This window comes from Novosphingobium sp. BL-52-GroH (assembly GCF_044813085.1).
Taxonomy (GTDB): Bacteria; Pseudomonadota; Alphaproteobacteria; order Sphingomonadales; family Sphingomonadaceae; genus Novosphingobium.
In genome coordinates this window covers 281,711-338,158 of the sequence record NZ_CP171152.1, presented here as the reverse complement: position 1 = coordinate 338,158, position 56,448 = coordinate 281,711, and the positions used below count along the sequence as shown (strand labels likewise).

The 56,448-nt window shown below is 67.2% G+C and carries 50 protein-coding genes and 1 tRNA gene (2 of these 51 only partly in view); 22 read left to right on the top strand and 29 right to left on the bottom strand.

The window, feature by feature from the left end:
• On the top strand, positions 1–465 hold the 3' portion of the coding sequence (locus tag ACFFDA_RS14190; protein WP_404481096.1) for a TetR family transcriptional regulator C-terminal domain-containing protein. It extends 129 nt beyond the left edge of the window; 465 of the gene's 594 nt are visible here — the last part of the coding sequence; its start codon lies beyond the left edge, outside the window; it ends in the stop codon at positions 463–465.
• An 84-nt stretch (positions 466–549) separates the two neighbouring features.
• Here the strand turns inward: ACFFDA_RS14190 and ACFFDA_RS14185 are convergent, their stop codons facing one another.
• From ACFFDA_RS14185 to ACFFDA_RS14175, 3 genes are all read right to left on the bottom strand, one after another.
• Complete coding sequence (locus ACFFDA_RS14185) at positions 550–1,833, bottom strand: APC family permease (RefSeq protein ID WP_404482756.1); 1,284 nt, start codon at positions 1,831–1,833, stop codon at positions 550–552.
• 28 nt (positions 1,834–1,861) lie between these two features.
• Positions 1,862–4,213 carry a TonB-dependent receptor gene (locus ACFFDA_RS14180; RefSeq protein WP_404481095.1) on the bottom strand — a complete coding sequence of 784 codons (2,352 nt, stop codon included), beginning with the start codon at positions 4,211–4,213 and terminating at the stop codon, positions 1,862–1,864.
• A gap of 214 nt (positions 4,214–4,427) precedes the next feature.
• A complete protein-coding gene (locus tag ACFFDA_RS14175; protein WP_404481094.1) occupies positions 4,428–6,218 on the bottom strand; it encodes a tetratricopeptide repeat-containing sulfotransferase family protein in 1,791 nt (596 codons plus the stop codon).
• A gap of 112 nt (positions 6,219–6,330) precedes the next feature.
• Between ACFFDA_RS14175 and ACFFDA_RS14170 the strand changes: the two genes are divergently transcribed.
• Positions 6,331–6,618 carry a hypothetical protein gene (locus ACFFDA_RS14170; RefSeq protein ID WP_404481093.1) on the top strand — a complete coding sequence of 96 codons (288 nt, stop codon included), beginning with the start codon at positions 6,331–6,333 and terminating at the stop codon, positions 6,616–6,618.
• 170 nt (positions 6,619–6,788) lie between these two features.
• Positions 6,789–8,585, top strand: coding sequence for a DEAD/DEAH box helicase (locus ACFFDA_RS14165; RefSeq protein WP_404481092.1), 1,797 nt, complete (start codon positions 6,789–6,791; stop codon positions 8,583–8,585).
• Positions 8,586–8,890: 305 nt separating this feature from the next.
• Here ACFFDA_RS14165 and ACFFDA_RS14160 read toward each other — a convergent pair whose 3' ends face one another.
• Positions 8,891–9,352 carry a GreA/GreB family elongation factor gene (locus ACFFDA_RS14160; RefSeq protein ID WP_404481091.1) on the bottom strand — a complete coding sequence of 154 codons (462 nt, stop codon included), beginning with the start codon at positions 9,350–9,352 and terminating at the stop codon, positions 8,891–8,893.
• Positions 9,349–11,220, bottom strand: coding sequence for an ABC-F family ATP-binding cassette domain-containing protein (locus tag ACFFDA_RS14155; protein WP_404481090.1), 1,872 nt, complete (start codon positions 11,218–11,220; stop codon positions 9,349–9,351). The genes ACFFDA_RS14160 and ACFFDA_RS14155 overlap by 4 nt, the downstream gene beginning before the upstream one ends.
• Before the next feature lie 326 nt (positions 11,221–11,546).
• On the opposite strand from ACFFDA_RS14155, the gene ACFFDA_RS14150 reads away from it, so the two are divergent.
• From ACFFDA_RS14150 to ACFFDA_RS14130, 5 genes are all read left to right on the top strand, one after another.
• Entirely contained in the window at positions 11,547–11,858 is a 312-nt protein-coding gene (locus ACFFDA_RS14150; protein WP_404481089.1) for a septum formation initiator family protein, read from the top strand.
• A gap of 173 nt (positions 11,859–12,031) precedes the next feature.
• Positions 12,032–13,105 (top strand): pyruvate dehydrogenase (acetyl-transferring) E1 component subunit alpha, encoded by a 1,074-nt coding sequence (pdhA, locus tag ACFFDA_RS14145; RefSeq protein WP_404481088.1) that lies wholly within the window; start codon positions 12,032–12,034, stop codon positions 13,103–13,105.
• Between the two features lies 1 nt (position 13,106).
• Positions 13,107–14,495, top strand: coding sequence for a pyruvate dehydrogenase complex E1 component subunit beta (locus ACFFDA_RS14140; protein ID WP_404481087.1), 1,389 nt, complete (start codon positions 13,107–13,109; stop codon positions 14,493–14,495).
• A gap of 150 nt (positions 14,496–14,645) precedes the next feature.
• A complete protein-coding gene (locus tag ACFFDA_RS14135; protein WP_404481086.1) occupies positions 14,646–15,335 on the top strand; it encodes a hypothetical protein in 690 nt (229 codons plus the stop codon).
• 73 nt (positions 15,336–15,408) lie between these two features.
• Positions 15,409–15,858 (top strand): hypothetical protein, encoded by a 450-nt coding sequence (locus ACFFDA_RS14130; protein WP_404481085.1) that lies wholly within the window; start codon positions 15,409–15,411, stop codon positions 15,856–15,858.
• 4 nt (positions 15,859–15,862) lie between these two features.
• Here the strand turns inward: ACFFDA_RS14130 and trmFO are convergent, their stop codons facing one another.
• Complete coding sequence (gene trmFO, locus ACFFDA_RS14125) at positions 15,863–17,209, bottom strand: methylenetetrahydrofolate--tRNA-(uracil(54)-C(5))-methyltransferase (FADH(2)-oxidizing) TrmFO (protein WP_404481084.1); 1,347 nt, start codon at positions 17,207–17,209, stop codon at positions 15,863–15,865.
• 89 nt (positions 17,210–17,298) lie between these two features.
• On the opposite strand from trmFO, the gene ACFFDA_RS14120 reads away from it, so the two are divergent.
• The gene (locus ACFFDA_RS14120) at positions 17,299–17,964 is read left to right on the top strand and encodes a hypothetical protein (RefSeq protein ID WP_404481083.1); all 666 of its coding nucleotides are present in this window, start codon (positions 17,299–17,301) and stop codon (positions 17,962–17,964) included.
• 195 nt (positions 17,965–18,159) lie between these two features.
• Here the strand turns inward: ACFFDA_RS14120 and ACFFDA_RS14115 are convergent, their stop codons facing one another.
• Together ACFFDA_RS14115 and gyrA are read right to left on the bottom strand one after the other, a co-directional pair.
• Positions 18,160–18,510, bottom strand: coding sequence for a DUF952 domain-containing protein (locus ACFFDA_RS14115; protein ID WP_404481082.1), 351 nt, complete (start codon positions 18,508–18,510; stop codon positions 18,160–18,162).
• The gene (gene gyrA / locus ACFFDA_RS14110; protein WP_404481081.1) at positions 18,507–21,290 is read right to left on the bottom strand and encodes a DNA gyrase subunit A; all 2,784 of its coding nucleotides are present in this window, start codon (positions 21,288–21,290) and stop codon (positions 18,507–18,509) included. The genes ACFFDA_RS14115 and gyrA overlap by 4 nt, the downstream gene beginning before the upstream one ends.
• A 314-nt stretch (positions 21,291–21,604) precedes the next feature.
• Between gyrA and ACFFDA_RS14105 the strand changes: the two genes are divergently transcribed.
• Entirely contained in the window at positions 21,605–22,945 is a 1,341-nt protein-coding gene (locus tag ACFFDA_RS14105; protein ID WP_404481080.1) for a hypothetical protein, read from the top strand.
• 181 nt (positions 22,946–23,126) lie between these two features.
• Here the strand turns inward: ACFFDA_RS14105 and ACFFDA_RS14100 are convergent, their stop codons facing one another.
• On the bottom strand, positions 23,127–23,768 hold the full coding sequence (locus ACFFDA_RS14100; RefSeq protein ID WP_404481079.1) for a carbonic anhydrase: 642 nt from the start codon (positions 23,766–23,768) through the stop codon (positions 23,127–23,129).
• Between the two features lie 95 nt (positions 23,769–23,863).
• Between ACFFDA_RS14100 and lipA the strand changes: the two genes are divergently transcribed.
• Together lipA and ACFFDA_RS14090 are read left to right on the top strand one after the other, a co-directional pair.
• The gene (gene lipA, locus ACFFDA_RS14095; RefSeq protein WP_404481078.1) at positions 23,864–24,817 is read left to right on the top strand and encodes a lipoyl synthase; all 954 of its coding nucleotides are present in this window, start codon (positions 23,864–23,866) and stop codon (positions 24,815–24,817) included.
• A gap of 4 nt (positions 24,818–24,821) precedes the next feature.
• On the top strand, positions 24,822–25,268 hold the full coding sequence (locus tag ACFFDA_RS14090) for a type II toxin-antitoxin system RatA family toxin (RefSeq protein ID WP_404481077.1): 447 nt from the start codon (positions 24,822–24,824) through the stop codon (positions 25,266–25,268).
• 34 nt (positions 25,269–25,302) lie between these two features.
• Here ACFFDA_RS14090 and ACFFDA_RS14085 read toward each other — a convergent pair whose 3' ends face one another.
• The 3 genes from ACFFDA_RS14085 to ACFFDA_RS14075 are packed head-to-tail and all read right to left on the bottom strand — an operon-like array spanning position 25,303 to position 27,544.
• The gene (locus ACFFDA_RS14085; RefSeq protein WP_404481076.1) at positions 25,303–25,800 is read right to left on the bottom strand and encodes a CinA family protein; all 498 of its coding nucleotides are present in this window, start codon (positions 25,798–25,800) and stop codon (positions 25,303–25,305) included.
• A gap of 9 nt (positions 25,801–25,809) precedes the next feature.
• Complete coding sequence (locus ACFFDA_RS14080; RefSeq protein ID WP_404481075.1) at positions 25,810–26,337, bottom strand: hypothetical protein; 528 nt, start codon at positions 26,335–26,337, stop codon at positions 25,810–25,812.
• A 40-nt stretch (positions 26,338–26,377) separates the two neighbouring features.
• A complete protein-coding gene (locus tag ACFFDA_RS14075) occupies positions 26,378–27,544 on the bottom strand; it encodes a bifunctional 2-C-methyl-D-erythritol 4-phosphate cytidylyltransferase/2-C-methyl-D-erythritol 2,4-cyclodiphosphate synthase (protein WP_404481074.1) in 1,167 nt (388 codons plus the stop codon).
• A gap of 80 nt (positions 27,545–27,624) precedes the next feature.
• On the opposite strand from ACFFDA_RS14075, the gene dusB reads away from it, so the two are divergent.
• The 7 genes from dusB to hflX all read left to right on the top strand — a co-directional run bounded on the left by dusB (position 27,625) and on the right by hflX (position 37,452).
• Positions 27,625–28,674 carry a tRNA dihydrouridine synthase DusB gene (dusB, locus tag ACFFDA_RS14070; protein WP_404481073.1) on the top strand — a complete coding sequence of 350 codons (1,050 nt, stop codon included), beginning with the start codon at positions 27,625–27,627 and terminating at the stop codon, positions 28,672–28,674.
• Positions 28,671–29,792, top strand: coding sequence for a nitrogen regulation protein NR(II) (locus ACFFDA_RS14065; protein WP_404481072.1), 1,122 nt, complete (start codon positions 28,671–28,673; stop codon positions 29,790–29,792). Before dusB ends, ACFFDA_RS14065 begins: the two co-directional genes overlap by 4 nt.
• A complete protein-coding gene (locus ACFFDA_RS14060; protein ID WP_404482755.1) occupies positions 29,792–31,240 on the top strand; it encodes a sigma-54-dependent transcriptional regulator in 1,449 nt (482 codons plus the stop codon). Before ACFFDA_RS14065 ends, ACFFDA_RS14060 begins: the two co-directional genes overlap by 1 nt.
• 123 nt (positions 31,241–31,363) lie before the next feature.
• Positions 31,364–33,550, top strand: a complete 2,187-nt coding sequence (locus ACFFDA_RS14055) for an ATP-binding protein (RefSeq protein ID WP_404481071.1) — start codon at positions 31,364–31,366, stop codon at positions 33,548–33,550.
• Between the two features lie 136 nt (positions 33,551–33,686).
• On the top strand, positions 33,687–35,090 hold the full coding sequence (locus tag ACFFDA_RS14050; protein ID WP_404481070.1) for a sigma-54-dependent transcriptional regulator: 1,404 nt from the start codon (positions 33,687–33,689) through the stop codon (positions 35,088–35,090).
• A gap of 320 nt (positions 35,091–35,410) precedes the next feature.
• Positions 35,411–36,007, top strand: coding sequence for an RNA chaperone Hfq (gene hfq / locus ACFFDA_RS14045; protein WP_404481069.1), 597 nt, complete (start codon positions 35,411–35,413; stop codon positions 36,005–36,007).
• A gap of 32 nt (positions 36,008–36,039) precedes the next feature.
• Positions 36,040–37,452, top strand: a complete 1,413-nt coding sequence (gene hflX / locus ACFFDA_RS14040) for a GTPase HflX (protein ID WP_404481068.1) — start codon at positions 36,040–36,042, stop codon at positions 37,450–37,452.
• A gap of 40 nt (positions 37,453–37,492) precedes the next feature.
• On the opposite strand, the gene mazG is transcribed toward hflX, so the two are convergent.
• The 10 genes from mazG to ACFFDA_RS13990 form a co-directional block, all read right to left on the bottom strand.
• Positions 37,493–38,290: a nucleoside triphosphate pyrophosphohydrolase gene (mazG, locus tag ACFFDA_RS14035; RefSeq protein WP_404481067.1), complete on the bottom strand. Its 798-nt coding sequence runs from the start codon at positions 38,288–38,290 to the stop codon at positions 37,493–37,495.
• Between the two features lie 51 nt (positions 38,291–38,341).
• Entirely contained in the window at positions 38,342–38,527 is a 186-nt protein-coding gene (locus ACFFDA_RS14030) for a hypothetical protein (RefSeq protein WP_404481066.1), read from the bottom strand.
• A 10-nt stretch (positions 38,528–38,537) separates the two neighbouring features.
• Entirely contained in the window at positions 38,538–39,320 is a 783-nt protein-coding gene (locus ACFFDA_RS14025; RefSeq protein WP_404481065.1) for an MBL fold metallo-hydrolase, read from the bottom strand.
• On the bottom strand, positions 39,317–40,108 hold the full coding sequence (locus tag ACFFDA_RS14020) for a TatD family hydrolase (RefSeq protein WP_404481064.1): 792 nt from the start codon (positions 40,106–40,108) through the stop codon (positions 39,317–39,319). The genes ACFFDA_RS14025 and ACFFDA_RS14020 overlap by 4 nt, the downstream gene beginning before the upstream one ends.
• On the bottom strand, positions 40,108–41,667 hold the full coding sequence (metG, locus tag ACFFDA_RS14015; RefSeq protein WP_404481063.1) for a methionine--tRNA ligase: 1,560 nt from the start codon (positions 41,665–41,667) through the stop codon (positions 40,108–40,110). Before metG ends, ACFFDA_RS14020 begins: the two co-directional genes overlap by 1 nt.
• An 89-nt stretch (positions 41,668–41,756) precedes the next feature.
• Entirely contained in the window at positions 41,757–42,731 is a 975-nt protein-coding gene (locus tag ACFFDA_RS14010; RefSeq protein ID WP_404481062.1) for an AAA family ATPase, read from the bottom strand.
• The gene (gene tmk / locus ACFFDA_RS14005) at positions 42,728–43,381 is read right to left on the bottom strand and encodes a dTMP kinase (protein ID WP_404481061.1); all 654 of its coding nucleotides are present in this window, start codon (positions 43,379–43,381) and stop codon (positions 42,728–42,730) included. Before tmk ends, ACFFDA_RS14010 begins: the two co-directional genes overlap by 4 nt.
• Positions 43,378–44,535: a D-alanyl-D-alanine carboxypeptidase family protein gene (locus ACFFDA_RS14000; RefSeq protein WP_404481060.1), complete on the bottom strand. Its 1,158-nt coding sequence runs from the start codon at positions 44,533–44,535 to the stop codon at positions 43,378–43,380. Before ACFFDA_RS14000 ends, tmk begins: the two co-directional genes overlap by 4 nt.
• 56 nt (positions 44,536–44,591) lie before the next feature.
• Complete coding sequence (locus ACFFDA_RS13995; protein WP_404481059.1) at positions 44,592–45,617, bottom strand: SPOR domain-containing protein; 1,026 nt, start codon at positions 45,615–45,617, stop codon at positions 44,592–44,594.
• Positions 45,601–46,635 (bottom strand): lytic transglycosylase domain-containing protein, encoded by a 1,035-nt coding sequence (locus ACFFDA_RS13990; RefSeq protein ID WP_404481058.1) that lies wholly within the window; start codon positions 46,633–46,635, stop codon positions 45,601–45,603. The genes ACFFDA_RS13995 and ACFFDA_RS13990 overlap by 17 nt, the downstream gene beginning before the upstream one ends.
• 318 nt (positions 46,636–46,953) lie before the next feature.
• Between ACFFDA_RS13990 and ACFFDA_RS13985 the strand changes: the two genes are divergently transcribed.
• A tRNA-Ser gene (locus ACFFDA_RS13985) sits at positions 46,954–47,043 on the top strand.
• Positions 47,044–47,645: 602 nt separating this feature from the next.
• On the opposite strand, the gene ACFFDA_RS13980 is transcribed toward ACFFDA_RS13985, so the two are convergent.
• Both ACFFDA_RS13980 and acs read right to left on the bottom strand, forming a co-directional pair.
• Entirely contained in the window at positions 47,646–48,935 is a 1,290-nt protein-coding gene (locus ACFFDA_RS13980) for an adenylate/guanylate cyclase domain-containing protein (RefSeq protein ID WP_404481057.1), read from the bottom strand.
• A gap of 241 nt (positions 48,936–49,176) precedes the next feature.
• On the bottom strand, positions 49,177–51,126 hold the full coding sequence (gene acs, locus ACFFDA_RS13975; RefSeq protein WP_404481056.1) for an acetate--CoA ligase: 1,950 nt from the start codon (positions 51,124–51,126) through the stop codon (positions 49,177–49,179).
• A 273-nt stretch (positions 51,127–51,399) separates the two neighbouring features.
• Between acs and ACFFDA_RS13970 the strand changes: the two genes are divergently transcribed.
• The gene (locus tag ACFFDA_RS13970; RefSeq protein WP_404481055.1) at positions 51,400–51,717 is read left to right on the top strand and encodes a PilZ domain-containing protein; all 318 of its coding nucleotides are present in this window, start codon (positions 51,400–51,402) and stop codon (positions 51,715–51,717) included.
• Between the two features lie 76 nt (positions 51,718–51,793).
• Here the strand turns inward: ACFFDA_RS13970 and lpdA are convergent, their stop codons facing one another.
• From lpdA to ACFFDA_RS13950, 4 genes are read right to left on the bottom strand one after another with little or no spacing between them, the layout of a single operon-like run.
• Complete coding sequence (gene lpdA, locus ACFFDA_RS13965; RefSeq protein WP_404481054.1) at positions 51,794–53,209, bottom strand: dihydrolipoyl dehydrogenase; 1,416 nt, start codon at positions 53,207–53,209, stop codon at positions 51,794–51,796.
• Positions 53,210–53,213: 4 nt separating this feature from the next.
• A complete protein-coding gene (locus tag ACFFDA_RS13960) occupies positions 53,214–53,594 on the bottom strand; it encodes an acyl-CoA thioesterase (protein ID WP_404481053.1) in 381 nt (126 codons plus the stop codon).
• Positions 53,595–53,596: 2 nt separating this feature from the next.
• Positions 53,597–53,998 carry an acyl-CoA thioesterase gene (locus ACFFDA_RS13955; RefSeq protein ID WP_404481052.1) on the bottom strand — a complete coding sequence of 134 codons (402 nt, stop codon included), beginning with the start codon at positions 53,996–53,998 and terminating at the stop codon, positions 53,597–53,599.
• A gap of 1 nt (position 53,999) precedes the next feature.
• Positions 54,000–55,322, bottom strand: coding sequence for a pyruvate dehydrogenase complex dihydrolipoamide acetyltransferase (locus ACFFDA_RS13950; protein WP_404481051.1), 1,323 nt, complete (start codon positions 55,320–55,322; stop codon positions 54,000–54,002).
• A 172-nt stretch (positions 55,323–55,494) separates the two neighbouring features.
• On the opposite strand from ACFFDA_RS13950, the gene ACFFDA_RS13945 reads away from it, so the two are divergent.
• Positions 55,495–55,950 (top strand): universal stress protein, encoded by a 456-nt coding sequence (locus tag ACFFDA_RS13945; RefSeq protein WP_404481050.1) that lies wholly within the window; start codon positions 55,495–55,497, stop codon positions 55,948–55,950.
• Between the two features lie 157 nt (positions 55,951–56,107).
• Here ACFFDA_RS13945 and rnr read toward each other — a convergent pair whose 3' ends face one another.
• Positions 56,108–56,448, bottom strand: the final stretch of a protein-coding gene (gene rnr, locus ACFFDA_RS13940) for a ribonuclease R (RefSeq protein ID WP_404481049.1). 1,957 nt of this gene lie beyond the right edge of the window; 341 of the gene's 2,298 nt are visible here — the last part of the coding sequence; its start codon lies off the right edge, out of view; the stop codon is at positions 56,108–56,110.

Genomic DNA, 56,448 nt, shown 5'->3' with positions numbered 1-56,448 from the left:
GCGGGTGTGTCGCCGGGGTTGCTGCGGCATTACTTCGCCGGGGTGTCGCAGGCCATCGCCGAGGCCTATCGCTGGACCGGCAACCGCGTCTCGCAGGCGCTGGAAGATGCGGTCGCGCGTGCCGGCGAGGACCCGAGGGACCGCCTGCTGGCCTATCTGACCGCCAGCTTCCGCCCGCCGATCGCCGATGCCGAACTGCTGGCGACCTGGCTCGCCTTCTGGAGCATGACGCCGGTGGATGGCGGGATCGGTGCGCTTCACACCGAGATCTACGGCGAGTTCCGCAGCGGCATCGAGGACCTCATCCTCGCCCTGCGCCCGGGACTGGCGGACGCGCGGCTGGCGGCGGTGGCGCTCACGGCACTGATCGACGGCCTGTGGCTGGAACTGAGCCTGGGCAAGGCGCCCTTCACGCGGCTGGAGGCAGAGGCCCTGGTCGAGAAATGGCTCGATGCGCTGCTCTAAGCTGCTGGTTTTCCTAATTTTCAAAGTCATCAGGTGATACTACCTGATTGGAAAATGCTCTAGCGCCGGTTCGGACATGCGCCGTCAGGGCAACGCGGCCCGGGCATTCCGGCTTCGGGTCCACAGCCAGACCGGCAGGCCAAGGGCCATCAGGATGAAGCTCAATCCGCTCGCTCCAATGCCCGCGCCCCACAGCGTCCACGCCGCATAGGCTGCCCCCATCGCGGCGAGCGGACGACTGACGCGCAGGTGCCACGCTGCCAGTGCGCAGGCGAGGTACAGCCACAGCGAGGCCGAGGTCGAGAGCAGGAGCAGGTATTCGAACAGCGCCTGCATCGAGCGCGAGGCATTCATCAGCACGAAGACGCTGGCGATGACGGTCGAGACCAGCAGGGCCCGCTGCGGCGTCCCTCGCGCGTCGGTGGCGGCGAACCAGCGGGGCAGCAGGCCGCGCTCGGCCATGTCGCGCGCCATTTCCGATTGCAGCAGCGTCCAGCCGTTGAGCGCGCCGACGCAACTGACGACCGCGAAGATCGTCACGAATGCGGCCGCGGTCGGATTCCAGTAGCGCTCGACGAACGTGGCGAAGGGCGCGGGCGAGGCGGCGGCAACGTCCATCGGCAACAGCAGGGCGATGGCCGAGCATACCAGCAGGTAGAGCACGCCGGTCAACGCCGTGCCCCACAAGGTGGCACGCGCGACGTTGACCGCAGGATCGCGCACGCGCCTGGCGGCGATGCTGGCGGATTCGAAGCCGACGAGCGCCCACAGGGTCAAGGTCGCCGCGGCATTGACCGACCCGGGGGTGACCGGCACCGCGTCCACCGGCATCACTTGCGCCATGCCGCCGGCCAACAGCACGGCCGCTATCGCGATGACGACGACCAGCGGTATGATCTTGATCGCCACGGTCACGACCTGAAAGTTGCCCGCCGCGCGCAAGCCGCGTCCGTTCAGCAGCGCCAGCACCCAGACGAGGGCCATTGCCGCGAGCGCCGGGCGGAATGCCTCGGCCGAGAGCGCCGGGATCATGTTCGAAAGGTAGCTGACCGCCGCCACCGCGATCGTCGCCACGGTCGTCCAGATCGAGACGAGGTAGATCCAGCTCACGAAGAATCCGGCGGTGTCGCCGAAGGCGGTCGAGACGAACCCGGGTGGTCCGCCGGCTTCGGGCACCGCACGGGTCAGTCCGACGAGGACCCAGGCGAGTACCATCGCCCCGGCCGTCGTCGCGATCCAGCCCGCCACGGCGTTCCAGCCGAATGGCGCGAGGCTGGCCGGCAGCAGGAAGACGCCCGATCCGATCATGTTGCCGACGACCAGCGCCATCGCCGCGACGAGGCCGAGGCGGCGGTCGCCCGCGACTATGCGTTCGCTTGCGCCGGAAGCCGGGAGATCAGAAATCCCTGCCGACCTTGATGCCGATCAGCCTGGGCCGGATCACGTAGTCGTAGAAGACGCCGCCCGTGCCGCTGAGGCCTTCGGGATCGCCGCAGGTGGTCTCCAGGCACTGCACCGAACTGTTGATGACCCCGTTGCTGTCGAATACGTTGTTTGCATAAATTTCAAAGCGCCAGACGTCGTTCTTCACGCCGATGCTGAAGTCTGCGGTAGTGTAGGCGGCGAACTCCCCCTTGATCTCGTTCTCGGCGTCGCGAAGGTCGCTGCGGCGCTTGCCGATGTAGTTGACCGAGCCCTGGACGTGCCCGGTCCAGTCGCCGAGCGGAAATTCGTAGCGGGCCAGCGCATTGCCCTTGAACTTGGCGGTGATCGGCAGGCTGGTGCCGGCCCGGGCGAGCAGGGCGTTGTCCTCGCCGGCCTCGCTGGGAAGGGTGCAGTCGAACGCGGTGTTGGCGTACTGGCAGAAGTCCTTGGTGATCTTGGCGTCGTTGTAGCTGCCGCCCGCGCTGAGCGTCAGGCCGCCCTTGCGGTAGCCGAGATCGAACTCGGTGCCGTAGATACGTGCCGCACCGGCGTTGCGGATCAGGGTCAGGCCGTTCTCGCCCAGGAACGAGAGCTGGATGTTGCTCCAGTCCTCGCGGTACATCGCATAGTTGAAGTGGAACGCGCCGATCTGGCTTTTCCAGCCGAATTCGTAGTTGTCGAGCGTGTCGGCGCCATAGGGGGGCTGGCCACCGCGGCGGTTGATGCCGCCGGGGCGGAAGCCGCGCGACCAGGTGGCGTAGACCAGCCAGTCCGGGCTGAACTTGTAGGTCAGGTTGGCCTTGTAGATCGACCCCGTGTCGGAGGTCCTGGCGTTGAGGTTGGTGCAGGGAGAGCCGCTGACGATCGGGGCGGCACCGTTGCAGCCGGCGACGCCCGTGCCGTCGCGGATGAAGACCCCCTCGTCGGTGTACTTGTCGCCGGAATAGCCTTCCGCGTAGCCGAAGAAGCCGGCCAGCGAGTTCTTGTACTTGTAGACGCGCAGGCCGCCGGTCGCGGTGAGCTTGTCGGTCAGGTCGAAGCTCAGTTCGCCGAAGGCGGCATAGTCGCGGTCGATGCGCTTCTGGCGGGTGAACCAGATGTCGCTGTCGGTGCCCGGCACGGTGATGACGTCGGCGATGCCGTCGATGATGTAGTTCTGCGTGATCTGGTGCACCTGGCGCTGGGCATAGAGCCCTGCGATCAGGCGCAGGCGGCTGTCCTGCGGAGAGGCGATGCGCAGTTCGCCGAACTGGCGGCGGTACTTGTCCTTGCCCTGGATGTACTGGTTGGGGCTGACGAGATCGCCTGCATTGTCATAGAGATAGGCGCCCGAGCCGTTGAGCGCATCGTAGAAATACGAGTAGTCGGAATAGTCGGACTCGGTGTGATCCTTGCGGTTGAGGATGCCGCCGGTCGCCACGAGGTCCCAGTTGCCCACTTGCCCGGTGATGGTGAGGGCGGCCTGATACCACTCGTCCTTGCTGCCTTCCGGGTTGTACTGGACGGTCTGGAGCTTTCCGGAAACCGCGCTGGAGCGTTCCTGCGCGAAGCTGCCGTGGGTCTTCTGGACCTGCCCCATCAGCGTGGGCGTGACGGTCCAGTTGTCGTCCAGCTCGATGCCCAGCGCCATGCGGGCGCCGTAGGTGTCGACGTCGTTGTAGTTCTTCTCGACGAGGTCGGCGTTGTCCTGGGTGATGCCCGAGACGGCGAAGGTGCGGCTGCCGTGGACGTTGTCGATGTAGCCGGCGTCGTGGCGATACCAGCCGACCACGCGCAGTGCCGCCCGGTCCGACAGCTTGAAGTTGACGAAGCCCTGCGCAACGCCGCCCACGTCGCCGTGCGCGACCGAATTCATTTCCGCGTCGACGGCGCCGTAAGTCCCCGAATAGTCGGGCGCGTTGGTGACGATCTTGATCGTGCCGGCCATCGAGCTGGCACCGTAGAGCGTGCCTTGCGGCCCGGCGAGCGCCTCGACTCGGGAGATGTCGTAGGCGTGGATGTCGAGAGCGCCCTGGATCGTCGTGATCGGCATTTCGTCGAGGTAGGTGCCCACCGTGGGCAGCGGGCCCGAGTGGTTGGCGTTCTCGCCCGAGGCGACGCCACGGAAGTAGACCTGGCTGAAGCCCGGCTGGGTGGTCTGGATCGTTACCGAGGGGATGAACTTGACCGCGTCCTGCAGTTCCTTGACCTGCAGTTCGCGCAGCTTCTCTCCGCCCAGCGCGGTGATCGCGATCGGTACGTCCTGGATGTTCTGGGTGCGTTTCTGGGCAGTGACGAGGATGATGTCGCCCTGTTGCTCCTCGGCCGGAGCCTGCTGGGCCATGGCCGGTTGCGCTGCAGCGAGGGCGGACGAGCCAAGCAGCGCGATAACGACGCTGCGACGAGAAGCCAAACGCGATGAAATCATCCGCACACCCCTGAAATTGCCGTAAGGGGAAGGCGCCATAATTGTTGAGTTTTGACAATAGGTCTGCCGGGTAACCCTCATTGTGCAGTGCAATGTATGACATTTCTGCCACAATTCACGGGACTTGCTTTCAGCGCTCCGCGTAAGTGTCCGGAAGGTCGCCGAGGCTCGCCTCGAGCGGGCCCAGCCAGGCTTCGTAGGGACGCCACTGGCCGACGCCGTCGCGGTTGATCGGGCGGCGGACCTGCTCGCTCGAAGCGGTGCGCACGGCCCGGGTGTTGCGGTGGAACTCCAGGCACGCGTCCTCGAAGGGCAGGCCGAGATGCGCGAGCAGGCCGCGCACTTCGGTTTCGGGATCGTCGAGGAGGCGTTCGTGGATCACGCGATGGACACGACCGGGCAGGACCCGGTCGTAATGCGCCATGGCCCGCACGTAGTCGGCGTAGAAGCGCCCGATGTGCTCGAGGTCGTAAGAGAAGGCCTGCCCCTTGGCGAAGTTCTGGCGGAAGTTGGAGAAGCAGCAGTCGAGCGGATGGCGGCGTGCATCGATGATCCGCGCCTTGGGCAGGATCAGTGCGATCAGGCCGAGGTAGGCCCAGTTGTTGGGCAGCTTGTCGATGTAGAACGGCTTGTCGCTCTTGCGCTGGATGCGGGTGCGTTCGAGGAATTCGGCGCCAAGTTCGGCGAGGCGCTCCGGCGGCAGGGTGGCGAGCGCGTGGGGCCAGTCGCGCGGATGGCTGCCGGCGGCCCGGGTTTCGCGCAAGGCGATGGCGGGGATGTCGGGCAGTTCCATGGTGCCTTCGACGGCGGAGTGGCTGGCGAGGATCTGCTCGATCAGCGTCGAGCCCGCGCGCGGCAGGCCGAGGATGAAGATCGGGTCGGGCGAGGGGCACCCGGCCTGCGCGCGGGCCGCGACGAAGGCGGGGGTGAACGTCGCGATCATGCTGTCGACCTGCGCGGCGGTGGCGGCGGGATCGTAGCCGAGCTGGTCGCGGCGCAGGCGGTTGCCCTTCGCGTAATGGTCGAACGAAGCCGCCGCATCGCCGCGGTCCTCCAGCGCCTTGCCGAGCGCGAAGTGCAGGTGGAGGCGGTCTTCCTCCGACAGTTCGCCGGCGGCAAGGGCGGCCTCCATCGCGGCGACGTCGTCCTGCTCGAAGCGCCAGGTCTTGAGGTTGGCGAGGCTCCACCACACTTCGCCGAGACCTGGCTCGATCGCCAGCGCGCGGCGGTAGGCGGCGACGCTTTCCCGTTGCTCGCCCAGCGTCTTGAGGATGTGGCCGTAGCTCATCCAAAGCCTTGCATGCTCGGGGAACGTGGCGGTGAGGTCGGCGTAGATGCGCCGGGCTTCCTCGTAGTCGCCGGTCCGGCCCAGCGCGGCGGCGCGCAAGTTGAGGTTGCCGGCATCCCCGCCTCCGGCCGCGAGGACGGCGTCGAGTTCCGCCACCGCCTCGGGAAAGCGGTTCTGTCGGTAGAGCACCGTCGCGAGGTTGGCCCGCGCCGCGACGAAGCCGGGGGCGAGTTCCAGCGCCCGGCGCAGCAGCGCCTCGGCATCGCGATGGCGGCCGATCCGTCCTGCCAGCTCCGCCATCATGCGGATCGCGGCCACGTCGGTCGGCTGGTCGCGCAGGCGCTGGCGCAAGCCGCTTTCCGCGGCGGGCAGGTCGCCCGTGACGAGGGCGCCGGCGATGGCGACGAGGCGGGGATCGTGGGCGGAGGCCCGGATGGCTTCGCTCTCGGCGAGGCCCGCCTCGGCATCGCGACCCAGCGCGCGCAGGGCCCGGCCGAGCAGGCGATAGGCCGGCGCCGCGTCGGGGTCGCGCAGGATCGCATCGCGCAGCACGGGAATGGCGCGGGCGGGGTCCGAGGCGACGAGCGCGGCGATCGAGACGGCCGGAGGGGCGGCCGGGGCAGTGCGGTTCATGGCCGCAGGTTATGGGCAAGACCCGGGCTCACCTCAAGCGGTCCCGGTCATAGCCTCGGCGCCGGCATCGCTATTGCCTGTCTTGCGGGAATATGACAGCTTGCCGCCCGGCTTGATCGCCACCGTCAGGATCGTTAGCCGGCCGCTCGATGAGCCGGACAAACATTTCCAGGGGTATAGCGTCATGCGCGTAACGACTGTGCGCAAAGGACTTTTCCGGACGAAACTGCCGGGCCTGGGCGAATGCGCGCGGGTCGACATGAGCGCGGGCGACGCGGCCCCGTTCCTGGAGCGGGACATGTACGTACTGCTCGGATTCCAGCCGGGTTTCGACGAATTGCCCGAGCAGCGCGCCGACCCGACGGCGGCCTCGCGACCGCTCTGGCCGGAGTGGAATTGAAGCCTGGAAGGCAGCCTTGAGGGGCGAATTGTCCCGAAAGTGAAATTGGTGCGCGCAAATTCGCGCGCTTTCGTCTATGGGCCTTCGCTTGGCGCCGTATGGAAGGTGCCTTATCAGCCCTTCGTACGTTCCCCAAGGCCGCCCAGGGCGGCAGGATTCATTTGCCCGTTATGACATTTACCAACATCCCCCAGCCTCTTTCCGAGGCGCTCGCAGCGCATGGCTACGAAACGCTCACGCCGGTCCAGGCCGCCGTGTCCGAATCGGAAGCGCGTGGCCGCGATCTCGTCGTCTCGGCCCAGACCGGCTCGGGCAAGACCGTCGCCTTCGGCATCGCCATGGCCGACGAACTGCTCGAAGACGACCGCATTCCCTATTCGGAAGGCCCGCTGGCCCTCGCCATCGCGCCGACGCGCGAACTGGCCCAGCAGGTCAGCCGCGAGCTGGAATGGCTCTACGCCAAGACCGGCGCGCGCATCGTGACGTGCGTTGGCGGCATGGACCCGGTCAAGGAGCGCCGCCAGCTCGAGCGCGGCGCGACGATCGTCGTCGGCACCCCCGGCCGCCTGCGCGACCACCTGGAGCGCGGCAAGCTCAACCTTTCGGGCCTGCGCGCCGTCGTCCTCGACGAAGCCGACGAGATGCTCGACATGGGCTTCCGCGAGGATCTCGAGGAAATCCTCGACGCGACCCCCGAAGGCCGCCGCACGTTGCTGTTCTCGGCGACGATGCCGCGCCCGATCGAGGCGCTGGCCCAGCGTTACCAGAAGAACTCGCTGCGCATCTCCACCGTCGGCGAGAACCGCGGCCATGGCGACATCGCCTACAAGGCCGTGACGGTCGCCCCGTCGGACATCGAGCATGCGGTGGTCAACCTGCTGCGCTTCTACGATGCCGAGACCGCCATCCTGTTCTGCGCCACGCGCGACAACGTCAAGCACCTGCACTCCACCCTGACCGAGCGCGGCTTCTCCGCGGTGGCGCTGTCGGGCGAGCATTCGCAGAACGAGCGCAACAACGCGCTCCAGGCGCTGCGCGACAAGCGCGCCCGCGTCTGCGTCGCCACCGACGTCGCCGCGCGCGGCATCGACCTTCCCTCGCTCACCCTCGTCGTCCATGTGGAAATCCCGCGCGACGCCGAGACGCTGCAGCACCGCTCGGGCCGCACCGGCCGCGCGGGCAAGAAGGGCACGGCGGTCATCCTCGTGCCGTACCCGCGCCGTCGCCGCGTCGAGATGATGCTGCGCGGCGCGCGCATCGAGGCCGAATGGGGCGAAGCACCCGGCCCGGAGGAAATCCGCGCGCAGGATCGCGGACGCCTGATGGAAAAGCTGCTGGCGCCGGTCGAGGCCGACGAGGACGATCGCGAGATCGCTCGCCTGGTTCTCGAAACCGTCAGCCCCGAGGACATCGCGGCCGCGCTCGTCCAGGCGCACCGCGCCGCGATGCCGCAGCCCGAGGAACTGCTCGGCAATTCGCCCGAGAGCCGCGAGAAGCGCGAGCGTCCCGGCTTCGAGGACATCGTGTGGTTCCGCATGGACGTGGGTCGCCAGCAGAACGCCGAGGCCCGCTGGTTGCTGCCCGTGCTGTGCCGCCGTGGCCACGTCACCCGTGACGCTGTGGGCCAGATCCGCATCTCGGCCGACCAGACCCACTTCCAGATCCCGAGCAAGCTCGCCGACCAGTTCGCCGCCGCCGTCCAGCGCACCGCGAACCCCGAAGGCGAATACGAGGGCACCATCCTCATCGAGCGTTCGCCCGATACCCCCCGCGACGTCGCCAAGCACCGCAGCCGCGATCGCGAGGGTCCGCAAGGCCGTGGCCGTCGTCCGCATCCGGGCGGTGGTCAGGGCGGCTACAGCAGCCAGCCGCGCGGCGAAGGCGAAGCCCCTTACCGCGCGCGCCCGACCACGGGCGGCGGCGGTGGCAAGCCGTTCCACAAGAAGCCGCGCAAGGGCGGTTACTGAGATCGAACGCGCCCGCGTGTCCTGGAAACAAGATTCCGGGACACGCGGGCGGTTTCGTGCGCGCTGATGCCCGGTCCAGGATAGCGCGCGGCATTGGTGGCGGTCCCGGATCAAGTCCGGAATGACGGTTGGGCCATGACTGCCGGGTAGCCCCCAGCCTCATCCACAGCGTTTCAAATCCACTCTCGTCATTCCCGCGCAGGCGGGAACCCAACTGAGGTGTGCTCGGGTCGCACTATCATCAGATGGGTTCCCGCCTGCGCGGGAATGACGGAGAATGGAGGGTATCCGAAGCCGGCGGGGCGTCAGGCCGGCAGCACCGCCAGCACTTCGATCACTTCCTCGCGCCCGTTGAAATCGACGAACTCGCCGACTTCCGCGCCCATCAGCGCGCGGGCGAGGGGCGCCGAGAAGGCCAGGCGGCCTTGCGCCGGCTCCGCTTCGTCGTGGCCCACGATCACGATTTCGCGCACCTTGCCGTCGAGTGCGAACCGTACCCGGCAACCGAACGCCACCTTGTCTCCCGACGGCTCGGGCTGCACTTCGGCGGTCGAGAGCCGCGTCTGCCAGTAGCGCAAGTCGCGCTTGGCGGCCTTGAGCGCGGTTTCCTCGGCGAGGGCCTTGATCGTCGCTTCCAGTTCCGCGATGCGCTGGCGGATCAGTTCCAGCCCTGCCGGCGTCACCAGGTTCGGGCCCGGTGGCAACGGCAGTTCGAACTTGGGCTCGAGGTGCTCGTCGTCGCCCTCGCGCCGGAAGGCGACGCTCATTTGCCGCGGCCCATCAGCGTTTCGAGCACTTCGTTGACTTCGAGCCAGCTTTCCTCGGCCTGCGCCATCTCGATCGTGACGGCGGCGTGGCGCTTGCCCAGCTCGCCGATGCTCACGCCCGTCGCGGTGGCGGGACTGGCGAGCGCGGCGTCGAGGTCGTCGAGCTGCGCCTGCAGGCGCTTCATCCGCGTCTCCGCCTCGGTCACCTTCTTGCGCAGGGCCTTCAATTCCTCGCGTGCGACGGCGCCGGACTTCTTCACCGCAGGACCGTCGGCCTTGGCGCTGCCGCCATCGGCCTTGGGCTGGTTGCGGCCGAGCACGAAGTCGACGTAGTCCTCCATCGACCCGTCGTAGTTCTCGGCCTGCCCGCCATCGACCAGCACCAGCCGGTCGGCGACCAGTTCGACCATGTGGCGGTCGTGGCTGACCAGGATCACCGCGCCCTCGAAGGCGTTGAGTGCCTGCACCAGCGCCTCGCGCGCGTCGACGTCGAGGTGGTTGGTCGGCTCGTCGAGGATCAGCATGTGCGGCGCGTCGCGTGTCACCAGCGCCAGCGCGAGACGCGCGCGCTCGCCGCCCGAGAGGGTGCCGGTCTCGGAGGTGGCGCGATTGCCCGAGAAGCCGAAGCGGCCGAGCTGGCCGCGCACCGCGACCGGCGGCTTGCCGTCCATCGCGCGGGTCATCAGCTCGAGTGGCGTCGAGTTCGTCGGCAGTTCCTCCACCTGGTACTGGGTGAAGTAGCCGATGCGGATCTTGGGCGAGAAGGTCAGCGAACCTTCCATCGGCTCCAACTGGCGGGCGAGCAGTCGCGCCAGCGTGGTCTTGCCGTTGCCGTTCCGGCCGAGCAGGGCGATGCGGTCCTCGGGATCGATGCGCAGGTTCAGGCGGCGCAGGATCGGTTTGTCTTCCACGTAGCCCACCGCCGCGAGGTCGAGCGTGACCAGCGGCGGGCGCAGTTCGTTGGGGCTGGGGAAGTCGAAGCTGAGCGAGGGGTCCTCGCTCATTGCCGCGATCGGCTGCATCTTGGCGAGCATCTTGGCGCGCGACTGGGCCTGCTTGGCGGTCGAGGCGCGGGCCGAATTGCGCGCGACGTAGTCGGACAGCTTCTTGCGCTGCGCATCCTGGCTGGCGCGCGCCGCTTCGGCCTGTGCCGCGCGTTCGGCGCGCAGGCGTTCGAAGCTATCGTAGTCGCCGGGGTAGAGCGTCAGCTTGCCGCCCTGCAGATGAAGGATGTGGTCGACCACGGTGTTGAGCAGGTCGCGCTCGTGGCTGATGACGATGAGCGTCTTGGGGTAGCTCTTGAGGAAGTTCTCCAGCCACAGCGTCGCTTCGAGGTCGAGGTGGTTCGACGGTTCGTCGAGCAGCATCACGTCGGGCTCGGAGAACAGCAGCGAGGCGAGCGCGACGCGCATCTTCCAGCCGCCCGAGTAGCTGTCGAGCGGGCGGCCCTGCATCTCCTCGTCGAAGCCGAGGCCGACGAGGATGCGCGCCGCGCGGGCAGGGGCGGTATAGGCGTCGATCGCGATCAGGCGCTCGTGCACGTCGCCGAGGCGGTGCGCGTCGGTGCAGGTCTCGGCCTCGGCGAGCAGGGCGGTGCGCTCGACGTCGGCTTCGACGACTGCCTCGAACGGAGTCTTGCTGCCGCTGGGCGCTTCCTGGGCGATGTAGCCCAGGCGCGCGCGGCGTGGCATCTCGACCGAGCCGCCGTCGGGTTCGAGTTCGCCGATGATCGTCTTGACCAGCGTGGACTTGCCGGCGCCGTTGCGGCCGATCAGGCCGATCTTGCCGTTCTGGGGCAGGGTGGCGCTGGCGCCGTCGATGATGGAGCGGCCGCCGAGGCGTACGGTGATGTCACGAAGGGTCAACATGGCGCGCGCCTAGCAGAGCCGGTGCCAAAGCGGAACCGCATGTTCGGCGCAAATCCTCCCGGTTGCGAAGCAATGGGAGGTGGCAGCGACGCAGTGGTCGGCGGAGGGGCCTTCTTCCCCTCCCGATCGGGTTCCGCAACAGGGACGACCGGTGCGGATTGCGACAGTCGGGTTTTGTGCACTGGTTAACACTTGACTGCCGCGAAACTTATCAACACGAAATCTGGTGCCACCGCGTCGAGCAAAAACCCTCCGCCTGTCGCAAACCGCGCAAATCCTTTAGCGAAACCGCTTGAAACGCCGAATCACTTGTGATTCTATAAGGCATGCGGACCGTGCGACAGGAAGCCAACATTGCCAGGGAGCAACTCGTGCAGGGCCTTGCCCTCGCCATGTTGCTGCTCATGGGTCTCTACTGTGTCGCAGGGCCCAGCGGCGTGCTCGCCTGGGGCGAGAACCAGCACCTGCTCGAGGAACGTCGTGCCAAGCTGGTCGAGCTGCAGGCCGAACGCGATCGCATGAAGAACCGCGTCGCCTTGCTCGATCCCCGCAAGATGGACCCGGACCTTGCGGGCGAACTGGTGCGTAGCCATCTCAACGTCGCGCGCCCCGACGAAATGGTCATGCAACTGCCCTGACGTTCGCTGCCCGCGCCATCGGGACAGTCGTGACTCGATGCCGTTTTATGCAAGTCTAGTTGCAAAAAAGTCCACGTTAACGGGGCGTTTTCGAGCGTCCGCGCTTTCGCTTTTCGGGCGGCGTTCCTATACCCGCCCTTCCGAACGATCGCACCAACGATGGGAAGCAAGCGTTGCCCAAAGCAAAGACCCCGGTGGCCGAAACGGCCGCTGTCGTAGATGAGGATTTTGCGCTGCACAGCCTCCAGGCCGCTCTGGACGCTGACAAGCGTTACGAACCTACCAAGGAAGAACTGCTCCATCTCTACGAGCAGATGCTGCTGATCCGCCGCTTCGAGGAAAAGGCCGGCCAGCTCTACGGGCTCGGCCTGATCGGCGGCTTCTGCCACCTCTACATCGGCCAGGAAGCGGTCGCCGTCGGCCTGCAGTCGGCGCTCGACAACGCGAAGGACTCGGTCATCACCGGGTATCGCGACCACGGTCACATGCTCGCCTACGGCATCGATCCCAAGCTCATCATGGCGGAGCTGACCGGGCGTGAAGCCGGCATCTCGAAGGGCAAGGGCGGCTCGATGCACATGTTCTCCGTGGAGCACCGCTTCTACGGCGGCCACGGCATCGTCGGCGCGCAGGTCTCGCTGGGCGCAGGGCTCGCCTTCGCGCACAAGTACCGCGAGGACGGCGGCGTCGCGATGGCCTACTTCGGCGACGGCGCGGCGAACCAGGGCCAGGTCTACGAGAGCTTCAACATGGCGGCGCTGTGGAAGCTGCCGATCATCTTCGTGATCGAGAACAACGGCTACGCCATGGGCACCGCGGTCAAGCGCGGCTCGGCCGAAACCCACTTCCACCGCCGCGGCACCGCCTTCCGCATCCCCGGCATGCAGGTCGACGGCATGGACGTGCTCGAGGTCCGCAAGGCCGCCGAGGTCGCGCTCGAATACGTGCGCGCCGGCAATGGCCCGGTGCTCATGGAGCTGAACACCTACCGCTATCGCGGCCACTCGATGTCGGACCCCGCCAAGTACCGCACGCGCGAGGAAGTCCAGGGCGTGCGCGAGAAGCGCGACCCCATCGAACATGCCAAGCTGGAACTGATCGAGAAGATGGGCGTGACCGAGGAAAGCCTCAAGGAAATCGACAAGCGCGTGCGCGCGCAGGTCGCCCAGTCGGCCGATTTCGCCGAGAACTCGCCGGAACCTTCGGCGCCCGAACTGTATACCGACGTCCTGGTGGAGAGCTACTGAGATGGCGATCGAACTGAAGATGCCCGCTCTCTCCCCGACGATGGAAGAAGGCAAGCTGGCGAAGTGGCTGGTCAAGGAGGGCGACGAAGTCTCCTCCGGCGACATCCTGGCCGAAATCGAGACCGACAAGGCGACGATGGAATTCGAATCCATCGACGAAGGCACGATCGGCAAGATCCTCGTGGCCGAAGGCACCGAGGGCGTGAAGGTCGGCACCGTGATCGCCACGCTTTCGGGCGAGGGCGACGATGCCTCCGCCGCCGAAGCCCCGGCCGCGAAGGAAGCTGCCGAGGAGCCCAAGGCCGAGGAACCCAAGCCGGAAGAGAAGAAGCCTGCCGAGAGCGGCACCGCCAACCTCGCCAGCGACATCAAGACCGCGCGCGATCCCGAGTTGCCCCACGGCACCAACATGAAGACCTCGACCGTGCGCGACGCCCTGCGCGACGCGATGGCCGAGGAAATGCGCCGCGACAGCCGCGTCTTCGTGATGGGCGAGGAAGTCGCCGAGTACCAGGGCGCCTACAAGGTCACCCAGGGCCTGCTCGAAGAGTTCGGGCCCACCCGCGTCATCGACACGCCGATCACCGAATACGGCTTCGCCGGCATCGGCACGGGCGCGGCGATGGGCGGCCTGCGCCCGGTCATCGAGTTCATGACGTTCAACTTCGCCATGCAGGCGATCGACCACATCATCAACTCGGCCGCCAAGACCAACTACATGTCCGGCGGACAGATGCGCTGCCCGATCGTGTTCCGCGGTCCCAACGGCGCCGCCTCGCGCGTCGGCGCGCAGCACTCGCAGAACTACGGCCCGTGGTATGCCAACGTGCCGGGCCTCGTGGTCATCGCGCCTTACGACGCGTCGGACGCCAAGGGCCTGCTCAAGGCGGCGATCCGCAGCGACGACCCGGTGGTGTTCCTCGAGAACGAGCTGGTCTACGGCCGCAACTTCGAGCTGCCCGAGCTTGACGACCACGTCCTGCCGATCGGCAAGGCGCGGCTCATGCGCGAAGGCAAGGACGTGACCATCGTGTCCTACTCGATCGGCGTCGGCCTCGCGCTCGAAGCCGCCGAGACGCTGGCGGCCGAAGGCATCGACGCCGAAGTCATCGATCTGCGCACCCTGCGTCCGCTCGACAAGGAAACGGTGCTGGCGAGCCTGGCCAAGACCAACCGCCTCGTCGTGGCGGAAGAAGGCTTCCCGGTCTGCTCGATCGCTTCGGAAATCTCGGCGATCTGCATGGAGGAAGGCTTCGACCACCTCGACGCGCCGGTCGTGCGCGTGTGCAACGAGGACGTGCCGCTGCCTTACGCCGCCAACCTCGAGAAGCTGGCGATCATCGACGCCAAGCGCGTCGTGGAAGCGGTGAAGAAGGTCACCTACCGCTGATCCGTCACCTTCGCCGGTAGTCCAGGACAAGACCCCGTCATGCCCGCCTTCGTGGGGATGGCGGGGTTTTTGCGTCCACCCGTCGTCCCGGGACGACGAATGCAGATCGGCATTTGCCTTTCTATCCATAAGCGCCTTAGGGGATGGCGCGTGACCACTTCCCCGCCTTCCCAACCCGCCTCGACCGAGGATCTGCTCGTCGAGACACTGCCCACGGTCTCGCGCCTCGCGCTGGCCTATGCGCCCCGTCCGGCGCGGATGCAGACCTTGGCGCTGCTGGCTCTGGACACCCGCCTCGCCGGCCTTCTGCGCAATTCGCGCGAGCCGATGCTGGCGCAACTGCGCCTGTCGTGGTGGCGCGAATCGCTGGGCCAGCCTGCCGACAAATGGCCCGAAGGAGAGCCTCTGCTCGCGGCATTGCGGACCTGGAACGGCCATCACGGCGGCCTCGTCAGCCTCGTCAACGGCTGGGAGGCGCTCACCGGCGCGGCGCCGCTGCCCGAAACCGCGCTGGAAGCGATGGCGCAAGGCCGCGCCGCCGCCTTCGCCACGCTGGCCCAGGCGCTCGATTGCAACGCCGACTTGCGGATAGTGCAGCGCCTGGCCCGCTCTTGGGCGCTCGCGGACCTGGCCATGCGTCTGGGTCACGAGAGCGAGCGCAATGCCGCCCGCGCCCTGGCCCTGGCCGATCGCGCCCGGGGCCTGCGGGTGCCGCGCGCGCTGCGGCCGCTGCAGGTCCTCCACGCCCTTGCCGCCCGCCGCCTCGACAAGGGCGAGGACGCGGCGACCTCGCCGGCGGCGGTGCTTGCGGCCATGCGCATAGGACTGCTGGGCCGCTGATTACAGCGTTGTAATTTCCGCAAGGCCGCCCGCTGCCTCTAAGGCTCCGCAAGGTGCGATGAGAGGCCTTGCGATGAACCGTTTCCTGCTCGGCGGACTGGCCGTGTTCGTGATGATGGGCATCGGCCTGTTCTGGCTCCAGGGCCGCGCCGAAGTGGAAGCCGGGGCCCCGCCGCCCGAAGCGGCAAGCTCCGAGCCGGCACCGCTTCCCAGCGCCGACGTCGCCGACATGGTGGGTCCCGCGCCGCCAGAGGCGACCGAACTGAGCCGCGAACAGCGCCGCTTCGGCCGCTACGACCGCGACCGCGACGGGCGCATCTCGCGCAACGAAATGCTCTCCACCCGCGCCGACGGCTTCCGCAAACTCGACAAGGACGGCAACAACCTGCTGACCTTCGAGGAATGGGCGGTGGCCACGGTCGACAAGTTCGGCGAGGCGGACGCCGACAAGGACCAGTACCTGACGCCCGCGGAATTCCGCAGTACCGCGCCGCCTAAGCCCAAGGCGAAGTGTAGTTGCTGAAGCTTTACGCCGGCACCAGGCTCTCCAGCCAGGGCGCGATATCGTCCTTGGCGCGGGCGGTGTAGGCTTCCTTGCGCTGCTTCTTGGCCACGTCGTGCAGCGGCGGGAAGAGGCCGAAGTTGACGTTCATCGGCTGATAGCTCTCGGCCTCGGCATCGCCGGTGATGTGCGAGAGCAGGGCGCCCAGCGCGGTGGTGCGCGGCGGGGCCTGCCATGTGCGTCCGGCCAGTTCGGCGCTGGTCATCAGCCCGGCCATCAGGCCCACCGCCGCGCTTTCGACATAGCCCTCGCAGCCGGTGATCTGCCCGGCGAAGCGGACGTGCGGCGCGGTCTTGAGGCGCAGGTTGCGGTCCAGCAGGATCGGCGCGTTGAGGAAGGTGTTGCGGTGCAGGCCGCCCAGCCTGGCGAACTCGGCGTTCTCGAGGCCGGGGATCGTGCGGAACAGCTTCACTTGCTCGGCGTGCTTGAGCTTGGTCTGGAAGCCGACCATGTTCCACAAGGTGCCCAGCTTGTTGTCCTGGCGCAGCTGCACCACCGCATGGGCCCAGCGCCCGTTCGGATGCTCGGCCGTCGCCCAGTGCGGATTGTCGAGCCCGACCGGCTTCATCGGCCCGAAGCGCAAGGTGTCGACGCCGCGTTCGGCCATGACCTCGATCGGCATGCATCCGTCGAAGTAGGGGGTGTTCTCCTCCCACTCCTTGAACGAGGTCTTCTCGCCAGAGATCAGCCCGGCGTGGAAGGCGAGGTACTGCTCCTTGTTCATCGGGCAGTTGATGTAGTCCCTGGTCTCGCCCTTGTCCCAGCGCGAGGCCATCCAGCACACGTCCATGTCGATCGTCTCGCGGTAGACGATGGGGGCGATGGCGTCGAAGAACGCGAGGCTGTCCGCGCCTGTCGCCTTGCCGATCGAGCCGGCGAGCGCGGCGCCGGTCAGCGGTCCGGTGGCGACGATGGTGAGGCCGGCCTCGGGCAGCGTGTCGATGCGTTCGCGCACGATGTCGAGCCCGGGCAGGGCGGCGAGGCGCGCCTCGACTTCGGCGGAGAACACGTCGCGATCGACCGCCAGCGCGGACCCTGCGGGAACTTGCGCCTTGGCGGCCGCGGCCATGATGACCGAGTCGCAGCGGCGCATCTCGTGGTGGAGCAGGCCGACCGCGTTCTTGTCGCTGTCGTCCGAGCGGAACGAGTTGGAGCAGACCATCTCCGCCAGCCCGTCGGTCTGGTGGGCGGGGCTGCGCTCGCCGGTCCCGCGCATTTCGGAAAGGCGCACGCGGAAGCCGCGCCGCGCGAGTTGCCAGGCGGCTTCGCTGCCGGCGAGGCCGCCGCCGATGATGTGAACGTCGTAAGTCATGGCCCGGCGCCTAGCGGGTATCGCGGCCATGGAAAAGGGCCGGCGCATCTGCCATGGGGTCGAGCGGACCCCGAAGCGAGACGAGAACCATGCCCAAGCGCGCGCTGATCGAACGTCGACCCTGGCTGCTGGCGAGCATGGCCTGCGCCGTTGCCTGGGTGGCGCTGCGGGACAGCGCGACGCCGGACCTCTACCTGATCGCGCTCGAGGCGGCACCGCTGGTGCTGCTGGCGGTCTATGCGGCACTGCGCCACCGCGGCAACGACACCCGCTCGCTGGCCGGGATGCTGGCGCTGCAGGGCATCGGTTCGGCCCTGCTGGACTACGCGCCGCTGATCGCGCTCAATGCGCTGCTGGTGGCCTACCTGATCGGGCTTACGATGTTCCTGGTCCATCGCCGCGCGGTGATGGATGGCGGCCGCAAGGCCTCGGCGCTGGCACTGACCCTGGGGACGCCGCTACTGTGCTTCGTCGCGGCCGAGCGGGCGGGCGTGGGCGTGCCGCTGTTCCTGGGACTGGCGCTGGGCGGCATGGCGGCTTCGGCATGGATCAGCACGTTCCCGCGCTCGCGCGTGGGACTGGGGGCCGCGCTCATCGTGGTGGGCAATGTCCTGGGGATCGCCGCGCTGGGTGGGGTCGGGGTGGGCCTGGCGCCGGCGATCGCGCTGGTGGCGTGGCCGATTCTGTACATCGGCAACCTCGTGCTGGCCACGGGCGTCACCGGCGAGCTGCGGATGCGCGAGAACGTCTTCTAGGGGCTGGAGAAGCCCTGCGCCGTCGGCCCTGCGCGCTGCCCCCTACTGCTGCGCGACAGGAAGCAGCGGGGCGAATATGCGCGAGCGCCCGCTCGCAGACCTAGTGAATTACAATCTGGTTGGCTGTGAGGGTCAGCTTTCGTCATCCCGGGTTCGACCCGGGACGACGCTTGAACGGGACCGGCTCTATCGGCCTCAGGGCAGGATCAGGGTGCCGTCGGGCTGGCGTTCGACGGGTCCGTGCGCGCGAATTGCCGACAGCGGGAGCGCTGCATAGATATGCGGAAACAGCGCCCCGCCGCGCGAGACTTCCCACTTCACCGCTTCGCCCAGCGCCGTGAGGTCCACTGCCGCCACATGAAGGTCGTCCTGCCCGGCGAAATGCTTGTCGAGCGTGCCTTGCGCCTGCCCGGCGGTGGAAAGGTGGATGTAGCCGTCGGCAAGGTCGACCGGGGCACCGGCGAAGGTCCCGTCGGCGAGCAGCTGGTCGAGCTGCCCGCCGGTGAGGATCTTGTAGGCGACGGTAGCCGGCGCCGCGTCGCTCACGCGTCGTCCTCGGTCCCGTGGCCGTCCGGAGCATCGCTGCCCGGAACGTCGCTTTCGGGCGTCGGCGTCTCGTCGACCACGGGGGCGACCACGGCTTCGTCCTCGCTCTCCTCGTCGAGGCGCACGGCGCTGACGACGTGTTCGTCGTTGGACACCGTGAACAGGCGCACGCCCGCCGAGCCGCGGCCGATGACGCGCAGCGAGGAGAGCGGCAGGCGGATCAGCTTGGCCTGGTCGGTGACCAGCATGAGCTGCTGCGCCTGGGTGGCCGGGAAGCTGGCGACGACCGGGCCGTTGCGGCCGATGTTGTCGATATTGGTGATGCCTTGGCCACCGCGGCCCGTGCGGCGGTACTCGTAGGCCGAGGACAGCTTGCCGTAGCCGTTGGCGCAGACGGTGAGGATGAACTGCTCGCGCTTGGCGAGTTCCTCGGTCCGTTCCGGAGACAGCGTGGATTCGCCGTCCTTCTCGCCCTTCCAGGGAGCGAAGCGCAGATACTGCTCGCGTTCCTCGGAATCGGTGCCGACGCGGTGCAGGATCGAGAGCGAGATGACCCGGTCGCCGTCCTTGAGCACCATGCCGCGAACGCCGGTGGAGGTGCGGCTCGTGAACTCGCGCACGTCGTCGCCGGCGAAGCGGATCGCGCGGCCCTTGCGGGTGGCGAGCAGGACGTCGTCGGCAGGCTCGAGCAGGGCCACGCCGATCAGGTGATCGTCGTCGCCTTCGTCGAAGCGCATCGCGAACTTCCCGTTGCTGGGCACGTTGGCGAACGAATCCATGGAGTTGCGGCGCACGTTGCCCTTGGCCGTGGCGAACACGACCGAGAGCTTGCTCCATTCCTTCTCGTCCTCGGGCAGGGCGAGCACGGTCTGGATCGTCTCGTCCTTGTCCAGCGCGGGCAGGAGGTTGACGATCGGACGGCCGCGCGTGGTCGGCCCGCCTTCGGGCAGTCGGTAGACCTTGAGGCGGTAGACCTTGCCGGCAGTCGAGAAGAACAGCACCGGGGTGTGGGTCGAGGTGACGAACATCGTCGTCACCGCATCCTCTTCCTTCGTCGCCATGCCGGCGCGGCCCTTGCCGCCGCGGTTCTGGGCGCGGAAGGTCGAGAGCGGGGTGCGCTTTATGTAGCCGTCCATGGTGACGGTCACCACCATGTCCTCGCGCTCGATCAGGTCCTCGTCCTCGATCCCGTCGAAGGCGGCGGTGATCTCGGAGACACGCGGGGTCGCGTAAGCGTCCCGTACGGCCTGAAGTTCGCCGCGCATCACGTCGTAAAGCTTGACCCTGTCGGCCAGGATCGCGAGGTAGCCCTCGATCGCGACGGCCAGTTCCTTCAGCTCGTCGCCGATCTCGTCGCGGCCCAGCGCGGTGAGGCGGTGGAGGCGCAAGTCGAGGATCGCCTTCACCTGGACCTCGGACAGGCGGTAGGTGCCGCCCTCGGCCTCGGCATCGGGCTCGATCGCCTCGACGAGGCGGATGTACTGCGCGATGTCGCCGATCGCCCATTCCTTGGCGATCAAGCGGGCGCGGGCCTCGGACGGGTTCGGCGCGCCGCGGATGATCTTGACGACTTCGTCGAGGTTCGAGACCGCGACGACGAGGCCGAGCAAGATGTGCGCCCGGTCGCGCGCCTTGTTCAGTTCGAACTTGGTGCGCCGCGTGATGACCTGCTCGCGGAACTGGATGAACGCCTGGAGGATGTCGCGCAGCGACATGGTCTCGGGCCGTCCACCGCGGATCGCCAGCATGTTGGCGGCGAAGTTCGACTGCGCCGGCGTGTTGCGCCAGATCTGGTTGATGACGACTTCGGGCGAGGCGTCGCGCTTGAGGTCGACGACGACGCGCACGCCTTCGCGGTTCGATTCGTCGCGGATGTCCGAGACGCCCTCAATCCGCTTGTCCTTGGCGGCCTCGGCGATCTTTTCGACCAGGCCGGACTTGCCGACCTGGTAGGGGATCGAGGTCAGCACGATCGAGCGGGCGCCACGGCTCGCGCCGCGGGCTTCCTCGATGTGGTGGCGGCAGCGCATGATGATCGAGCCGCGGCCGGTGATGGCCGCATTGCGCGCGCCGCCCTGGCCCAGGATCAGGGGCGCGGTCGGGAAATCTGGGCCCGGGATGATCTGGAACAGCTCTTCCGAGGTGATCGCCGGATTTTCCATCATCGCGAAGCAGCCGTCGATGACTTCGCCCAGGTTGTGCGGCGGGATGTTGGTCGCCATGCCGACCGCGATGCCGCCCGCGCCGTTGACCAGCAGGTTGGGATAGCGCGCGGGAAGCACTGTCGGCTCCTGCTCGGCGCCGTCGTAGTTGGGCTGGAAGTCGACGGTGTCCTTGTCGATGTCCGCCAGCAGCGCCTCGGCCACCTTGGCGAGGCGCGCTTCGGTGTAGCGCATCGAGGCCGGCGGATCGGGGTCCATCGAGCCGAAGTTGCCCTGGCCGTCGATCAGCGGGAGCCGCATCGACCAGTCCTGCGTCATGCGCGCCAGGGCATCGTAGATCGCCGAGTTGCCATGCGGGTGGTACTTGCCCATGGCGTCGCCGACGATACGCGCCGACTTGCGATAGGGCTTGCCCGCGGTGAAGCCGTTCTCGTGGCTGGTCCACAGGATGCGCCGGTGGACGGGCTTGAGGCCGTCGCGGACATCGGGCAGCGCGCGGCTCACGATCACGCTCATCGCGTAGTCGAGGTAGCTCGTCTTCATCTCGTCGACGATGTCGACGCGGGTGTATTCGCCCTCGGGGCCCATGTGCTCGGGGATTTCGGTCTCGTCGCTCACGCGGTTCTGTCGCCAGGTTGCTGTGGGAAAAGGATGATGGATCGCCCTAGGACATGCTCCGGGGGAAAGCCACCTGAACCGTGCCCCGGCAGCCGGGCGTCCTGCCGTTTTCCACACATATGCACGGGAACCCTGAACGGGTGCGACGAATTGCATTCAATGAGCGTTCAGTGGCCGCCTCCTATTTCGCTGGGCAGGTTGCCAAGGACGCAATTCGCCGCCAAACCCTGCGGCGCCTATTTTCGTCCTGCTTTCGGGTGGGATAGCGCCTGCTTGCCGCAGGATTAGTTTTGTCTTGAGAGGAGTTAGCCTGAATGGCTCGCAAGTTCCTTGTTTCCCGTATCGCGCTGGCCGTCGCTCTTTCGAGCGGCCTTGCGCTGGGTGTCGCTTCTCCCGCCATGGCGGCCAAGAAGGAGAAGGCGCCCGCCAACAACTTCTCGCCCGAATTCGTCAAGGTCGCCCAGCCGCTGCAGAAGGCGATGGAAGCCGCGATCGCCGCGCTCGGAGGGCAGCAGACCCCGGCCGCGCTCGCCGCCGCCAAGCAGGCGTTCGACTCGGCCGTCGGCGGTGACGGCAAGGCCGCGTTCCAGGCCGCCGTGCCTGCCGCCACCACGCCCGACGACAAGAACGCGCTCGGCTCGCTGATGCGCAACTTCGGCATCATCTCGCAGGACCTCGCTCTCAAGCAGCAGGGCAACGTGCTCCTGCTCGGCAGCGGCAAGCTGCCGGCCGCAGAAGCGGGCAAGACCAACTACGACGCCGGCATCACCGCCTATCAGCTTAAGGACTATGCCAACTCGGCAACCTATCTGAAGGCGGCCAAGGACGGCGGTTTCGTCGATTCCTCGGGACAGCTCGACCTCGTCCTCGCCGACGCCTACAAGCGCAACAACAACCCCGAGGCCGCGCTGCAGCTGGCCAAGGACGACATCGCCGCCGCCCAGGCGCGCGGCGTCGCGCCGTCGGAAACCTCCCTGCGCAACGTCCTGCAGCAGACCTACACCGCCAAGCAGCTCGCCCCGTCGACCGAATATGCGGCGATGCTCGGCCAGTACTATCCGGGTTCGTGGAACACCGCGATCTCGGTCGTTCGCCAGCTTTCCTCGCTGCCGCGCGACCAGAACCTCGACCTCATGCGCCTGATGTACGTCACCGGCGGCATGGCCGAGAAGCGCGACTACTTCGAGTATATCGAGAACGTCGACCCGCGCGCCTTCCCGGGCGAAGCGGTCAAGGTGATGCAAGACGGCCTCGCCAAGGGCAAGCTGACCCAGGCCGAGATCGGTGCCGACCTGTCGAACTCGCAGGGCCGCGTCGCCGGCGACAAGGCCTCGTTGCCCGCGACCGAGCGCGACGCCAACAAGCCGGGCGCGACGGGCGCCACGGTGGTTGCGGCAGGCGACGTGTTCCTCAGCTACGACCAGCCGGCCAAAGCAGAGGGCTTCTATGCCAAGGCGATCACGCTGCCGGGCGTCGATGCCAACAAGGTCGCGCTGCGCCTCGGCATGGCGCAGGCGCTTTCGGGCAAGTACGCCGATGCGCAGACCAGCTTCGCCAAGGTCACCGGCACCCGCCAGCCCGTCGCCAAGCTGTGGTCGGCCTATGCCAAGAGCAAGGCCGGTGGCGCCGCACCGACCGCGCCCGCCGCGAACTGAGCTTTCGCCTCGACAAAAGGAAAGGGCGGCCGGAAACGGCCGCCCTTTTTCGTTCAGCTCGACCGTCGTTCGACTTCCGAGACGGTAGCTTTCGGCGATCTACTGCGACGTGGCGTTCGCACGCCGGCTCGCGTGGCCTCGCCGCACGGTCCCGGGTCGCGTCCGGGACCGTAAGCCGTCCTCATTCCACCGGTGCGAAGGTCCTGGTTTCGTCGTCCAGCAAGTGCAGCACGCCGTCGGAGATGGCGAAGAAGGCGCCGCGCAGCTTGAGCTGGCCCTTGGCGACCTTGCTGCTCACGCAGGGGAAGGTCATCAGGTTGTCGAGGCTGACCTTGACCGCCGCCTGCTCCATCGCCCGTTCGGCGGTGCGGCCGGTGGTGCCGTGTTCGTGGGCGACCGGCTCGCGCGCCTCGTCGAGCATCGAGATCCAGTCGGCGACGAAGCCGCCCTGGCCGATCTCCGCACCTTTCAGGTCCTGCGTCAGCGCCGCCTTGCAGCCCCCGCACAGGCCGTGGCCCATCACCACCACTTCCTTGACCTTGAGCACCTGCACCGCGAACTCCAGCGCCGCCGAGACGCCGTGATGGCCGGGCGTGGTCTCGAACGGCGGCACCAGCGCGGCGACGTTGCGGACGACGAAGATGGTGCCGGGGTCGACGTCGAAGATCTGGCTCGGATCGACGCGGCTGTCGGAACAGGCAATGACCATCACTTCGGGCGACTGGCCCTGGCCCAGTTCGTCCCAGCGCGCGCGATTGGCGCTCCAGCCGGAACTGCGGAAACGGCGATAGCCGTCGATCAGGTTGTTCAGCACTTCGGTCATGCGGGGGGCTCCGTTGCCGTTCTTGTAAGCTGCGCTTTCCCTTAATCGGGATATTCCTGCTGGCAAGGGCGGGCACATGTGACTATCTGGGCACCATGAACGATCTCTCCTCCGTGCCGACCCCTGAAGAGCCCGTGCAGCGCCAGCGCAAGCCCGACTGGATTCGGGTGAAGGCGCCCACTAGCAAGGGCTACGGCGAAACCCGCCAGCTTATGCGCGACCTCAAGCTCAACACCGTGTGCGAGGAAGCGGCCTGCCCGAACATCGGCGAATGCTGGACCAAGAAGCACGCGACGGTGATGATCCTGGGCGATACCTGCACCCGGGCCTGCGCGTTCTGCAACGTCAAGACCGGCATGCCCGGCCGCGTCGATGCGGCAGAGCCCGCGAACGTCGCCGAACTGGCGCTCAAGACCGGACTGGAGCATATCGTCATCACCTCGGTCGACCGCGACGACCTGCCCGACGGCGGCGCCTCGCAGTTCGTCAAGGTGATCGAGGAAATCCGCAAGGCTACCCCCAACACCACGATCGAGATCCTGACGCCCGACTTCCGCAACAAGATGCAGCGCGCCGTCGAGGCGATCGTCGCCGCGCGCCCGGACGTCTACAACCACAACCTCGAGACGGTGCCGCGCCTCTATCCCACCATCCGCCCCGGCGCGCGCTACTACGCCTCGCTGCGGTTGCTGGAGGAAGTGAAGCGCCACGATCCCTCGATCTTCACCAAGTCCGGCATCATGCTGGGGCTGGGCGAGGAACGCCTCGAAGTCCACCAGGTGATGGACGACATGCGCTGCGCCGACATCGATTTCCTGACCATGGGCCAGTACCTGCGCCCGACGCCCAAGCATGCCGAGGTGAAGGAATTCGTCACCCCGCAGGCGTTCAAGGCCTATGGCGCGATCGCCCGCGCGAAGGGTTTCCTGCAGGTCGCCGCCTCGCCGCTGACGCGGTCGAGCTACCACGCCGGCGACGATTTCCGCCAGATGCGCGAGGCCCGCGAGGCGAAGCTGGCCAAGGCCGCACCGATCGGCGTGAAGGCCTGACCAAGTGCCGGGCATCCACGAAGTCTATCGCCTTCCGTACAGTGCAGAACAGATGTTCGACCTCGTCGCCGATGTGGGCCGCTACCAGGAGTTCCTGCCCTGGGTCGTGGCGACGCGGGTCAAGTCGGACGACGGCCATGAAATGATCGCCGACATGTTGGTCGGCTTCAAGGCCCTGCGCGAGAAGTTCACCTCGCGCGTCGAAAAGGAACGCCCGCGCGAGATCCGCGTCCACTATGTCGACGGTCCGATGCGCGACCTCGACAACCGCTGGACGTTCCACCCCGTCGGCGATCATGCCTGCGACATCGAGTTCGACGTGAAGTTCACCTTCCGCAACGCGCTGTTCGAGAAGCTGGCCGGGCAGTATTTCGACAAGGCGTTCCGCAAGATGGTCGCCGCGTTCGAAACGCGCGCCTCGGAACTCTATGGGGTTGCCCAGGAGGGCTGAACAACCCCGTCGTGCCGGGCAAAGCCCGGCATCGTTACGGCAGCAGCAGCTCCAGGGCCACGATCGCGGCCTGATGCCGTATTTCCGCGCGCGTTCCGCCTTGCAGCAGCTTCTGCTCGGCATGGATGCTCTCGTCGTCGTCGCGGCGGGCGCAGGCGAACACCACGGTCCCCACCGGCTTCATCTCCGAGCCGCCATCGGGTCCGGCGATGCCGCTGATCGCCACCGCCACGTCGGCGCGGCTCTTCTTGATCGCGCCTTGCGCCATGGCCCAGGCCGTGGCCGGCGAGACGGCGCCGAACGAATCGATGATGTCGGAGTGGACCCCCAGCATCTCCATCTTGGCCTCGTTCGAATAGGTCACGAACCCGCGGTCGAGCACCGCAGAGGAGCCGGGAATTTCGGTCAGTGCGGCGCAGACCAGCCCGCCGGTGCAGCTTTCGGCGAGTGCCACGGTGCGGCCGAGCGCCTTGTTCTCGTCGATCACGCGCTGGGCGAGCGCGACGAGGTCTTCGGGGAAGAACGGATTCATTCGAGGTCCTCAGTCCTGGCAGAGCGCCACTTTACCCAGCTTGGGATCGGCCGCGCCGGCGACGTCGAGCGTCAGCGCGATCAGCCCGGCGGTATTCTCGGGCGGCAGGGGGGAGAGCAGGTCGATCGCCAGGTCCAGCTTGGTGCAGGACTTGGGCGCGATGCGCTGCGAGACGAAACCCTCGACGAAGACGTCGGCGAGCTGGCGCACGGTCTCGTCGGGCAGGTTGCGGATCATCTTGGACAACTCGCTGCCCTCGGAGCCCAGCGTCTTGAGGAAGGCGGGGCGGGCCTGGGGCCAGTAGCGGTCCTTCTGCCCGGCATAGCGGGCGGCGAGCTGCGGCCCCTGGCGGCGCAGGAAGGCGTCGGCGGGGAGGGACGCGGCGCAGCGCTTGGCAGTGCCGTTGATCGCCTGGGGCAGGGCATAGGCGATCAACGCGGTCGCCTCCTTCTTGGTCAGGCATACCGGCTCGGCGGCCATGGCGAACCCTGGCGTCATGCCGGCCACGAAGGCGGCGGCTCTCAGGAATGGGTGCATGCGCGAATCCCTTTTGGAACGGGGCCTTGCAGCCGGAATCTCACTGACGGACGAGGCTGACGGCGGCCTGTGCGGCGATGCCTTCGCGCCGTCCGGTGAAACCCAGCTTCTCGGTGGTGGTTGCCTTCACGCTGACGGCGGCGATGTCAACGCCGAGGATGGCGGCCAACCGCTCGCGCATGGCCTCGCGGTGCGGGCCGATCTTGGGCGCCTCGCAGATGATCGTGACGTCCGCGTTGCCAAGGACATAGCCGGCTTCGGCGACGAGCGTGGCGGCATGGGCGAGGAAACGGTCTGAGGCCGCGCCCTTCCACTGCGGGTCGCTGGGCGGGAAGTGCTGGCCGATGTCGCCTGCACCGATCGCGCCGAGCATCGCGTCGACCAGCGCGTGGATGGCGACGTCGGCGTCGCTGTGGCCGGACAGGCCGTGCGTGTGCTGGACGCGAACGCCGCACAGCCACAGTTCCTCGCCTTCCTCCAGCGCGTGGACGTCGTAGCCGGTGCCGACCCGGATCGCCGGCGAAGATGCTGCGAAGTCGGCGGCGTACGTCAGCTTGTGCAAGGTTTCGTCCCCTTCGACGAATGCGATTTCGAGGCCGTCGGCCTGCGCCACCTGCGCGTCGTCGCCGGCAGTGGTGGGGCCGTCCCAGGCGCGATGGGCAGCGAGGATCGCGTCGAACCGGAACGCCTGGGGGGTCTGCACCCGGCGCAAGTCCTCGCGCCGCGCCGGAGCGCCCATGAGATTGCCCGGCATGACATGCGCGAGGCTGTCGACCACCGGGAGCACCGGGATCGCGCCGGGGTGATCGTCCAGCGCGCCGAGCAGCCGCTCGATCACGCCCGAGGGCAGGAGAGGGCGGGCGGCATCGTGGATCAGCACGAGGTCGGGCGCCGCGCCGGCGAGCACTTCGAGGCCGAGCCGCACCGATTCCTGCCGCGTCGCGCCGCCGCTGGTGAACTGCACCCCGGCGACCCCGGCCAGTGCCGCGCGCGCCACCGCGTCGGCATTCTCGGGGATGACGACGACGATGCGGCGACAACCGGCCTTGCCGAGCGCCTCGACCGAGTGACGGACCACCGGCTTGCCGCGCCAGCGCGCGAATTGCTTGGGCACGGGCTGCCCGGCGCGAAGGCCCTGGCCGGCGGCGACTACGATCGCTGCCAGCGATGCGGCGCCGGTGCGGGGTTCTGAAACGAACTGCGACATTGTTTTCGCCGGTAAGCGCTTGCCCCGCCAAGGGCAATCCACTATGCGCTGCCTGTTTTTTAGGCAGCACTGCACAGATCATGAACCCATTGCCCAATCCTCCGGCATTGAAGCCCATCCAGGTCGGTCCGGTCACGATCGACTGCCCGGTCGTGCTCGCCCCGATGACGGGGGTTTCCGACCTGCCTTTCCGCAAGATGGTGCGTGGCTTCGGCTCGGGCCTCAACGTCACCGAGATGATCGCCAGCCCGGCCGCGATCCGCGAGACCCGCGTGTCGCTGCAGAAGGCGATGTGGGACCGCATCGAGGAGCCCGTCTCGATGCAGCTCGTCGGCTGCGATCCCGAGCAGATGGCCGAGGCGGCGAAGCTGGTCGAAGGGCAGGGCGCGGCGATCATCGACATCAACATGGGCTGCCCGGTGCGCAAGGTCGTCAACGGCGATGCCGGCTCGGCACTGATGCGCCAGGTCCCGCTGGCGACGAAGCTGATCGAGGCGACCGTCAAGGCAGTCAAGGTTCCGGTCACCGTCAAGATGCGCATGGGTTGGTGCCACGACAGCCTCAACGCTCCCGAACTCGCGCGGATCGCCGAGGATCTGGGGGCCCGGATGATTACCGTGCACGGCCGCACCCGGAACCAGATGTACAAGGGCGAGGCGGACTGGGCCTTCGTGCGCCGGGTCAAGGACGCGGTCTCGATCCCGGTCGTCGTGAACGGCGATATCTGCACGGTCGAGGATGCCTCGAACGCACTGGAGCAGTCCGGCGCCGACGGCGTCATGATCGGGCGCGGTGCCTATGGCCGGCCGTGGTTCCTCTCGCAGGTCATGCAGTGGTGGCGCGGCGAGGCGGTCGCGGGCGACCCGACGATCGCCGAGCAGTACGAGATCATGCGCGCCCACTACGAGGACATGCTCGATCACTACGGCGCCGACACCGGCGTGCGCATGGCCCGCAAGCATCTGGGCTGGTACATCAAGGGCGTGCGTGGTTCAGCCGAGTTCCGAAACAAGGTGAACTTCATCTCCGATCCCGCTGAAGTCCTTCGCGAACTGGCAGAGTTCTACGCGCCCTACCGCGATGGCAGCGCTCCCGGCACCGGCACCGACGGCCAGCTCCAGGCCGCATGAGCCTGACCCTGGGCACCGCCGTTCCCGAGGCGCAGCGGCTGCTGGCCAGCCTGCCCCAGGCCGTGGTGCTGCTCGAACCCGGGCTGACGATCGCCTCGCTCAATCCGGCGGCCGAGCAGTTCTTCGGCCAGTCGGCGCGCCGCCTCGTCGGCACGCGCCTGCGCGACATCGTCTCGATCTCCGACCGCCGCCTGCTCGACCGCCTTGGCGACTACGAGACGCCGGTGTCGGCGCGCGAGATCGTCGTCCAGCTCAAGGGCAAGGGGGCCCGTCGGATCGACATCAACATTGCGCCCGTCGCCGACACCCCCGGCTGGCAGATCCTGACCATCCACGACAACAGCGCCGCCGATGCCCTGGGCGACGATTCGGGGGGGCCTGACAACGCGGTCCTGCGCGGTCCCGAGATCATGGCGCACGAGATCAAGAACCCGCTCGCCGGCATCCGCGGTGCCGCTCAGCTTCTTGCCCGCCGCATCGAGGACAAGGACCGCGCGCTCACCGACCTCATCACCGGCGAGGTCGACCGCATCGCCGGGCTGATCGAGCGCATGCAGAAGCTGAGCGGGCGCACCACGCCTCCGGTCGAGGCCTGCAACCTCCACGAGGCCGCGCGCCGCGCGATCGACGTGCTCGATGCCGCCAATGGCGAGAAGCCGCGACGCTTCAGGCTCGTCGAGGAATTCGACCCCTCGCTTCCCTCGGTGCTGGGCAGTCCGGACGGACTGGTGCAGGTGATGCTGAACCTGCTCTCGAACGCTGCCGAGGCCTGCCAGGACGCGGAGGAACCGCGCGTCGTCATCCGTACCCGTTTCGCCAGCGGCCTGCAGCTCCAGACCGGCGACGAGAGCGCCCCCTTGCGCCTGCCGATCGAGGTCCGCGTCAGTGACAACGGCCCCGGCATCGATCCGGCCATGCGCGACCACATCTTCGAGCCCTTCGTCACCACCAAGAAGTCCGGCCAGGGCCTCGGGCTGCCGCTGGTGCGCAAGCTGGTGCGCGACATGAACGGGCGCATCACCCACGAACGGGACGAGGAAGCCGGATTGACCCATTTCCGCATCCACCTGCCGCTCGCCCGCGAGACCCGCACCCGCCCGAGGAGGAAACCCGCATGATGCGCGTCCTGCTGCTCGAGGACGACATGTCCATCGCCATCGTCATCACCGCGGCGCTGGAGGACGAAGGCTTCGGCGTGGTCCATTGCCAGACCATCGCCGAGCGCGACCGCCAGTTGGCCGGCGGCAGCTTCGCCGCCATGGTGACCGACGTGATGCTCCCGGACGGCGACGGCATCGAGACGATCGATCGCGTCCGCGCGCTGCATCCCGACATGCCGATCGTCATCCTCTCGGCCCAGAACACGCTCGATACCGCCGTGCGCGCCACCGATACCGGCGCCTTCGAGTATTTCCCCAAGCCCTTCGACATCGACGAACTGGCGCGCACCGTGCGGCAGGCGGCCGGCGCCACGCAGGCCCGGCTCGATGGTGACGAACCCGTGGCCGACGGCTTGCCGCTGGTCGGGCGCAGCGCCGCGATGCAATCGGTCTTCCGCATGATAACGCGGGTCCTGCGCAACGACCTGACGGTCCTGATCCTGGGAGAATCGGGCACCGGCAAGGAACTCGTCGCCGAGGCGATCCATCAGCTCGGCAATCGCCGCAGCGGCCCGTTCATCGCCGTCAACACCGCCGCGATCCCCGCCGAACTGATCGAGAGCGAGCTGTTCGGGCATGAGAAGGGCGCCTTCACGGGCGCCGTCGCGCGCCATGTCGGCAAGTTCGAGCAGGCGGCCGGCGGCACCCTGTTCCTCGACGAGATCGGCGACATGCCGATGCAGGCGCAGACCCGCCTGCTGCGTGCGTTGCAATCGGGCACCGTGCGTCGCGTCGGCGGCCGCGAGGAAATCCGCCTCGACACCCGCATCGTCGCCGCCACCAACAAGGACCTCGAGCCCGAGATCGCCGCCGGGCGCTTTCGCGAGGACCTCTATTACCGCCTCAACGTGGTGCCGATCCACATGCCCCCGTTGCGCGACCGGCGCGACGACATCGACGTGCTCGCCCGTCATTTCCTCCAGCATGCCGCCAACGAGGGCCTGCCGCGCCGCCAGTTGACGGCGGAGGCGGCGGAACTGCTGAGCCGCCAGCCCTGGCGTGGCAACGTGCGCGAATTGAAGAACTTCATCTACCGCATGGCCCTGCTGGCGCGAGAGGACCTGATCGACGTCGAATTGATCCTGCCCCTGCTCAGCCAGGAACCCCCGGCACCTGCGGCCGCGGGAGCGATGGGGGAGTCCAACGGCCATGCCGTCTCCCACGCCAACGGGGCCGACATCGCCAGCGCGGTCGCGCAGTGGCTCACCGCCACGCGGCCGGCCAGCGGCACCATCTACGACAGCGCCATGGCGGCCTTCGAACGCCCGCTCTTCGCCGAGGTCCTGCGGGAGACCGCCGGCAACCAGCTCCGCGCCGCGCAGGCCCTGGGCATCAACCGCAACACCTTGCGCAAGCGGCTCGGCGAACTCTCTCTCGACCCCGAGGAATTCACTCGTCGTCCATAATTGTGCGTTGGTGGATTCTCTCTTGCAGCCGGGCCACACTGCTGTTGTAACGTTGCAACGATGACCGAAGGTTCAGTTCACGAGCGCACCCACAAGCGTGCATGGCCGCGATGGTGGCGGAGCATGCAGGTGGCCGCCCGCCGGGCGAACTTTTTCGCCATCATGGAAGTGCTTTCGGTCGCTGCGTTCCTGACGATGACAGTGACGACCTGGGTCGCGTTGAACAATGGCGGCGACCGGCGCGAACTGTTGCCTTCCAACCTCACGGCCAGCCTGCTGATCGGCACCCTGGTCCCGGCGATGGCGATCCTGGTGCTGCTCGGACGGCGCATGGCCCTGCGCCGAGCGGCCGAGAGCATCGGCGGCACCGGGCGGATGCACGTGCGCCTGGTGTTCATCTTCTCGCTGATTTCCGCCGTGCCGACCCTGCTGGTGGTGGTCTTCGCGTCCTGGCTGTTCCAGTCGGGCGTCGAGTTCTGGTTCTCGGATAGCTCGCGCGGGCTGCTGGAGAACGCCAACAAGCTGGCGCGCGGCTACTACGAACAGACGCTGCGCGACGTCGGCTACGAATCGGTCGCCATGGCCGAGAACTCGCGCGAGGTCCTGGCGACCGACCCCGTGGCCAGCCGCCGCTTCCAGGAATTCCTGTCCTATCAGGTCCTGCGCCGCAACCTCAGCGTCGCCGCGATCATCCAGATCGACGCGGCGGGCAACCAGCGCACCCCGATCATCGTCGACCCCGACGGCAAGTCGGAGAACAACCGCATCAGTCAGGACGTGCTGACCCGGCTCGCCAAGGGCGAACCCTATGTGGCCAGCGCCCGCGACAACCGGATCGTCGCCGCCGCTCCGATCGAGCGCAACTCGGGCGTCTACCTGCTGGTCATCCGCAGTTCGGACCTGCTGACGCTCGGGCAGGGCGAGCGGGCGGAGAACATCGTGCTGGCCTACGAGGCGCTCACCAGCCAGGCGCGAGTGCTCCAGCTGCGTTTCAACGTAGCGCTGTTCGTCGCCTCGCTGGCCCTGGTCGGCCTGGCTGTATGGTTCGCGCTGCGCTTTGCCGACCGGCAGGTGGCGCCGCTCTACGAACTCGTCGACGCGGCACGCCGGGTGGGGGCGGGTAACTATACCCTGCGCATCGAGGGACGGACCGGCGCCGACGAGATCGGCCTGCTCAACCGTGCCTTCAACCGCATGACCGGGCAGATCGAGAAGCAGACCCAGGCGCTTCTCGGCGCCAACCGCCAGCTTCACGAACGCCGCCTGTTCATCGAGGCGGTGCTGGAATCGGTCACCTCGGGCATCGTCTCGCTCGACGACCAGGGGCGCATCCTGCTGATGAACAGCACCGCGCAGAAGCTCCTGACCGACCGCAGCGGCGAAGTGCCCGAAGGCATGCCGATCATCGACCTGGCGCCCGCGATCGCCGCGATGGTGGAGCAGGGCTCGGCCGGCGGGCTCGTCCAGTACAACCGCGGCGGCGACCTGCTGACTCTCGCGGTCAAGACCAGTCGCGATGCGACCGGCTACGTCATCACGTTCGAGGACATCACCCGCCAGTTGCTCGACCAGCGCACCGCTGCGTGGTCCGACGTCGCGCGGCGCATCGCCCACGAGATCAAGAACCCGCTCACCCCGATCCAGCTTGCGACCGAGCGCCTGAGCAGGCGCTACCGCAAGCAGATCACCGACAACCCCGAACTGTTCGAGGATCTCACCCGCACGATCATCCGGCAGGTCGGGGACTTGCGCAAGATGGTGGACGAATTTTCATCCTTCGCCCGCCTGCCCAAGCCGGTCTTCCGCGCCGAGGACCCCGTGGCGCTCACCCGCCAGGCGCTGTTCCTCCAGGAAGTCGCGCGGCCCGACATCACCTTCGCCTTCGCCGCCGAGCGCGATATCCACGTCATCGACTGCGATCGCCACCAGTTCGGCCAGGCGATGACCAACGTCCTCAAGAACGCGGTCGAGGCCACCGAGGCGCGGGCCAAGGATGCGGCGAGGGAAGGGGCCGACTATCGCGGCGCGATCTCCGTGGAGGTCGTAGACCAGGAGCACTCGATCCTCGTGCGCATCACCGACAACGGCATCGGCCTGTCGCAGGATCGCGAACGCATCATCGAACCTTACGTCACCACCCGCGAGAAGGGCACTGGCCTGGGCCTCGCGATCGTCAACAAGATCATCGAGGAGCACGGTGGCGAGATGATGTTCGCTGCCGCGCCAGGCGGTGGCACGACAGTTACGATGCGCTTCGCCCACGATCCGCTGGCCCTCGAACAGGGTCGCAAGACCGAGGCGGCGCAATGATCGCGGCCGTCCCCGGAGACCGTTTGAAAATGGGCCCTGCCCATTGCGCCGCACCGGCGCGGCGCTCAAAATGTGCCCTTTCGCGCATTTTCAAACGGTCTCTCACACCCGCTTTACCCGAGAAGAAGAAAAGCTGATGGCACTCGAAATCCTGATCGTCGACGACGAACGCGACATCCGCGAACTGGTCGCCGGCGTACTGAGCGACGAAGGCTACGAATGCCGCACTGCCGGCGACAGCGAGAGCGCGCTGGCGGCGGTCGACGCCCGCCGGCCCTCGCTGGTCCTGCTCGACGTGTGGCTCCACGGCAGCCCGATGGACGGCCTCGAAGTGCTCGACGCCATCAAGTCGCGCGAGCCTGAACTGCCGGTCATCATCTTCTCCGGCCACGGCAACATCGACACCGCGGTCGCCGCGATCAGCCGGGGCGCGGTGGACTTCATCGAGAAGCCGTTCGAGGCCGAGAAACTGCTCCACCTCGTCGGCCGCGCCACCGAGACCGAGCGCCTGCGCCGCGAGAACGCCCAGCTCAAGCAGGGCCAGGGCTTCGCCGGCGGCGAGGAGTTCACCGGCTCCAGCACCGCGATCAACCAGGTCCGCGCCACGCTCAAGCGCATCGCCAACACCGGCAGCCGCCTGCTCATCACCGGGCCGGCCGGGTCGGGCAAGGAAGTGGCCGCGCGCCAGCTCCACGCCTGGAGCCCGCGGGCCGACAACGCCTTCATCAGCGTCAATTCCGCGCGCATCACTCCCGAGCGCTTCGAGCAGGAGCTGTTCGGCGAGGAGGCTGACGGTGCCCTCATCCGTCCCGGCCTGCTGGAAACGGCTGACGGCGGCACGCTCTACTTCGACGAAGTGGCAGACATGCCGCTCTCCACCCAGGCCCGCATCCTGCGCGTGCTGACCGACCAGGCCTTCGTGCGCGTGGGTGGCACCCGGCAGATCCGCGTCGACGTGCGCGTCGTCTCCTCGACCTCGCGCGATCTCGAAAAGGAAATCGCCGAGCGCCGCTTCCGCGAGGACCTGTTCTACCGGCTCAACGTAGTGCCCGTCTCGATCCCGGCACTGCGCGAGCGGCGCGACGACATTCCCGCGCTGATCGACCACTTCTTCGCCCGCTACGCCAGCGAGCAGGGCGTCACCCCGCCCCAGGTCAGCGGCGAGGCGATGACCGCGCTCCAGGCCTACGAATGGCCCGGCAACGTGCGCCAGTTGCGCAACGTGGTGGAACGCACCGTCATCATGGCCCCGCGCGAGAAGCTGGCGCGGATCGAGGCGGACATGCTCCCGCCCGAGATCTTCAACAGCCGGGGAGGGGGCGATGCCGGCGCCCCGGTGATGATGAGCGCGCCCTTGCGCGAGGCCCGCGAGAGCTTCGAGCGCGAGTACCTGCGCGTCCAGATCCGGCGGTTTTCCGGCAATATCTCGAAGACCGCGGCCTTCATCGGGATGGAGCGCTCGGCGCTCCACCGCAAGCTCAAGCTGCTCGGCATGTCCGAACGCCGCGAGGACGAGCCGGACATCGACGAAAGCGCCTGACGCCGGGCCCGCCCGCTGTATGCGGCAGGGAAATCGGCGACTGTCCGGAAGGACGCGGGCCGTCGGCGGGGCGTTCGTGTCGGGTCCGGTCGAGACACGGACGCCCCGTGCCGCGCATTCCCGGGCCTGCTCGAGACGATGGTAAAGGGCTGTCCGCGATGCATCTCCGTCAAACTTTTTCCCGGTGTAACATTTTCGCTACAAAAATCCCGTTTACTGCATTGCAGCAAATCGGTAGTTTCCGATTCGAGAACGGCTCCGGACAACCCGGGACCAGATCGCGGACCGCATAAGCGGCCGCCAAAAAGATGGAGAATACTATGGCTGGTCGTACCCTCACCGCACGGCCCAAACCCACACCGCCGCCGGCTCCCGAGCCGGCCGAGTTGGCTGCCGCCGCCACGTCCGCGCCGGCCGCTGCTGCACCTGCAGCGTCCGCCGGAAAGGGCCAGAACCTTCAGGACCAGTTCCTGAACCTGCTGCGCAAGAACAAGACTCCGGTCACCATGTTCCTGGTCAAGGGCGTCAAGCTCCAGGGCATCGTCACCTGGTTCGACAATTTCTCGATCCTGCTGCGCCGGGACGGCCAGTCGCAGCTCGTCTACAAGCACGCGATCTCGACGATCATGCCCTCGACCCCGGTCGATGCGCGCCAGTTCGCCAATGGTCCGGAAAACCCCAAGAAGCAGCGGGTCCTGCAGGACGTCTTTCTCTCCAGCATCCGCAACGCCGGCGTGCAGGTGACGATGTTCCTCATCAACGGCGTCATGCTTCAGGGCCGCGTCGCCGCCTACGACCTGTTCTGCATGCTGCTGGAGCGCGAAGGGTACGTGCAGCTTGCCTACAAGCATGCCGTATCGACGATTCAGCCCGTGACTCCGGTCGACCTTCAGGCGCATGAGGAAACGGACGACTGATCGTCTCACTCTGATTGCAAAGCTGAACCGATTTGACCGATGAATTGAAGGACGAGGTCACGCGCGGCGCGCGTGCCCTCGTCGCCTATCCGCAGATGCGTGGCCCCAAGGGCCAGATGGCCGACCTCGATCCCGAAGCGCGGCTCGAAGAGGCGAGGGGCCTTGCCCTTGCGATCGGCCTCGAAGTGGTCGAAGCGATGGCGATCGTCATCCGCGACCCACGGCCGGGCACGCTGTTCGGCGAAGGCCAGATCCAGAACATCGCTGTCGCCTGCGCGCAGAACGAGGCCGAACTGGTCATCGTCGACGGCTCGCTGACCGCGATCCAGCAGCGTAACCTGGAAGAGAAGCTCAAGCGCAAGGTCATCGACCGTACCGGCCTGATCCTCGAGATCTTCGGCGAGCGCGCGGCGACGGCGGAAGGCCGCCTCCAGGTCGAACTCGCGCACCTCGACTACCAGGCCGGCCGCCTTGTGCGAAGCTGGACCCACCTCGAACGCCAGCGCGGCGGCTTCGGCTTCCTCGGCGGTCCGGGCGAAACCCAGATCGAGGCCGACCGCCGCCTGATTCGCGATCGCATGGCCAAGATCCGCCGCGAGCTGGAGCAGGTCCGCCGCACGCGCGGCCTTCACCGCGATCGCCGCGAGAAGGCGCCCTGGCCGGTCGTCGCGCTCGTCGGCTACACCAACGCCGGCAAGTCCACCCTGTTCAACCGCCTGACCGGCGCCGAAGTGATGGCGGAGGACCTCCTGTTCGCCACGCTCGACCCGACGATGCGCTCGGTGCGCCTGCCGGGCCTCGAAAAGGCGATCCTGTCGGACACGGTGGGCTTCATCTCGGACCTGCCGACCCAGCTCGTCGCCGCCTTCCGCGCAACGCTGGAGGAAGTGACCGCAGCCGACGTCATCGTCCACGTCCGCGACATCGCCAATCCCGATACCGACGCGCAGAAGCGCCAGGTCCTCGACGTGCTCGCCGATCTCGGCGTGCTGCAGCCGCAGCCGGACGAACGGGCACTGCGCCGGGCGGCCGTGGAGGAACGCGCGCAGGGCTGGGCCAAGGAAGATGCCAACGAGGGCGAGGTCAGCGCTCCGCTGATCCCGATCATCGAGGTCTGGAACAAGTGGGACCTGCTCGCCCCCGAGCAGGCGGCCGCCCTGCGCGAGGCGATAACCCACCGCGATGGCGAGACGATCGTGCCGGTCTCGGCGCTGACCGGCGAAGGCTGCGACGACCTGCTCGCCGTCGCCAGCCGGACCCTGACACTCGATTCGAAGGTCTACAACTTCGTCATCCCCGCCGCAGACGGCCAGCGGATGGCCTTCCTCCATGCGCGTGGCGAAGTCGTCTCCGAGGACGACGCCGGCGAGGGGCCCGACGGCCCGCAACTGCGCCTGCAAGTGCGCCTGTCCGAACGCGAGCTGGGCCGCTTCACGGCGCTGTGATCGGTGCGAATACGTCGTCCCGGAATTGACCGGGGCGACGCTATTTGCCCAACTTTTCCAGAGCCTTGACTGCCTGCCAATAGGCTTCCTGCCGCTCCAGGGGCAAACCGGCGAACTCGACCTCGTCCCGTTTCGCCAAGGCTTCCATTCCCCGGAATCGCCGTTCGAACTTGGCGTTCGCCGCGCGCAGGGCATCCTCGGGAGCGATGCCGTTCAGGCGAACCAGGTTGACCGCCGCGAACAGCAGGTCGCCGGCTTCCTCCAGTTTCTCGGCATCCGCCGCCTCGGCCAGCTCGGCCATTTCCTCGTGCACCTTGGCGGCGGCGCCGCTCGGATCGGGCCAGTCGAACCCGACGCGCGCCGCCCGCTTCTGGAGCTTTTCCGCGCGCATCAGGGCCGGCAGCGACACCGCCACGCCGTCGATCGCACTGGTCGCGCCCTTGGCCGCACGTTCCTTCGCCTTGAGCTGCTCCCAGCGCTCGGTCTGCGCATCGCCCGAGGTATCGTCGCCGAAGATGTGCGGGTGGCGCGCCTCCAGCTTGTTCGAGATCGCGGCGGCGACGTCGGCGAACGCGAAGTGCCCGAGTTCCTCCGCCATGCGGGCATGGAACACGACCTGGAGCAGAAGATCGCCGAGTTCGTCGCGCAAGGATGCGAGGTCGTCGTGCGCGATGGCTTCGGCGACTTCGTAGGCTTCCTCGATGGTGTAAGGCGCTATCGTGGCGAACGTCTGCTCGCGATCCCATTCGCAGCCGGTCTGCGGATCGCGCAGGCGGGTCATGATGGACAGGAGGCGATCGATCTGCGCGTGTCGGGCTTGGGTCACTGTTGCGGCCATCTCGAAGTGATAATAAGGATTATGTTAAATAAAGGACGGGCGCGTGGGCGCTCAAGGCTCGATCCTGAAGCCGGACACCTGGATCAGGAGTACCAGTCCGATGATGATCGCCGCCCAGATCGCGGCCATGCGCAGTGCCTTGCCGGCGCCGAGCGATCGCACCCCGGCGTTGCGGAAAGCCAGGACCAGGCAACCGACGATAGCGATCACGGAGACGATCTGGCCCATCTGGTTCATGGCGTTTGCGTCACGGCGTTATCACCAATCCATCGTAGCCGACCTGCACATGCGCAGGCACGGATGCGCTCAGTGTGGCATAGTCCATGCTCTTGTCGAGATGCGTCAGCACCACGGTTCCGGCCCGGCAGACTTCGGCCAGTTCGAGCGACATCGCCAGGTGCGCGTGTGTCGGATGCGGTTCGCGGCGAAGACAGTCCACCACCAGCACGTCGCAGCCGTAGAACAGATCGATCATGCCACGTGTGATCTCGTTGAAATCCGTGGCGTAAGCGACTGATTTCCCATCCGCATCGAAGAGGAATCCGGTCGAATCCATGCCCCCGTGCGGCATCTGCGTGTGGCCGACCCGAAAGCCCTCGCACAAGCGCAAGGTATCGAGGTTGTCGAGCGTGATGAGCGTGGGATAGCCGTGTTGGCCGGCGAAGACATAGCCGAAACGCTGACGCAGCCGGCGCACCGTCTCCGCATCGGCGAAGCCCGGGATCGGTCCCGCGCGGCCGTAGCGCAGCGGGCGCAAGTCGTCGATGCCGTGGCAGTGGTCGGCGTGGTCGTGGGTCCAGAACACCGCGTCGAGGCGATGGATCTCATTGGCCAGAAGCTGGGCGCGCAAGTCCGTCGGCGTATCGACGAGGATGCGCGCGCCCGCATCGCTTTCCAGCAGGATCGCGACCCGGGTGCGCCGGTTGCGAGGCTCCTCCGGGTCGCACAGGCCCCAGTCGGCCTTCCCGTCCTCGCCACCAAGGCGCGGCACTCCAGTCGACGTGCCGCTGCCGAGGATCGTGACCTTCATGCCGGATCGCCCGCATATCGGGCCTTGGTGAACAGGCCGAAGAAGTTGCGCGTCGTCGTCTCGGCGAGATGGTCAAGGCTCACACCGCGCAAGTCCGCCACGAAGCGCGCGGTGTCGGCGGTGAAGGCCGGCTCGCACTTGCGGCCGCGGTGCGGCACCGGCGCCAGGAACGGAGAGTTGGTTTCCACCAGGAGACGATCTTCAGGAATGGTCTCGACTACCGCCTGCAAGTCCTTGGCATTCTTGAAGGTCACGATTCCCGAAATGCTGATCGTGAGGCCGAGGGCGAGCACCTTGCGACCGAAGTCGGCACTGGCGGTGAAGCAGTGGATGAGGGCGGGGAAAGCCCCCTTCCCCATCTCGTCCTCGAGGATGGCGGCGGTATCGTCCTCGGCATCGCGGGTGTGGATGATGATCGGCAAGCCGGTTTCGCGCGCGACCGCGATATGGGTGCGGAACAGCGCCTGTTGTACCGCACGGTCGGACTTGTCGTAATAGTAGTCGAGCCCGGTCTCGCCGATGCCGATCACGCGCGGGTGCGCGGCGGCTTCAAGCAGGGCTCCCTCGCCCAGGTCCGCATGCTGGTCCGCCTCGTGCGGGTGGATGCCGATCGAGGCCCAGACGTCCGGCTCGCGCGCGGCGGTGGCGACCACGCGGTCCCATTCGCGCTGGCGGGTCGAGATATTGAGGAACCCCGCGATCCCCGCCTCGCGCGCACGGGCAAGGACGCCCTGCTGGTCTTCGACCAAGCCTTCGTACTCAAGGTGGCAGTGCGAATCGATCAGCATCAGGCGGTCACGTCCTCCGGCAGTTCGAGGCGCGGGAACACACCCACCGGCTTGTCGACCCGGTAGCCTGAGGCCACCAGTGCCGCGACCCAGTCCTTATCGGCGAGCGCCGCATAATCGCGAGCGCCGGCGGCCTGGCCCATCTGGTCGAGCAGGGCGTCGATCGCCGTCGGCACCACCGGCCGCACGGCGATGGCGAGGTCGCGCACGACGCGGAACAGCGCCATCAGCACCGCTTCCATACGCGCCGGGTCGGACTTGCGCAGCGCCCAGGGCGCCTGTTCGTCAACATACTGGTTGCAGGCGAAGACGGCGCGCATCCAGGCCTCGAGGCCGTCGCTGAAGGCAAGGTGGCTGAACGACTTGCGCAGGCCGGCGATCCCGTCGGCGACGGCGGCGAATAGCGCGGCGTCGGCGTCGGTTTCCGGCAGGTCGGCCTTAACTTCGCCATCCATGTTCTTGAAGATCATGGAAAGACTGCGCTGCGCAAGGTTGCCGAAGCTGTTCGCGAGTTCCGCGTTCGCGCGCGTCACGATCGCTTCGGGCGACCACGACCCGTCCTGCCCGAATGCCACTTCGCGCAGCAGGAAGTAGCGCACGGCATCGACGCCGAAGGTGTCGGCGAGGCCTACCGGGTCGGTGACGTTGCCGAGCGACTTCGATTCCTTGACGCCGCGATTGAGCAGGAAGCCGTGGCCGAACACCTGCCGGGGCAGCGGCAGGTTCGCACTCATCAGGAACGCCGGCCAGTAGACCGTGTGGAAGCGGACGATGTCCTTGCCGATCAGGTGGAGGTCCGCAGGCCAGTACTTTGCGTAGTCGCCGTCCTCTTCGGGGAAGCCGAGCCCGGTGATGTAGTTGGTCAGGGCATCGACCCAGACGTACATCACATGGCTGTCCGAGCCCGGCACCTTGATGCCCCAGTCGAAGCTTGTGCGCGAGACCGAGAGGTCGCGCAGACCGCCTTCGACGAAGCGCAAGGTCTCGTTGTTGCGGCTGTCCGGTCGGATGAAATCGGTGGATGCGTAGAGTTCGAGGAGCTTGTCCTGGTACTTCGACAGACGGAAGAACCAGGATTCCTCGACGGTCCATTCCACCGGCGTGCCTTGTGGCGACAGTTTTTCACCGCCCTCGCCCGTGACCAACTCGCTTTCGTCGTAGTAGGCCTCGTCGCGCACCGAGTACCAGCCCTCGTAGCGATCGAGATAGAGGTCGCCGGCGGCCTCCATTCGCTTCCACAATTCCTGCGTGGCGGCATGGTGGCGCGGCTCGGTGGTGCGGATGAAAACATCGTAATCGATGTTAAGTTTGTCGCACATATCGATGAAATGTTGCGACATTTCGGCAGCCAGCGCGGCCGGCGTGATGCCGAGGTCGCGCGCCTTCTGGGCCATCTTCAAGCCGTGCTCGTCGGTGCCGGTCTGGAAACGGACGTCGAACCCTTCCGCCTTCTTGAAGCGGGCGATGACGTCGGCGGCGATCGCCTCGTAGGCATGGCCTATGTGCGGCTTGCCGTTCGGATAGCTGATCGCGGTCGTGATGTAATAGGGCTCGCCCATGCGGCGTCGCGCTTTCTCTGATGTTTACGGTACGAAGTTCATGTGCATTCTCAACTAGGCCGCAACGTTCGGACCTCGGCGAAAATGCCTTAGCGTGCCGCTTCTCTAGGCATCGCCGCCGAGGCCAGCAACCCGCCAATTTCCATTATGAGGAGTCCGGCATCGAAATTGTAGGTCGCGGCCTGGGTAGACAATTTCGTCAGCACGCCATGCGCCTCGATGATTCTCATCTGCCGGTGGCGCGGCGCGGCGCGCAATTCGTGGACCAGTAGCGAACGCGCGAGTTCGAGCGTGGCCACCTGCCGGTCCCGGGCCGGGCGCGCGCCCATGGCGTCTGCGAGAAGCCCTCGCAAGTGGAACCGATCGTCGCCATCGCGCAGGATACGCATCATCAGCGCGTGGATGCCGCCGAGGTCGTGCTCGAGAAAATCGAAGGCGATGCCGGGCGAACCATGCGCGGCGGCGATGGCGGCGGCGCGCGTGGCATCGTCGGACAGGGGTACGTCGCGGCGGATCGCGGCGTCGAGTTCGTCCGCTCCCAGCGCGGCGAAGCGCAGCACGCGGCAGCGCGAGCGGATCGTCGGCAGCAGGCGGCCGGGCTGATGGGTGAGGAGAAGAAAGAACGTGCCCGCGGGCGGCTCCTCCAAGGCCTTGAGCACGGCGTTGACCGCGCCCTTTTCCATGTCGTCGGCCGGATCGATGACGATCGCACGCTTGTCGCCTAGCGTCGGCTTGGTGGACAGGCGCCGGATCATCTCGCGCACTTGGTCGACGGTGATGTTGCGCTTGGTCTGGAAGGGCTTGCCTTCGGCTTTCTTCTTCGCCTCTTCGTCGTTGGCGGGAAGGTGCTCGAGGACATGGATGTCGGGGTGGCCGTCGACCTCCGGCACCGGGGTACCGGGCAGGCGCACCAGTTGCGCGGCGGCGGCGCGGGCGAAGGCGCGCTTGCCCAGGCCCTTGGCGCCGCTCAGCAGCCAGGCATGGTGCATGCGCTCGGAGGCGATGGCGGCAAGCCATTCCTCCCACGCGGCGTCCTGGCCGATGAAGGGTTTCGGCTCTTTCACGCCAGCAACGGACCGAGCGCGGCAAGGACCAGCGCATGGGTCTCCTGCGGATCGCCATTGCCGTCGATGCGGGCGAACCGGGCCGGTTCGGCCTGCGCGAAGGCGCGGAACGCGCTGGCGACGCGGGCGTGGTAGGCGCCGTCGCGCCCGCCGATGCGGTCGGTTCCGTCGACGTCGCGCAAGGCGAGGCGCTCGATGGCGACCTCGGGGACCACTTCGACGAGGAGCGTCAGGTCGGGCAGCAGTCCTTCGCTGCCGATCCGGTGGAGCAGGCCGATGTCGACATCGGACAGGCCGCCGCCACCGCCCTGGTAGGCGCGGCTCGAATCGAGGTAGCGGTCGCAGATCACCCATTCGCCGCGGGCCAGAGCCGGCCGGATCAGCCGGTGGACGTGATCCGAACGCGCGGCGGCGAAGAGCAGCGCCTCGGCGCGCGGGTTCCAGCTTTCGCCGTCATCGCCGTCGACGCCCTGGAGCAGCAGCGAGCGGATCGCCTCCGCCCCCGGCGTGCCGCCCGGCTCGCGCGTGACGACGACGCCCAGCCCCCGTGCACGCAGCGCGTCGGCGAGCAGGCGGGCCTGGGTGGACTTGCCCGCCCCTTCCCCGCCTTCGAGCGCGATGAATCGTCCCTGGATCGTGGCCTGCGTCATGTGAAGAGGTTGATAAGCCCGTTCCACAGCCTGTCCAGCGTGCCGGCCTTGGCGACGTCGCGTCCGGCGTAGAGCGGTACCCGGCCGGGTGCGAGGCCGGCGACGCGGATTTCCAGCTCGGCCACCTGCTCGCCCTTGCGGATCGGCGCCTGGATCGGGCCGCGATAGTGGACGGCAAGGGTAATGCCGGGCTTGCTGCCGCGGGGGATCGTCGCGTGGAGCTCGCGATTGGCGACCAGCGGCAGGCTACGCGCGTCACCGCCCTGTACCCGGGCCTGTGCCACCGTCTGCCCCTGGTCGAAGAGATGCCGCGTGTCCCATGCAGCGAAGCCCCATTCGAGCAGGGCCTTGGCCGCATCGTCGCGCACCTTGGGCAGCGGGGAGCCCGCGAGCACCATGACGAGCCGCCGCCCGTCGCGCTCCGCGGTGCCGAGGAAGTTGTAGCCGGCCTCTCGCGTGTAGCCGGTCTTTATGCCGTCCGCGCCCGGAACCACACCCACTGTCGGGTCGTGGCTGCGCATGACCACGTCGCGCCAGAACCAGCGCTTGTGGCCCGAGAATTCGCGGTAGAGATCGGGGTAGCGCGTAATCATCGCATCGGCGAGCCGCACGAGGTCGCTGGCGGTGACGTAAGTATTGCCTTCGTCCATCCACCCGTTCGGCGTGTTGTAGTGGCTGCGCGTCATGCCGAGGCGGCGGGCTGCGTCGTTCATCTTGGCGGCCCACGCCTGGATGCTGCCGGCGTAGCCTTCGCCCAGGACCACGGCGGCATCGTTGGCGGATGCCGTCATGATCCCGTGGAGCAAGTCGCGCGTGGTCGGAAAATCCTTCGTCGTCAGGTACATGTTCGTACCTTTTGCAAACCATTCCCGCTCCGTCTCGGGCCGCTCGTTGAACTTGCGATCCAGGCTGAGGCGACCTGCGCCGATCTCCTCGAAAGCGACGTAGGCGGTCATCACCTTGGTCACCGAGGCGGGGAGGAAAGGTGTGTCCGGATGGCGCTGCTCGAGCACCTGGCCCGACCCCAGGTCAACGAGGATGCTGACGGGGATCGGCGCCAGTTGTGGCGGCGGCGCGGGGATCGCGGCCGCGGAGGCGCCGGTCGGCAGGGCGACGGCAAGGGCAAGCTTCAGGACGTTCGCAAAGGACTTCAAGACCCGTATTCTCCCGCGCGCCGATGGCGCCTGGTTTCGCGCGGGAGCCGTTCAGGTCATTCCGCGCTCTGGATTCGTGCGTCCCTATAGCCCGCACCCTTGGCCTTCTCCAGCGCCGCGGCGGCTTGTGCACGGTTGGAATAGCCGCCGAGACGCACGCGCCAGAATTTGCCCGCCTGCGAGACGCTGCCGCCGAGCTGTCCCGCGACCTTGCGAGCCGAAGCCTCGGACGAGAACGCGGCGACCTGGACGACGAACGCATTCCTAGCCGCCGTCGAACCTGTGGCGGGACGCGCCGGGATCGACGCCGCGGGGGGCCTGGGCGCCGGCTTGGCTGCCGGTTTGAGCGAGGGCTTTGCCGGAGCGGGTGCGGCGGCAAGTGGCGGCTTGGCGGCAGCGGGTTGGGCCGGCGCAGCTTTCGCCGGCGCAGGCTTGGTCTTCGCAGCCGGTTTCGTCACCGCCGGCGCGTCGGAAGTGGCCGGGGGCGGAGATGGCAAGGCGGACGTGGCAGGCAGGGCAACAGGCGGCACCAGCGGCGACTGGTCTACCAGTTTGCGGCGCAGCACCTTGAGCAGGCCTTCGGGCGTCGCCATGCGATCGGGGGCTCGGCCGCCATTGCGCAGCAGCGCGCGCTCCTGTTCCGGGGGATTGACGCGGCGCACCCGCACCGGCCCACCGCCGGGAGCGAGGCCGAGCTGTGCCGACGCGTCGGGCGAGAGCTGTACCAGCGCATCGTTGCTCATCGGCCCGCGCCGCTCGATGCGCACGAGGATCGTGCGTCCGCTGTCGAGCGCGGTGACTTCGACGTAGCTGGGCAGCGGCAGCGTCTTGTGCGCGCCGGTGACGCCGGAGCCTTCGCCGACGATCGCTTGCCCGACCGCGTCGTAGTTGAGCTGGTCGACCGGGGTCCACACGGTATTGCCGATGGTGAAGGGCTCGCCCACCACGACGGGATAGTCGGCGGCGGGACCGGTGACCGGCAGGTCCGGCGGCGGCTGCCGGCGATCGGCGGCATGGGCGCCTCCGGCTCCCAGCAGGATCAGCGCCGCAAGCGGCAGGGCGTGGTTAACGGGAAATCTCATCTGCAAGCAACCCCACGGACATGGCGTAGTAGTTCGAGCAGTTGTACTGGAGGATGACCCGATAATTCCCGGTTAACAGCCAGGCCGGTGTTCCCGGTCCATCCGGCTGGAACAGCGAGGCGAGCACGTTTCCGCCGATCGGCGCCTGTGCCGTCACGCCGAGCGCGCGCCATTGCGACACGGTCTTCCACTGCGAATGACGGGCGTGGACCCGGTCGCAGCTCGGCGCAGAGAGCTTGGTGGCATAGGAATCGACGGTGAACCCGCTCGGCAGGCTGGCCCGCACGCCCCAGGGCTGGCCCGGACGCCAGCCGGCGTCGCGGAAGTAGTTGGCGATCGAGGCGATGGTGTCGGCCGAGCTGGTGAAGATGTCGGCCCGCCCATCGCCGTCTCCGTCCACCGCGAGGCGCAGGTAGACGCTCGGCAGGAACTGCGGATAGCCGAAGGCCCCTGCCCAGCTACCTTTGAGCTGGCTGCGCGGGACGCCGCGGTCGACCATCTTCATCAGCGCGATCAACTCGCCCTCGAACAGCGCCCGGCGACGCCCTTCCCAGGCCAGCGTGGCGAGCGAGCGGGCGAGATCGAAGTCGCCGGTATAGCTGCCGAAATTGGTCTCGTGGCCCCAGATTGCGAAGAGGATCGGCCCGGGAACGCCGTAGCGCCGCTCGACCTGTGGCACGATCGACGACAGGGAGGCATAGCGCGTCCGCCCCCGGGCGATGATCGAGCTGCCGACGTGCTGCGAGATGTAGGGCGCCAGCGCCGGCGGCGCCACCTGGCGTCCGGGTTGCGCGGTATCGAGCGCGATGACCCGGTCGTTGGGCGTGAGGCCCGTCAGCACGTTGGTTATGGTACCCTCGCTCACGCCCTGCGCGCGGGCATGGGTCGCCACCTGCTGGAGATAGGCGGGGAAGCTCTCCGTCTGGGCGCAGGCCTGCATCGCGGGCATCGGCGCCACGACGAGGGCAAGGGCGAAGGAAGGAAAACGAAGCGAACGCAGGATGGATCGGAATGTCATCGTGGTTCAACTTCGCACAACGGGCCCGGGTTGCAAATGCCTCCTCGCCCATGCCCGTGGACAGCCGCCGCACGCCCGGTGCCCTTCGCCGATCGGACATGCCTGCGTATTGCCCCTCTTGCGCCCGCGTCACATTGAGCTATGCGCGCAAATCAGGTGCAAGCGGTAAGGGGTGGCCCAGGCGGCGATCCCGAAAGCTGCCGGAGCTTTTTGCCCCGGCGTCGGTATGGAGAGTGTTTACAAAGGGTTGGCAAGACCGGGAATGAGTGGGCGCAACCTCCCGCTAGCCCGTCAAGGCATTGCCCCCCGATAGGGTATGGAAGCGTGGCCGAGTGGTTGAAGGCACTAGTCTTGAAAACTAGCGACGGGGTAACCCGTTCGTGGGTTCGAATCCCACCGCTTCCGCCATAATCATTTAAAAAATATAGATAAAACGTCATAGAAATTTTGAGCGGGGGCCATCCGCAAGTTTTGGACCTGCTATCGCAGCCATGGTCGGCTCCTTCGATTCGACGTCCATTGAGCGCTACACCGCCGGTTCCGCGCGCGAGATCGGCCTGCCCTGCCGCGCCGGTCTTGGTGTAGATGCTTTTCGAGTAGCCACGCATCGTCTCAACCTGCAGGCCGAGGTCCCGCGCCGCCTCGGAGATCGAGCGCCCGCGGCAGAGTTCCAGCGCCAGGAGCACCTGTGGCGGTGCCGCCTCGAATGCCTTCACCTACGATCCCGAACTCAATCTCATCTACATCGGCGTCGGCAACGGCTTCCCTTGTGCTTAGGCCAAGCGCATTTCCGGCGGCGCGGCCACTGCGAGGCGCTGCGCCACTTCCTGGGCATCCGGGCGATGCATGTGGCTACCATTTCCCGGTTGATCGGGAGACCGGCTCGTCCCCTGCGCGGGCGCCGGTGGCGGCCGTCCTCTTTGCGGCGAGCGCGGCGATCTAGGCCTTCATCGCCAGCCACGATCTTGCGGGATAGTCCTGCGACCATTCGCGAGGCCGCAAAGGCCGACCTATACGCGCAGTTCGTAAACGCCGTGCCGCGCCTCGCCGACCGGAGACGCCTGGTACGCTATCCGGTCCCGCAGCGAGCGCGAGAGGCAGATGGTGTCACGTCCACGAGGCGCCTGCTCGCACGTCAGCGCGGCCTCGTTGACGACGGCGCCCAGGACGGTGAGACGCCGGAACTGGCGATGACCGATTTCCGTCCGCGTGACCGGGCCGGTGGAAAGCCCCAGCCGGACGAACAGCGTCTCGGTGCCGCGGTACTGGATCGTCGCCCATCGTTGCCGCAAGGTCGCGAACGCAGTCACCATCTTCAACGCGGCGTCGACCGCATCGGTCTGGTGATTGCCGGCCGATCCGATGCCGCCGAAGATGATCAGCATGCCATCGCCGATGAACTGGTCGATCACGGCGTTGTAGGACAAGGCGATATTGCCCAGAGCCTCGAAATACTGATTGAGGATGTCGTTCACGACGCTGTTGTCGAGATGGTCGAACAGCCTGCTGTAGCCCGACAGGTCGACGAACATGATCGTCGCCGAAAAATCGTTGCGACGCGGGGAATAGCCCAGTTCCCCGAGCTTGGCGGGGTCGGAGACGAATTCGCCCACCAGCGTCGACAGGGCGTTGCTCAGTTCGACTGCCCGTTCGACGTCCTGGCCGTTGAACCTCCCTCCCCGCTTGTTGACGAACTGCGCCACGCCCTTCAGGTCGCCGCGATAGTACAGGCATGCGCATAGCGTCTCGTCGGTCTGGTATTCGGCGACCTTGTCGGTCTGCTGAGAGAACGTCGTGCCATTTTGCGCCGGGCTGGCGATCGTGGCCGAACCCGAAAGGAAGACCTGGCCCGACATGCTTGTCTCGATGGGAACGCGGACCGAGCGCAGCTTCGCCCCCTGCGGACCGCTGGCACACAGGAATACCAGTTCGTGCGGGCGGTCGCCCGGAACCATCGTGGGGGCCGGCACGAGGATCGAATAGTCCTTCGCATTCAGGCGCATGGCGATGTCGGCGATGTTCGCGGTGATGAGATCGAGCTGCGATTGCAGTAGCGCCCGTGTCTGGAGGACGGCACTGTAGCGTGCTTCGAGTTCGACGAACCGCTCGGCCGACTGGTCGAGTTCGGTGCGCTTGGATGTCTCGAGACTGTCGATCTTGTCCTTGAGCCGCCGGGTATCCCCCTCGAGCCCGTCGATCTTGGCCTGCGCGCCCATTTTCGCGAGGTAGACCGCGATGCCGGCAACAACCGGCACTGCCGCGATCGCCAGCCCGGTGGCGATCGGACCTGCGTTCGACATTGCCGAAACAAATTGTTCCCAAGCCGACATGTCGCGCAGAGTATTGTCTTTCCGCTATTCAGGCAATGGTCGTCACGCGACAAGTCGAGCGCCCGATTTCGCTTCTCCGCGATCCGATCCGGTTATGAATCGCGTTCGCGCCGACTTCTGGTTCCGGGCCCTCGCGAAAGCGAGGGCCCGGGGTTTTGAGAAAAGCAACCAGAGCGTGCGGCTGCGCGTGCTCTATCGATCGACCTCCCGTTCAGGCCGTGGCCGGCTGGGGCCGGTTGGCGATCAGGTTGTCGACCACCGAGGGATCGGCCAGCGTCGAGGTGTCCCCCAGGTTCGAGAAATCGTTCTCGCCGATCTTGCGCAGGATGCGGCGCATGATCTTGCCCGAGCGGGTCTTGGGCAGACCCGGCGCGAACTGGATGACGTCGGGCGTGGCGATCGGGCCGATCTCGTGGCGGACCCACGCGATCAGTTCCTTGCGCAACGCTTCGTCGGGCTCGACTTCGGCATTGGTGGTGACGAAGGCGTAGATGCCCTGCCCCTTGATCTCGTGCGGCATCCCCACGACTGCCGCCTCGGCGACCTTGGGGTGGGCGACGAGGGCGCTTTCGACTTCCGCCGTGCCCATCCGATGCCCCGAGACGTTGATGACGTCGTCGATGCGGCCGGTGATCCAGTAGTAGCCGTCCTCGTCGCGACGGCAGCCGTCGCCGGTGAAGTAGGTGCCCTTGAAGGTGCTGAAATAAGTCTGGAAGAAGCGGTCGTGGTCGCCCCACACCGTACGCATCTGGCCGGGCCAGCTATCGGTGATGACGAGGCAGCCGTCGCCGGGCCCCTCGATCTCCAGGCCCTCGGTGTCGACCAGCTTCGGCTGGACGCCGAACATCGGTCGGGTGGCGGAGCCGGGCTTGAGTGCGGTGGCGCCGGGCAGCGGGCTTATCATGACGCCGCCGGTCTCGGTCTGCCACCAGGTGTCGACGATCGGGCAGCGGCCTTCGCCGACGACCTCGTGATACCAGGCCCAGGCCTCGGGATTGATCGGTTCGCCCACCGACCCCAGCAGACGCAGCGACTTGCGGCTGGTCTTCTTCACCCAGTCGTCGCCCTCGCGCATCAGCGCGCGCAGGGCGGTCGGGGCACCGTAGAAAATCTCCACGCCGAACTTGTCGACCACCTGCCAGAAGCGGCTGGGATCGGGGAAATTGGGCACGCCCTCGAACATCACGGTCGTCGCGCCGTTCATCAGCGGACCGTAGACCACGTAGGAATGGCCGGTCACCCAGCCGATATCGGCGGCACACCAGTAGACCTGGCCGGGGCGATAGTCGAAGACGTACTCGTGCGTCATCGAGGCCCAGACCGCATAGCCGCCGGTGGTGTGCAGCACACCCTTGGGCTTGCCGGTGGAGCCCGAGGTGTAGAGGATGAACAGCGGGTCCTCGGCGTTCATTTCCTCCGGTTCGCACTCGGCGCTCTGTTCGGCGACGGCGGAGGCCCAGTCGACGTCGCGGCCCTCCACCATCGGCACGCCGGCGCCGGTGTGGGCGAGGACGATCACGGTATCGACGCAAGCGCACCGGTTCACCGCCTCGTCGACATTGGCCTTGAGCGGTACTTTCTTGCCGCCGCGCAGGCCCTCGTCGGCGGTGAGGACGATGCGGCTGTCGCAGTCGGTGATGCGGCCCGCCAGCGCGTCGGGGGAGAAGCCGGCGAAGACGATCGAGTGGATCGCCCCGATCCGCGCGCAGGCGAGCATGGCGATCGCCGCCTCGGGCACCATAGGCAGGTAGATGGTGACGCGCTCGCCCTTGCGGACGCCCTTGGCTTTCAGAAGGTTGGCGAAGCGACAGACCTGCTCGTGCAGTTCACGGTAAGTGATGCGGCGTTCCGGATTCGCCGGGCTGTCGGGCTCCCACAGGATGGCGATCTCGTCGCCCCGGGTCGCCAGATGCCGGTCGAGGCAGTTGGCCGAGAGGTTCAGGGTGCCATCGGCGAACCACGCGATGCCGAAGTCCTCTTCGTGGAAGCTGGTCTGCTTGACCACGCCGAAGGGCTTGATCCAGTCGAGCCGCTGCGCTTCCTGGCGCCAGAACCCTTCGGGATCGGTCACCGAGCTTTCGTACATCTCCTGATAGCGGGCATCGTCGATCAGCGCGTCGCGGGCCCACTGCGCGGGAACGGGATATACGGCCTCGGCCATCGTCGGTATCTCCTCTCAACTCTATTCCGACCGGCTCGCCGGCCTTGCTGCAGTCTTATCGCGGCACGCGAGGGGCCACGACACTGGACATTGGTCTTAGGCCGAACATGGCGGCGGTTGCGGTCCTGATCAAGGCGTCACCGCAGTTCGGGGCGCGGCCGGTCGCTATCGCCGCGACACGCTGGCGAACCAGCGTGTCGTTTCCGCGGGTAGGGCGCTAACCTCTTGGTAACCCTTAGGCGGCAAGCGTCTGTGCCGCCCGAGGAGTTACCATTGCAACACGACAGGACCAACGGCCCGAACGACGGGCACGCGCCGCGTTCCACGCGAATCGGCGTCGAAATCCTGTGCGAGGTGCGGCAGGGCACGCGCCCGTGGAAAGCGGCTCGGCTCGAGGATCTTTCGCCCGGCGGCTTCCGCATCGCCAAGCTGCCAGACGCCCGCCCCGAAGTGCCGCTGCGCATCCGCATTCCCGGGCTCCAGTTGCTCAGCGCGCGCATCTGCTGGGTTCGAGACGGCGCCGTCGGCTGCGAATTCGCCGAGCCGCTGCATGTCGCGGTGTTCGAGCACATCGTCAGGGCTGCGGGGTAGGCATAGTCCTGGCGCTGCAACGAAAAAAGGCGGACCTCGCGGCCCGCCCTTTCACGTCACGTCCGGACCCCAAAGGTCACATGTGGAGCGCGCGCCCGTAAGCGGCGAGCGTCGCCTCGTGCATCGTTTCCGAGATCGTCGGATGCGGGAACACGGTGTTCATCAGCTCGGCCTCGGTGGTCTCCAGCGTCTTGCCGACGACGTAGCCCTGGATCATCTCGGTCACTTCCGCGCCGATCATGTGGGCGCCGAGCAGTTCGCCGGTCTTGGCGTCGAACACCGTCTTGACGAAGCCCTCGGGCTCGCCGAGCGCGATGGCCTTGCCGTTGCCGATGAACGGGAACGTGCCGGCCTTGACCTCGTAGCCGGCTTCCCTGGCCTTGGCCTCGGTCATGCCGACCGACGCGATCTGCGGGTGGCAATATGTGCAGCCCGGGATGTTGTTGCGGTCGAGCGGGTGCGGATGGACGTCCTTGTTGCCCAGTTCCTTGGCGATCGATTCGGCGGTGGTGACGCCTTCGTGGCTGGCCTTGTGAGCAAGCCACGGACCCTTCACGCAGTCGCCGATGGCCCAGATGCCGGGCACGTTGGTGCGGCCATAATCGTCGACCTTGACGAAAAACTTCTCGTCCGGCTCGATCTTGAGGTCTTCCAGGCCGATGTTCTCGACGTTCGGCACGATGCCGATGGCGACGATGACGTGGCTGAATTCCTGCGTCTCTTCCTTGCCGCCCTTGGGCGTGATCTTGACGCTGACGCCTTTGTCGGACGCCACCACGTCGCCGGCCTTGGCGCCGGTGAGGATCTTGATGCCCTGCTTGGTCAGCGCCTTTTCGAGGAAGGCGGAGACGTCCTTGTCTTCGACCGGCACGATGCGGTCCATCATCTCCACGACCGTCACGTCGACGCCCATGTCGTTGTAGAAGCTGGCGAACTCGATGCCGATCGCGCCCGAACCCAGGACCAGCAGCTTGCTGGGCAGTTCCTTGGGGGTCATCGCGTGGCGGTAGGTCCAGATGCGATTGCCGTCGGCCTTGGCCTTGGGCAGATCCCGCGCGCGGGCGCCGGTGGCAATGATGATGTGCTTGGCCGACAGGGTCTCGGTACCCTTCTCGCCCGTGACTTCCAGCTTGCCGGGCGCGACCAGCTTGCCGGTGCCCATGTGCACGGTGATCTTGTTCTTCTTCATCAGGTGCGTGACGCCCTGGTTGAGCTGCTTGGCCACCCCGCGCGAACGCTGGACCACGGCGGCGATGTCGGCGGAGATGTTGTCCGCGGCCAAGCCGTAGTTCTTGGCGTGCTTCATGTGGTGCAGCACTTCGGCCGAGCGCAGCAGCGCCTTGGTCGGGATGCAGCCCCAGTTGAGGCAGATGCCGCCGAGCAGCTCGCGCTCGACGATGGCGGTCTTCAGGCCGAGCTGCGAGGCACGGATCGCCGCTACGTAGCCGCCGGGGCCGGAACCGAGCACGATGACGTCGTAAGTATCAGCCACTGAATCAACTCTCCTGTTCGATAGCGCGGGGCCTGCCCGCATCGTCGATCGCTACGAAGGTGAAGACCGCTTCGGTCACTTTCACCTGTTCTTCCTCATGACGGTGGCGCCGCCAGGCCTCGATGGCGATGGTCATCGAGGAACGGCCCACCTTGCGCAGGTTCCCGTAGACGGAGACCTCGTCGCCGACCTTGACCGGCGAATGGAACTGCATGCCGTCCATCGCGATGGTGACGGCGCGGCCATGCGAATGGCGCGCGGCGATGAGGCCGGCGCCCATGTCCATCAGGCTCATCAGCCAGCCGCCGAAGATGTCGCCATAGGCATTGGCATCGGCCGGCATCGCGGTGATGCGGATGACGGGTTCGCGGTATTCTCGGGCCATGTTCAATCAACCTCGACCGCGGCGGCCAGCGGGTCAGACAGCCTTTGCGGCCGATCGTCCGCGCCCAGCGCCACGAACGTGAAGATGCCGGCGGCGACCTCGACCTGGTCCTCGCTCGCCCGCGCCCGGCCGAAACCGCGCGTGGCGACCGTCATCGAGGTACGCCCCACCCGCGAAACGCGGGCGTAGACGTTGAGTTCGTCGCCCACCAGCATGGCGCCGGGGAAGGTGAAATCGGTCGCGCCGACGACCACTGCCTTGAAGCCGGTGCGCCGGGTCACCAGCGAGGCGGCGCCGAGGGCGAGCTGGCTCATCAGCCAGCCGCCGAAAACGCCGCCGTAGGGATTGAGGTCGGTGGGCATCGCAGTGACGCGAACGACCAGGTCTCCGGCCTCGTGGTCCATGTCAGGCGACCATGCCGAGCGGATTTTCGACGTAGGCGCGGAACGCGTCCATCAGGCGCGCACCGTCGGCGCCGTCCACGGCCCGGTGATCGAAGCTGCCTGTCGCTGTCATGATCGTCGCTACTCCCAGCGACCCGTCTGGCATGACCCATGGACGCTTGTCGCCTGCCCCTATGGCGAGGATGGTGGCCTGCGGCGGATTGATGACGGCGGTGAAGTGCTTGATCCCCATCATGCCCATGTTGGAGATGGACGCGGTGCCTCCCTGGTATTCCTCGGGCTTGAGCTTGCCTTCCTTGGCGCGCGCGCCCAGGTCCTTGGTGGCCTTGGCGATGGCGGAAAGCGACTTCTCGTTCGCACCCTGCACGATCGGGGTAATCAGCCCGCCCGGGATCGACACCGCCACCGAGATGTCGGCACGCTCGTAGCGGATCAGCTCGTTGCCGGCGAAGGTCACGTTGCATTCCGGCACTTCGATCAGCGCGAGGCCGAGCGCCTTGACCAGCATGTCGTTGACCGAGACCTTGACGCCCTGCTTTTCGAGCGCGGCGTTGATGTCGGCGCGCAGGGCCATCAGCTTGTCGAGGCGCACATCGACCGTGAGGTAGATGTGCGGCGCTTCCTGCATCGACTGCGTGAGGCGGCGCGCGATGGTCTTGCGCATGCCCGACAGCTTCTCGACCGTGTGGGGGATGCGCGCGTCGAGCAGGGCGCGGGTCTCGGCGGCCATCTCGACCGTGTCGGGCTTGGCGGGAGCGGCCGTGTCGTTGGCGGCGGCAGGCGCGGCCTTCTTCGCCTTGGCGGTGCCCGGCTGGGCGGCTTCGACGTCGGCCTTGACGATGCGACCGTTGGGGCCGGTGCCGGTCAGGCCTTCGAGGTCGACGCCCTTGGCAGTGGCGATGCGCTTGGCGAGCGGGGAAGCGATCACGCGGCCCTCCTGGGTTGCTGCGGTGGTCTTGGGAGCAGGAGCGGCGGCAGGCGCCGGTGCAGCGGCCGGTTCGGCAGCCTTGGCCTCGGCCTTGGGAGCCTCTTCCTTGGGCGCCTCGGCCTTGGCCGGAGCCTCGATCGCGGAGGCGTCCTCGCCTTCTTCGGTGAGCACGGCGATGACGGTACCGACCTTCACGCCTTCGGTGCCTTCCGCGACAGTGATCTTGCCGATCACGCCTTCGTCGACGGCTTCGAACTCCATGGTGGCCTTGTCGGTCTCGATCTCGGCCATGATGTCGCCGGAGGAAACCGTGTCACCTTCCTTCACCAGCCATTTGGCCAGTTTGCCTTCTTCCATCGTGGGAGACAGGGCGGGCATCTTGATCTCGATGGGCATGGAAACTATCGCGTTCCTTGTTATCCGGGGGAGGTCCGAAAATGAGATTTGGCCCTTCCTTGGACAAGTTGACGCTTGCGCACAAGCGCCGCGCAGTTTCTTTTTTCGCAACGGTGGTGGCTTGCGCTGCAGCCTTCGCGTATCGATAAGCCCGACGGAGAGGGAACAGCCGATGCGCGTCTATCTGGTCATTGTCGACGAAAGCGAGGAAGCGCTCGTCGCCCTGCAGTTCGCCGCACGCCGCGCGGCCAAGACCGACGGGGCCCTGCACTTGCTCGCGCTCGTCCCGCCGCAACCCTTCAACGCCTTTGCCGGGGTCCAGGCCACCATCGAGGAAGAAGCCCGCGCCCGCGCCGAAACGCTGGTGACGGCGGCGGCCGGCAACCTTTTGTCACAGGGTGCGAAGATGCCGGTAATCTCGGTCCGCGTGGGCGAGGACATCAAGGTCGTGCGCAAGTACCTGGAGGAACATCCGGAGGTTTCCGCCCTGGTGCTCGGCGCCGCGCGAGAGGGCGGGCCCGGGCCACTGGTCTCGCACTTCACCGGGGCGGGCATGGCGCATATGACCTGCCCGGTGTTCGTGGTCCCTGGCGGGCTGGACGCCGAGGCGATCGAGCGGTTCAGCTAGGCCGAGCCTTGCGCATCGTCCCGGGCTGGACCCGGGACCGCAGGATACTCCTGAGCCGATGGCGCGCGATGGGCAACTGCGGCCTCGCGGCCTGACGCAAGTTCGGTGGGGCCTTGCCACGGTCCCGGATCAGGTCCGGGACGACGTGTCTCGCGTCCTATCTCTTGCTCTTGCCCTTACCCTTGCCCTGGTGCCGGATGTTCGCCGGACGCCCGCGCTTGCCGACCAGATGCCCGCCCCGTTTTGCAAACGCCTGCTGCGGGCGGCCGCGCGGTTCGATGCGGCCGCCGCCTTCCTCCAGTTCGAACTTGAGCGCACCCGTAAGCGGGTTCGCCTCGGCCAGCCGCAGCCGCACGACCTGGCCGACCGCATAGGCGGTGCCGGTCTGCTCGCCCACCAGCACGCGGGCCTTCTCGTCATAGCCGAACCGTTCGTCGCCGAGCGTCGAGACCGGCACCAGCCCGTCGCCGCCGAGGCTCAGGATCGTGGCGAAGAAGC

Bases quoted from the DNA above. Each gene is read 5' to 3' on its own strand.
- ACFFDA_RS14180 (WP_404481095.1), bottom strand. From the start codon at position 4,213: ATGGCCCAGCAGGCTCCGGCCGAGGAGCAACAGGGCGACATCATCCTC.
- ACFFDA_RS14175 (WP_404481094.1), bottom strand. From the start codon at position 6,218: ATGAACCGCACTGCCCCGGCCGCCCCTCCGGCCGTCTCGATCGCCGCG.
- ACFFDA_RS14165 (WP_404481092.1), top strand. From the start codon at position 6,789: ATGACATTTACCAACATCCCCCAGCCTCTTTCCGAGGCGCTCGCAGCG.
- ACFFDA_RS14160 (WP_404481091.1), bottom strand. From the start codon at position 9,352: ATGAGCGTCGCCTTCCGGCGCGAGGGCGACGACGAGCACCTCGAGCCC.
- ACFFDA_RS14155 (WP_404481090.1), bottom strand. From the start codon at position 11,220: ATGTTGACCCTTCGTGACATCACCGTACGCCTCGGCGGCCGCTCCATC.
- ACFFDA_RS14150 (WP_404481089.1), top strand. From the start codon at position 11,547: ATGCGGACCGTGCGACAGGAAGCCAACATTGCCAGGGAGCAACTCGTG.
- ACFFDA_RS14140 (WP_404481087.1), top strand. From the start codon at position 13,107: ATGGCGATCGAACTGAAGATGCCCGCTCTCTCCCCGACGATGGAAGAA.
- ACFFDA_RS14130 (WP_404481085.1), top strand. From the start codon at position 15,409: ATGAACCGTTTCCTGCTCGGCGGACTGGCCGTGTTCGTGATGATGGGC.
- trmFO (WP_404481084.1), bottom strand. From the start codon at position 17,209: ATGACTTACGACGTTCACATCATCGGCGGCGGCCTCGCCGGCAGCGAA.
- ACFFDA_RS14120 (WP_404481083.1), top strand. From the start codon at position 17,299: ATGCCCAAGCGCGCGCTGATCGAACGTCGACCCTGGCTGCTGGCGAGC.
- ACFFDA_RS14105 (WP_404481080.1), top strand. From the start codon at position 21,605: ATGGCTCGCAAGTTCCTTGTTTCCCGTATCGCGCTGGCCGTCGCTCTT.
- ACFFDA_RS14100 (WP_404481079.1), bottom strand. From the start codon at position 23,768: ATGACCGAAGTGCTGAACAACCTGATCGACGGCTATCGCCGTTTCCGC.
- lipA (WP_404481078.1), top strand. From the start codon at position 23,864: ATGAACGATCTCTCCTCCGTGCCGACCCCTGAAGAGCCCGTGCAGCGC.
- ACFFDA_RS14085 (WP_404481076.1), bottom strand. From the start codon at position 25,800: ATGAATCCGTTCTTCCCCGAAGACCTCGTCGCGCTCGCCCAGCGCGTG.
- ACFFDA_RS14080 (WP_404481075.1), bottom strand. From the start codon at position 26,337: ATGCACCCATTCCTGAGAGCCGCCGCCTTCGTGGCCGGCATGACGCCA.
- ACFFDA_RS14075 (WP_404481074.1), bottom strand. From the start codon at position 27,544: ATGTCGCAGTTCGTTTCAGAACCCCGCACCGGCGCCGCATCGCTGGCA.
- dusB (WP_404481073.1), top strand. From the start codon at position 27,625: ATGAACCCATTGCCCAATCCTCCGGCATTGAAGCCCATCCAGGTCGGT.
- ACFFDA_RS14065 (WP_404481072.1), top strand. From the start codon at position 28,671: ATGAGCCTGACCCTGGGCACCGCCGTTCCCGAGGCGCAGCGGCTGCTG.
- ACFFDA_RS14060 (WP_404482755.1), top strand. From the start codon at position 29,792: ATGCGCGTCCTGCTGCTCGAGGACGACATGTCCATCGCCATCGTCATC.
- ACFFDA_RS14055 (WP_404481071.1), top strand. From the start codon at position 31,364: ATGCAGGTGGCCGCCCGCCGGGCGAACTTTTTCGCCATCATGGAAGTG.
- ACFFDA_RS14050 (WP_404481070.1), top strand. From the start codon at position 33,687: ATGGCACTCGAAATCCTGATCGTCGACGACGAACGCGACATCCGCGAA.
- hfq (WP_404481069.1), top strand. From the start codon at position 35,411: ATGGCTGGTCGTACCCTCACCGCACGGCCCAAACCCACACCGCCGCCG.
- mazG (WP_404481067.1), bottom strand. From the start codon at position 38,290: ATGGCCGCAACAGTGACCCAAGCCCGACACGCGCAGATCGATCGCCTC.
- ACFFDA_RS14030 (WP_404481066.1), bottom strand. From the start codon at position 38,527: ATGAACCAGATGGGCCAGATCGTCTCCGTGATCGCTATCGTCGGTTGC.
- ACFFDA_RS14025 (WP_404481065.1), bottom strand. From the start codon at position 39,320: ATGAAGGTCACGATCCTCGGCAGCGGCACGTCGACTGGAGTGCCGCGC.
- ACFFDA_RS14020 (WP_404481064.1), bottom strand. From the start codon at position 40,108: ATGCTGATCGATTCGCACTGCCACCTTGAGTACGAAGGCTTGGTCGAA.
- metG (WP_404481063.1), bottom strand. From the start codon at position 41,667: ATGGGCGAGCCCTATTACATCACGACCGCGATCAGCTATCCGAACGGC.
- tmk (WP_404481061.1), bottom strand. From the start codon at position 43,381: ATGACGCAGGCCACGATCCAGGGACGATTCATCGCGCTCGAAGGCGGG.
- ACFFDA_RS13995 (WP_404481059.1), bottom strand. From the start codon at position 45,617: ATGAGATTTCCCGTTAACCACGCCCTGCCGCTTGCGGCGCTGATCCTG.
- ACFFDA_RS13990 (WP_404481058.1), bottom strand. From the start codon at position 46,635: ATGACATTCCGATCCATCCTGCGTTCGCTTCGTTTTCCTTCCTTCGCC.
- ACFFDA_RS13980 (WP_404481057.1), bottom strand. From the start codon at position 48,935: ATGTCGAACGCAGGTCCGATCGCCACCGGGCTGGCGATCGCGGCAGTG.
- acs (WP_404481056.1), bottom strand. From the start codon at position 51,126: ATGGCCGAGGCCGTATATCCCGTTCCCGCGCAGTGGGCCCGCGACGCG.
- ACFFDA_RS13960 (WP_404481053.1), bottom strand. From the start codon at position 53,594: ATGGCCCGAGAATACCGCGAACCCGTCATCCGCATCACCGCGATGCCG.
- ACFFDA_RS13955 (WP_404481052.1), bottom strand. From the start codon at position 53,998: ATGGACCACGAGGCCGGAGACCTGGTCGTTCGCGTCACTGCGATGCCC.
- ACFFDA_RS13950 (WP_404481051.1), bottom strand. From the start codon at position 55,322: ATGCCCATCGAGATCAAGATGCCCGCCCTGTCTCCCACGATGGAAGAA.
- ACFFDA_RS13945 (WP_404481050.1), top strand. From the start codon at position 55,495: ATGCGCGTCTATCTGGTCATTGTCGACGAAAGCGAGGAAGCGCTCGTC.